Source organism: Streptomyces sp. NPDC002825 (genome assembly GCF_040295385.1).
GTDB lineage: Bacteria > Actinomycetota > Actinomycetes > Streptomycetales > Streptomycetaceae > Streptomyces.
Window position 1 is genome coordinate 1 of the sequence record NZ_JBEOVH010000023.1, and the last position, 55832, is coordinate 55832.

Genomic DNA, 55832 nt, shown 5'->3' on the forward strand with positions numbered 1-55832 from the left:
GCCGTCCGTTGTGCCCACCCTCCCCCAAGCTCTCGGCTTCGCTCGAGCAGGGGGGACCCCCATCGCCCCTTGCGGAACGCCTGCCCACAACGGGGGTGGGGCTACCGCAGGAAGTCCGTTGCGATGTTCGACGCCACCATTTCGAGCAGCGGACCCGCATGCGCGATGCACTTCGCCGTGTCCGGCTCCAGCTCCGTCAGCGGGTACGCGCGGCGGATGCCGGCCGTCCCCAGGGCCTCCGGCGGCAGGGCCAGGCGGCCGCAGACCGCGACGACCTCCTTGCCGGCGGCGCGGGCGGCGGCGGCGACGCCGGCGGGGGCCTTGCCGTGGAGGGTCTGCTCGTCGAGGGAGCCCTCGCCGGTGATGACGAGGGTGGCCCGCTCAAGGGCGGGGGCGAAGCCGAGGACCTCCAGCATCAGCTCGATGCCGGGCCGGAAGCTCGCGCCGAGGATCAGCGCGCCGTATCCGATGCCGCCGGCCCCGCCCGCGCCGGGCGCGACGGCGGCCTCGGCGGCGCGCGGCCCGATGGCCTTCTCCAGGACGGTGGCGAAGTGCGCGAGGGCCGCGTCGAGCACCCGGACGTCGTCCGGGGTGGCGCCCTTCTGCGGCCCGTAGACGGCGGGGGCTCCCTTGGGGCCGGTCAGCGGGTTGTCGACGTCGCTCGCGAGGATCAGGTCGACGGAGCCGAAGCGGGGGTCGAGCCCGCTGAGGTCGGCCGTGGCGAGGTCGGCGAGCGGCGCGCCGCCGGGGCCGACGGGCTCGCCGTCCGCGTCGAGGAAGCGGGCGCCGAGCGCGGCGAGCATGCCGGAGCCGCCGTCGGTGGTGGCGCTGCCGCCGACGCCGAAGACGAGGGTGGTGGCACCGGCGTCGAGGGCGGCGCGGAGCAGCTCTCCGGAGCCGTACGTGGTCGCCGTGAGGGGGGCGAACACGCCGGGCGGGAGCAGCTGGAGGCCCGAGGCCTCGGCCATCTCGACGACCGCGGTGGTGCCGCGCAGCGCGAACGCCGCGGTGACCGGCTCGCCGAGCGGGCCCGTCACACGGACCTCGCGCCGCTCGAAGCCGGCGGCGACGGCCGCGGCGACGGTGCCGTCGCCGCCGTCGGCGACCGGCAGGGTCTCCACCGTGAGCTCGGGGACGACCCGTCGCAGTCCTGCCGTCACCCGCTCCGCGACCTGTACGGCCGTGAGCGAGCCCTTGAACTTGTCGGCTGCCACGAGAACGTGTGCGGCCTGAGTTGCTGCCCCGTCCGTCACCTTGCATCCCTTGCTTTCGAACGTGCAGTCGCGCCGAGGGGGAGCCTATCCGTACCGCCAGACGGCGTGCCACCCCCTGATAAGGCGATATTCCGGACCATAGTGGGGTCACATGAGTACGGAAAAGATCGTTCCGGACGGCAGGACGGACGGCACGACGGACGAGGGCAGCGACGGCCGGCCCGACGGCGCGGTCATCGGGATCGGCGTCGCGGCCGTCGTCGCGGTCGTCGCCTGGGCGGCGCTGGGCGAGGACTCGTTCGACCGCGCCTCCTCCACCGCCCTCGCGTGGGTGCTGTCGAACTTCGCCTGGCTGTTCGTGGTCGCCGCGGACACCTTCCTGGTGCTGTGCGTGGTGATCGCGCTGAGCCGCTTCGGCCGGATCAGGCTGGGCGCCGACGACTCGGAGCCGGAGTTCACGAACCTGGCGTGGATCGCGATGATGTTCAGCGCCGGCATGGGCATCGGTCTGATGTTCTACGGGGTCGGGGAACCGCTGACGCACTTCCTGAACCCTCCGCCGGCGACCGGGGTCCCGGCGGGGACCGGCGCGGCGGCCAGGACGGCCCTGGAGTACTCGTTCTTCCACTGGACGCTGACCCCGTGGGCGATCTACGGCATCGCGGGTCTCGCGCTGGCGTACGCGGGCTTCCGCAAGGGCCGGGGGAACCGGCTGAGCTCCGCCTTCGTGCCGCTGATGGGGGCGCGCCGGGCGGCGTCCTGGCCGGGCAAGGCGGTCGACCTGCTCGCGGTGTTCGCGACGGTGTTCGGCACGGCGACGAGCCTGGGGCTCGGCGCGCTCCAGGTCGCCGAGGGGCTGAACCTGACGATGGACGTGGAGAACTCCACGGCCACGCAGCTGATCATCATCGTGGCCCTGTCGGGGGCCTTCGTGCTCTCGGCGTTCTCCGGGCTGCACAAGGGCGTGAAGTGGCTGTCCACGCTGAACATCGTCCTCGCGGCCTGTCTGATGCTCTTCGTGTTCCTGCTCGGCCCGACGGTCTACGTCCTGGACACCATCCCGGCCTCCGTCGGGGGCTATCTGCACGAGCTGCTGCCGATGGCGAGCCGCACGGGTGCGTTCACCGACCGCGACTGGCTGGGCGCCTGGACGATCTTCTACTGGGCGTGGTGGCTGTCCTGGGCGCCGTTCGTCGGCACCTTCATCGCCCGGATCTCGCGCGGCCGGACGATCCGCGAGTTCCTGGTGGGGGTGCTGCTCGTGCCCTCGGGGGCGACGGTGGTGTGGTTCTGCGTGATGGGCGGGACCGCGATCCGGCTGGAGTCGACGGGTGCGGCGGACCTGGCGACGGCGGTCGAGGACGGCGCCGAGGCCTCGCTGTTCGCGATGCTGGAGGCGCTGCCGATCGGGACGGTGACCTCGGTCATCGCGATGCTCCTGGTGATGACGTACTTCGTCACGAGCGCGGACTCGGCCTCCCTGGTGATGGGTTCGCTGACGAGCCGCGGCTCGCTCCACCCGCCGACCTGGCTCGTGGTGACCTGGGGCGTCCTGATGGCGGCCGTGGCGGCGGTGCTGCTCGTGGCGGGCGGTCTGACCTCGCTGCAGACGGCGACGATCCTGGTGGCGCTGCCGTTCGTGGTGGTGATGCTGGTGCTGTGCTTCGCGCTCCTGAAGGAGCTGCGGGAGGACCCGGGGGCGGGCCCGGCCCGGCACCACGCCCTGCACGGGCTGCGGGACGCGGTGCGGACGCTGGTGGGCGAGGCGATGACGGAGCGGGCCGACGACCGTCCCGAGGAGCTCCGACCGCCGGAGAAGGCCCGTACCGGCGCGGAGCCGCCCGAGGACTGACGGTCGGCGCGCGCCCGGCCGCCCGATTCGGTACACCGGAGGTATGGGGTTCACGGACGGGGAGCTCGGGGACCGGATCCTGGGCGGCTGGACGGGCCGGATCGCCGGGAACATGCTCGGCAAGCCGGTGGAGCGCGGCGACCACTGGACCAGGGAGCACATCGACGCGTATCTGCGGCTGACCGGGGCGCTCCCGCTGACGGACTACCTCCCTCCCCCGCCGCCCGGGGCGACGGGCTTCGAGCTGCGGCCGGAGTGGGAGCGGTGCGTGCGGGGCGGGATCGACGGCAGCTGCCGGGACGACGACGTCGACTGGTCGGTCCTGGGGCTGCACCTCCTGGAGACGTACGGCTTCGCGTTCACCACCGAGCAGGTCGGCCAGGAGTGGCTGCTGCGGCTGCCGTACCTGCAGACGTTCACGGCGGAGCGGGTCGCCTACCGGAACCTCGCCGACGGGCTGCGGCCGCCGCTCACCGCCACGTACGACAATCCGTACCAGGAGTGGATCGGGGCGCTGATCAGGGCCGATGTGTACGGCTGGACCTGCCCGGGCGATCCGCGCCGGGCCGCCTCGCTCGCCCGCCGGGACGCGGTCCTCTCGCACACGGGGAACGGCGTGTACGGGGCGATGTGGGCGGCGGCGCTGATCGCTGCGGCCTTCACCGCGCCGGACATCCGGTCGGCGCTGGAGACGAGCCTGGAGCGGGTGCCGGCGAGCAGCCGGCTCGCCCGGACCGTACGGGGCACCGTCGCGCTGTACGAGTCGGGGCTCGGCTGGTCGGAGGCGCTCACCGAGCTCGCGGAGCGGACGGCGGGCCTCGGCTGGATCCACACGATCCCGAACGCGGCCGTCCTGACCGCCGGACTCCTGTACGGCGAGGGGGACTTCACCCGCACGATCGCGCTGACCGTCCGCGGCGGCCTGGACACCGACTCCAACGGGGCGACGGCGGGCTCGGTCGCCGGGGTCCGCTGCGGCGCGGCCGCGATCCCGGCGCAGTGGTCCGAGCCGCTGCGCGACCGGGTGCACAGCGCCGTCTTCGGCTTCGACGGCGTCCGCATCAGCGAACTGGCGGAGCGGACCCTGCGGTTGACGGAGCGGACGGAGTGAGGGAGGGCTTGGGATCCACGGGACGGTCGAGGGACGACAGGGCCGTGGCGACCAGCAGCAGGGCACCGACGACCAGGACGAGACCGCCGAGGAGAACCCAGAAGCAGCCGCCGAGGAGCAGACGGGCGCGCCGGCCGGAGGTCTCCGGCACGGTCAGCCCTGCGGAGGTTCCGGCGGGACGATCTCGCCGGTGCGCTGCGGCTCGTCGCGGCTGACGGCTCGTGCCTCGGTGCGGTGGCCGCGGGCGATGTAGTCACGGACCACCGCCTCGACGGCGTCCTGGGGGTTGCCGATGCCGGCCAGGACCATGACTTCCACGACGAGTTCGGCGTCGAGCACGACGTTCACCTTGGCCATGCCGGGAACCTGACACCCGGAAACCCGATCTCGGGAGCGGTGTGGCGGTGCCTAGGGTCTTCGCATGACGATGGTCGCGATCTTCACCGGTGCCGGCATCTCCACCGACTCGGGCATCCCCGACTACCGGGGTCCGAACGGTCTGTGGCGGCGGGACCCCGAGGCCGAGCGTCTCGTCACGTACGGGCCCTACATGGCCGATCCGGAGATCCGCCGCCGCTCGTGGCGGATGCGGCTCGACGGTCCGGCCCTGAGCGCCGAGCCGAACGTGGCGCACCACGCGATCGCCGCGTACGAACGGACGAGCGGCAACGCGCTGCGGGTGATCACGCAGAACGTGGACGGCTTGCACCAGGCCGCCGGGGTGTCCGCGCGGAAGGTTCTCGAACTCCACGGCTCGGCACGGTCGGTGGTGTGCACGGCCTGCCACGCGCGCTCGTCGACGGCGGAAGCGCTCGACCGGGTACGGGCCGGTGACGACGACCCGGCGTGCCGGGCGTGCGGCGGGATCCTCAAGCCGGCGACGGTGATGTTCGGGCAGCGGCTCGATCCGGTGGTGCTCGGCCAGGCCATGTCGATCGCCAAGGCCACCGAGGTGTTCGTCGCGGTGGGCAGCAGCCTCCAGGTCCAGCCGGCGGCCTCCCTCGCGGGGATCGCGGCGGAGCACGGCGCCCGGCTGATCATCGTGAACGCCGAGCCCACCCCGTACGATCCCGTCGCCGACGAGGTCGTGCGCGAGCCGATCGGCACGGCGCTGCCCGCGCTCCTCGACCGGCTCCGCTAGAAGAGGGCGTCCGGTTCCGCCGCACCCGATTCGAAGGCGAGCAGCCGCTGCTTGCGGTCCAGGCCGCCGCCGTAGCCGGTGAGGCTGCCTCCCGCGCCGACGACCCGGTGGCAGGGGACGATGATGCCGACGGGGTTCTTGCCGTTGGCCAGGCCCACGGCCCGCGAGGCGCCGGGGTTGCCGAGCTCCTCGGCGAGTTCGCCGTACGTCCGGGTCTCGCCGTACGGGATGCGCAGGAGCTGCTCCCAGACGCGCAGCTGGAACGGGGTGCCGATCAGGTTCAACGGCAGCTCGAACTCGGTGAGTTCGCCCGCGAAATAGGCGTCGAGCTGGCGGATCACCTCGCCGAAGGGGCGCGGGTCGGGCTCGCCGAAGGTCTCCTCCGGCGGGCGGTGCCGCTGTCCCGTCATGTGGAGGCGGCTGAGGACGCCGTCGACGGCGACGAGCGTCAGCGGCTCGTAGGGGCTGTCCACGACGGTGTGCTGGATGGCGGGCATGGGACGGTCCTCACGGTGCTCGGAGAGGTGCTTCACGCGGGAAGGAGGTTGATCGGGTGGTCGTCGGTCGCCCAGAGGTACTGGACGGCGTAGGCGCGCCAGGGGCGCCAGTGCGCGGCGCGGGCGGTGAGCGCGGCCGGGGTGCCGGGCAGTCCCAGCCCCTCGGCGGCACGGCGGACTCCGAGGTCGCCGGGGAGGAAGGCGTCGGGGTCGCCGAGCGCCCGCATGGCGATGATCTCGGTGGTCCAGGGGCCGAAGCCGGGCAGGGCGAGGAGCCGGGCGCGGGCCTCCTCGCGGTCGTCGGCGGGGCCGAGCGGGAGCGAGCCGTCGGCGAGGGCTCCGACCAGGGTGAGGAGGGTGGTGCGGCGGCTGCGCGGCAGGGCGAGGGTCTCGGGGTCGAGGGCGGCGAGCGCCTCGGGTCCCGGGAAGAGATGGGTGAGCCCGCCCTCGGGGTCCTCGATGGGGACGCCGTGCGCGGTGACCAGGCGGGCGGCGTGGGTGCGGGCGGCGGCGGTGGAGACCTGCTGGCCGAGGACGGCCCGTACGGCGAACTCGGCGGCGTCGACGGTCCCCGGCACCCGGCGGCCGGGCGCCTTGTCGACGATCGGGGTGAGCAGCGGGTCGGCGCGGAGCCGGTCGTCGACGGCGACGGGGTCGGCGTCGAGGTCGAGGAGCCGGCGGCAGCGGCTGATCGCCTGGGTGAGGTCGCGCGGGTCCGTGAGGAAGAGCCGGCAGGCGATGTGGTCGGGGCGCGGGGAGAGGGCGACGATGCCGTGTCCGTACGGGAGGCTCAGCGTCCGCCGGTAGGCGCCGTCGCGCCACTCCTCGACCCCGGGGATGGCGGTCGCGGCCAGGTGTCCGAAGAGGTTGGAGGGTTCCAGCGGGGCGCGGAACGGCAGCCGGAGGCTGATGACGCCGGGGGTCGCGGTCGGCTGGAGCGGTGACCGGCGGGCGGCGCGGGCGCGGAGCTCGCCGGGAGTGAGGGCGAAGACCTCGCGGACGGTGTCGTTGAAGGTGCGGATGGAGGAGAAGCCGGCGGCGAAGGCGATCTCGCCGAAGGGCATCCCGGTGGTCTCGATGAGCAGCCGGGCGGTCTGGGCGCGCTGGGCGCGGGCCAGGGCGAGGGGTCCTGCGCCCAGTTCGGCGAGGAGCTGGCGCTCGATCTGGCGGGTGGACCAGCCGAGCCGCCGGGCGAGGCCGGGGACGCCCTCGCGGTCGACGACGCCGTCCTGGATGAGCCGTACGGCGCGGGCGACGGCGTCGGCCCGGACGTTCCACTGGGGGGAGCCGGGGCTGGTGTCGGGCCGGCACCGCTTGCAGGCCCGGTAGCCGGCGCGCTGGCAGGAGGCCGCGCTGGGGTGGAACTCCATGTTCTCCGGCTTGGGCGGGACGGCCGGGCAGCTGGGCCGGCAGTAGATCCGGGTCGTGCGGACGGCGGTGAAGAAGACGCCGTCGAAACGGGCCTCCTTCGACTGGACGGCCCGTACGCAGCGCTCGGTGTCGTTGTGCATGGTTCCAGGATCGGGGACGGACGGCTCGCGGGCTGGCGAGAAAACGACATGGACGTCCGCCCCCTCCCGGCCTCAGACGGTGACGGTCCGGTAGTGGGTGGTCAGGCGGCCGTCCTCGTCGAGCACGTGGAAGGCGAGGGCGGGCGGCAGGCCGAGGTGGACGTGTGGGTGATCGGTCGGGTTCTCCCAGGGCAGGCGCAGGGCCGAGACCACCCCGGGCGCGACGAGCAGCGGGCGCCCGGCGAAGGTGGTGGCGGCGGCCGTGTGGGCGTGGCCGGCGAGGAAGGCCGTGAGGTGGGGGTGGCGGCCGGCGAGCGCGGCGAGCCGCTCCTCGCCGAACTGCCGGATCCCGTCCACGTACGGGGTGTGCAGCGGGACCGGCGGGTGGTGGAAGGCGACCAGGACGGGCACCTCGCGCGGGGTGGCGGCGAGGACGCCGTCGAGCCACTCGATCGTCTCGTCCTCGAGGAGGCCCTGGTCCTCGCCGGGCACCGAGGAGTCGCAGAGGGCGATGACGAAACCCTCGCCGCGGAGCACCTGGTTGACGGGGGCGTACGGGCGCGCCGCGAAGTCCCCCGGGAGGCTCTGCGCGGCCGGGCCCCGCTCGGGGAGGCTCTGCTCGGCCACGCTCTGCTCGCCGAGGAGGCCCTTGCGGAAGGCGGCGCGGTCGTCGTGGTTGCCGGGGCAGACGAGCAGCGGGTGGCGGGAGGTCAGCAGCTCCCGCGCCACCGCGTACTCGTCCGGTGCCCCGTGGTCGGCGATGTCCCCCGTGACGAGGACGGCCGCCAGGTCGTACGGCAGCTCCTCCAGGTAACGCAGGACGGCGCGGGCGCGGTCCTGGCTGCGCCGCTCCCCGTCGATGTGGACGTCGCTGACGTGGGCGATGACGATCATGCGCTCGGACCTCCGTGGGTGCGCGTGAACGGGCGTTCACGCGACCGTACGGTGATCGGGTGCGGGTCGGGTAGGGCCGATCCGGGACCGGTGGCCTCTTCGGTCCGGCTACTCGAAGCGGAGGGTGTCCCCCGCGCCGCGGCGGACGATCTCGGGCTCGCCGCTGGAGAAGTCGACGACGGTGGTGGGTTCGGTGCCGCAGTCGCCGGAGTCGAGAACGGCGTCGACCTGGTGGTCGAGCCGCTCCTTGATCTCCCAGCCCTGGGTGAGCGGTTCGGCCTCGTCGGGCAGCAGGAGGGTGCTGGAGAGCAGCGGCTCGCCGAGTTCGGCGAGCAGGGCCTGGGTGACGACGTGGTCGGGGATGCGGACGCCGACGGTCTTCTTCTTGGGGTGGAGGAGCTGGCGCGGCACCTCCTTCGTCGCCGGGAGGATGAAGGTGTACGCGCCGGGCGTCGAGGCCTTGACGGCGCGGAAGACGTCGTTGTCGATGTGCACGAGCTGGCCCAGCTGGGCGAAGTTCGCGCACATCAGCGTGAAGTGGTGCCGGTCGTCGAGGTCGCGGATGGTGCGGATGCGGCTGATGCCGTCGCGGCTGCCGAGCCGGGTGCCGAGCGCGTAGCAGGAGTCGGTCGGGTACGCGACGAGCGCCCCGTTCCTGATGGAGTCGGCCACCGCGCCGATGGTGCGGGGCTGGGGGTTGTCGGGGTGCACGTCGAAGTACTTGGCCATGGGGGCAGTCTATTTTCGCAGGCTCCGCCATACGGCCTTCGCCGCGTTGTGCCCGGACATGCCGTGCACGCCGGGGCCGGGCGGGGTCGCGGAGGAGCAGAGGAAGACCGCCGGGTGCGGGGTGGCGTAGGGGCGGAGGGAGAGCGTGGGGCGCAGCAGGAGCTGGAGGCCGCGGGCTGCGCCGCAGGCGATGTCGCCGCCGACGTAGTTGGCGTTGTGCTCGGCGAGTTCCCGCGGGCCCGCGGTGGCGCGGGCCAGCACGCGGTCGCGGAAGCCGGGAGCGAAGCGCTCGATCTGACGCTCGATCGCCTCGGTGAGGTCGCCGCGCCAGCCGTTCGGCACGTGCCCGTACGCCCAGAACACGTGCTTGCCCTCGGGGGCCCGGGACGGGTCGACGAGGCTGGGCTGGGCGGTGATGAGGAAGGGGACGTCGGGGGCGGTACCGGAGGAGGCCTCGCTGAGGGCGGTGCCGATCTCGCCGGCGGTGGGGCCGACCTGGACGGTGCCGGCCCGGCGGGCCTCCTCGGCGGTCCACGGCACGGGCCCGTCGAGCGCGTAGTCGATCTTGAAGGCGGCGGCGCCGTACTTGTAGTGGTCGTAGTGCCCGCCGAAGCCGGCGATCCGGGCGAGGGCGGTGGGCGAGGTGTCGAAGACGTAGGCGCGGGCGGGCGGCAGGTCGTCGAGCCGCTTGACCTCGAAGTCGGTGTGGACGGCGCCGCCGAGGTCCTTGAGGTACGCGGCGAGGGCGTCGGAGATCGACTGGGAGCCGCCCCGGGGCAGCGGCCAGCCGCCCGCGTGCGCGGCGAGCGCGAAGACCAGGCCGACGGCGCCGGTGGCGAAGCCGCCGAGAGGGGCCATGACATGGGCGACGAGCCCGGCGAGGAGCGCGGGGGCCTTCTCGTCCTGGAACCTTCGCATCAGCCAGGTGGACGGCGGGAGTCCGGCGAGGCCGAAGCGGGCGAGGGTGACCGGGTCGCGGGGCAGCGCGGTGAGCGGCAGCTGCATGAAGTCGCTCGCGAGCGTGTCCCACTTGCCGAGGAAGGGGGCGACGAGCCTGCGGTACGTCCCCGCGTCGCGCGGCCCGAAGGAGGCGGCGGTCTCGGCGACGGAGCGGGCGAGGACGGCGGCGGTGCCGTCGTCCCAGGGGTGGGCCATGGGCAGTTCGGGGTGGAGCCACTCCAGGCCGTACCGGTCGAGCGGCATCGTCTTGAAGACGGGCGAGCCGGCACCGAGCGGATGCACGGCGGAGCAGGGGTCGTGACGGAAGCCGGGGAGGGTGAGCTCCTCCGTCCTGGCGCCGCCGCCGACGGTGGACTTGGCCTCGAAGACGGCCACGGAGAGGCCGCGCCGGGCCAGTTCGACGGCGGCCGTCAGTCCGTTGGGCCCCGCCCCCACGACGACGGCATCGAGCATCGACGTCTCGTTCGTCACCTTCGGACTCCTTCGTCAGCCGATGGCCAAGGCTCCCAGGATAGGCGGGGGGCGGACCGCTCCTCACGCGCCCCCGAGGAGCGTCCGGATCCGCTCGGCGGTCGCCGCGTCCCGGGCGGTCGTGAACGGCAGCGCGTTGCCCCCGGTGATGCGGAACGGCTCCCCCGCGATCGTCGTCGTCGCACCGCCGGCCTCGGCGACCAGGAGGAGTCCGGCGGCGTGGTCCCAGGCGTACTCCCAGCTGAAGGCGGTGCCGTCGAGCGCCCCGCGCGCCACGGCGAGGTACTCGAGCCCGGCCGAACCGCAGGGCCTGGGCCGTACCCCTTCGGCATTCAGGCCGAGCAGGGCCCGCTTCTGGTCCGGGGTGGTGTAGTCGGGGTGCGAGGTGGCGACCTCCAGGACCGCGTCCGGCGCCGGCGAACCGGAGCGTATGGCCCGCCCGTTGAGCGTGGCGCCGCGTCCGCGCACCGCCACCGCCATCTCCTCGAGGGCGGGGGCGAAGGTCCAGGAGGCGAGGATCTCGCCGTGCCGGGCGAGGGCGACGAGCGTGCAGAAGGCGGGGTCGCCGTGGACGAACTGGCGGGTGCCGTCGACGGGGTCGACGATCCAGACGGGCGCGTCGCCGCGCAGCGCCTCGTACACGGCGGGGTCGGCGTGGACGGCCTCCTCCCCCACGACCACCGAGCCGGGCAGCAGGGCGGTGAGGGAGGCGGTGAGGTGGGCCTCGGCCGCCCGGTCGGCGACGGTGACGAGGTCGTGCGGGCCGTTCTTCTCGACGATGTCGTCGGCGGCGAGCTGCCGGAAGCGCGGCGTGATCTCGGCGGCGGCCGCCTTGCGGACCGCCTCCTCGACCTCGGTCGTACGGCCGTCGAGGACGTGTTCAAGGAAGTCTTCGATCATGCCCCCAGCTAAGCACGGGGGACTGACAACCGGAATGCCGCACTTGTCACCCCCCGTTTCCCCGGGGAGTACCCTTTGGCCGAGTTCACCCCTTACAGGCAGGGAGGCGTCCGTGCACGGCGAGTACAAGGTCCCCGGCGGAAAGCTCGTCGTCGTCGACCTCGACACCGAGGACGGGGTCCTGCGGAACGTCCGGGTCGCGGGCGACTTCTTCCTGGAGCCGGACGAGGCGATCCTCGCGATCGACGGGGCCCTCGAAGGCGCCCCGGCCGACACGGACGCCTCCGCGCTCGCGGCACGGATCGACGCGGCGCTCCCGCCGGGCACGCAGATGTTCGGCCTGACCACGGAGGGCGTCGGGGTCGCGGTCCGCCGCGCCCTCGCCCACGCCACGGACTGGACCGACTACGACTGGCAGCTGATCCACGAGCCGCCGCAGTCCCCCGCGCTGCACATGGCGCTCGACGAGGTCCTGACGGCCGAGGTCGCGGCCGGCCGCCGCCCGCCGACCCTGCGGGTCTGGGAGTGGGGCGCCCCGGCCGTGGTGATCGGCAGCTTCCAGTCCCTGCGCAACGAGGTCGACCCGGAGGCGGCGGATCGGCACGGCATCCAGGTGGTGCGCCGGATCAGCGGCGGCGGGGCGATGTTCATCGAGCCGGGCAACACGATCACGTACTCCCTCTCCGTCCCCGACGCCCTCGTGCAGGGCCTGTCCTTCACCGACAGCTACGCCTACCTCGACGACTGGGTGCTCGGCGCGCTCGGCGACATGGGGATCCGCGCCTGGTACCAGCCGCTCAACGACATCGCGACGGACGCGGGCAAGATCGCGGGCGCGGCGCAGAAGCGGCTGGTGGCGGGCGAGGGCGCGGTCCTGCACCACGTGACGATGGCGTACGACATCGACGCGGACAAGATGACGGAGGTGCTGCGGATCGGCCGCGAGAAGCTCTCCGACAAGGGCACGAAGAGCGCGAAGAAGCGGGTGGACCCGCTGCGACGTCAGACCGGGCTGCCGCGCGAGACGGTGATCTCCCGGATGGTCGCGTCCTTCCGGAGCCGGTACGGGCTCGCGGAGGGCGCTCTGACGGAGGACGAACTGACCCGCGCGAAGGAGCTGGCGGAGTCCAAGTTCGGCACGCCCGAGTGGACGGCCCGGGTGCCGTAGCCCCCGCCGTGTGGGCAATCGTCCCGCATGGGGGTCCCCCCAGGACGAAGTCCTAGGGGGAGGGACGGGTGGGCACACGGGACGGCGCCCTTCAGCGGCGCCTCCGCGTTCCGCGCCTGGACCCGCAGCACCAGTGCACTGCGCACGGGGTGCGGGTTCAGGCGCGGAAGCGTCTGGCGCCGGCAAGGGCGCCGTTCCGTTGTGCCCACCCTCCCCCAAGCTCTCGGCTTCGCTCGAGCAGGGGGACCCCCATCGCCCCGTGCGGAACGCATGCCCACAACAGGGGTGACCCCGGAACGTTCTTGTCGTTGATGCCCGTGCGGAAACGTCACGGCGTCGACAGGGCGGAGTTCAGGTGGGACGGGTGAGGAAGCTCATGGCGGCGGTCGTGGGCGCGGTGTTGGGGGTGTGTCCGCTCGGTGTCGCGCCGCACGCGTCCGCGGTTGTCGGCGGGCAGGAGGCACGGCCCCATCAGTACCCGTTCATGGTCGGGCTCGTGGACCGGGAGGAGCGGCGGGTGATGTGCGGCGGCGCGCTGGTCGGCGAGCGGTACGTGCTGACCGCCGCGCACTGTCTGACCGGCTCGTACAGCAGCACCGCGCGCGTGGGGGTGCTCCTCGGCGACCACGACCTGACCCGCGCGGACGACAGCCCGAACGCCGTGCTCGCGACCCCCGCCGCCTTCCTCCCCCACCCGGGCTACGACCCCGCCACCCAGCGGGACGACATCGCGCTGATCCGGCTGGCCGAGCCCGTGGTGTTCAGCCGTGACGTGCGGGCGGTCGCCCTGCCCGCCCGTTACGTCCACGGTTCGTTCGACCACACCCAGGTCGAGGCCCCCGGCTGGGGCGCCACCTCCTTCGGGGGCCCTACCTCCGACGTCCTGCGCACCGTGCTCCTCGGCACCATGAGCAACCCGACGTGCGACGCCCGGGGCATGTCCCAGGTGACCGCCGCCCAGCTCTGCACGTACGCGCCGGGCCGGGACACCTGCCAGTACGACTCCGGCGGCCCCCTGGTGCACACGGTCGCGGGGACGCCGTACCTGATCGGTCTCGTCTCGTACGGGAAGGGGTGCGCGACCGACACCCCCGCCGTGAACACCCGGGTCTGGTCCTACCTCAGCTGGATCGGGCGGACGGCCGGGCGGCTGCCCCGCGCTTCATGAGGGCCGTGTAGAGGAGCAGGGCGGCGGCCAGGCCCACGGCCCAGCCGTAGTCGGCGAGCGGCTTGAGGAAGGGGATCAGGCCGTCCTCGGGGAACGGCCCCGCACCCGGCGCCGAGTGCGAGCCGCCCACGGCGAGGACGCCGCCCACCGCGAAGGCGAGGACGGCGGCCGGGTTCCAGCCTCCCCGGTACCAGTAGGGGCCGTCGGCCCGGTAGAGCCCAGCGAGGTCGAGGACCGTCCGGCGGACGAGCCAGTAGTCGGCGATGAGGATGCCCGCGACCGTCCCGAGGAGGCCGCCGACCAGGCCGAGCCAGGTGAAGATGTACAGCTCCGGGGTGGCGGTGAGCTTCCACGGCATGATGAGCACGCCGACGACGCCGGTGATCAGCGCACCCGTACGGAAGTCGACCAGCCGCGGCGCGAGGTTGGCGAGGTCGTACGCCGGCGAGACGACGTTCGCCGCGATGTTGACCGACAGGGTGGCGACCAGGACGGTCACCAGGGCGAAGAGCAGCCCGAAGACGTTGTCGGTCCTGGCCGCGAGCGCCACCGGGTCCCAGACCGGCGCCCCGTACACGGCCTGCGAACCCGAGGTGACGAGCACCGAGAGCAGTGCGAACAGGGTCATCGTGGTGGGGAGTCCGAGAGTCTGTCCCCAGACCTGGGCGCGCTGGCCGGCGCCGAAGCGGGTGAAGTCGGGGATGTTGAGGCTCAGCGTCGCCCAGAAGGCGATCATGCCCATGAGGGCGGGGAAGAAGACGGGCCAGAAGTCGGCCCCCCAGCCCAGCTTCGACGGCTGGTCGAGGAGGGGGCCGAGGCCGCCCGCCTTGACCGTGATCCAGACGAGGAGGGCGAGCGCGCCGACGATCACGAAGGGGGCGGCCCAGTTCTCGAAGCGGCGCAGGGCCTCCATCCCCCGGTAGATGATGGCGAGTTCGAGCGCCCAGAAGAGGAGGAAGCAGAGCCACAGCGTCCAGGGCTGACCCGCGACCTTCGCGGCGCCCGCCCAGCCCCCGCCGAAGACCTTGTCGAGCAGGACGAAGACGCCCTGGCCGCCGATCCAGGTCTGGATGCCGAACCAGGCGCAGGCGACGCCGGCCCGGACGAGCGCGGGCAGGTTGGCCCCGCGCAGTCCGAAGGACGCCCGGGCGAGGACGGGGAACGGGATGCCGTACTTGGGGCCTGCGTGGCCGGTGAGCAGCATCGGCACGAGGACGACGACATTGGCGAGGGCGATGGTGAGGACGGCCTGCTTCCAGTCCATGCCGAGGGCGACGAGACCCGAGGCGAGCATCCAGGACGGGATGTTGTGGGCCATGCCGACCCAGAGGGCGGCGAAGTTGTAGGTGGTCCAGCGGCGCGCGGCCACGGGGACGGGCAGCAGGTCGTCGTTGACGAAGCGGGGGTCGGCGGGGGCCGTGCCGGGCGGGAGCTCGACAGGGCCGTCGCGGAGGTCGGAGGGGCCGGGTCTGCCGGAGGACGCGGTTGCGGTCATGGACGGAACCCTTCGTTCGGGGGACGGAACGAGGCCGTGCGGGGCGTGGGGTTCTTGACCAGGCGGAGTCTCGTCCCACGCCGCAGGGGCGTCAAGAGAAGGGGAGGCCCGGTCACCTGTCGAGCGAGCCCCTCGGCGGGCGCATCGCACGGCGCTGTACGGTGGCCCGCGTTCGCCGTCGCACCCTCGTCCGGGTGGCATCGGCTCGACCTGCCAGAAGGGGCCCATTGGTGACAACGCTCCCGGAGATACAGGCCCTGTTGGGCGAACCTCGGTTCAACTGGTCCGACCCGGCACCATGGGTGGCGCTGGAGCGGGAGCTCGGCGTGGAATTCCCCGCGGACTTCCACGAGATCGTGGATGCCTACGGCTCCATCTCGGTCAACGGGCAGCTGTACCTGAAGCACCCCGCCCGTCATCTTCTGCACGATCTGGGCACGATGATCAGGCAGGACCTCGAGTTCTGGCGCGAGGAGGACATGGCCGAGTTCCTGCCGGATCCGGCGGGGACGGCCCCCGGTGAACTGCTGCCGGTGGCGACGGCCACGACGGGGGAGATGGTCTTCCTCCGTGTCCCCGAGGAACCCTCCTCGGCCTGGCGCGTCCTGGTCCAGGAGATGGACAGCCCGTCCTGGACCCTCTACGAGATGACCTTCGGCGAGTGGCTGCTCGCCTATCTCAAGGGGAGGGACGTGACGCTGTGCGCGCGTGACCGCGCGCCCGACGGACCGTCCTACGAATTCCTGCCCTAGCTTCGGGAGTCGGTCGACGCCTGGGCGAGGAGCTGTGAACTCCTCGCCGCCCGGGTGCCCGGGGCGCACCTGGAGAGCTTCGGCGGCTGCATGCTCGGCCAGATGTGCCCGCCCGGCCTGCTGGTGGCGATCTCGGTCCTGGAAGGGATGTTCTTCCGGCAGCACGGCCTGACCAGCATCTCCCTCAGCTACGCGCAGCAGACGAACTTCGACCAGGACGTGGCGGGCGGCGCCGCGCTGCGCCGGCTCGCGGGCGAGTACCTGGGGGACGTGGCCTTGCACGTCGTGCTCTACACGTACATGGGGGTCTTCCCCCGTACGGAGGGGGGCGCGCTGGGGCTCCTGCCCGACCTCCGGGCCATCCTGGCGGCGGTCGCGGCCGGCGCCGGGATCTCCGTACTCCCCCGCTGTCTGTGCGAGACGGCGCTGGCGGAGGGTGCGGTCGTCCCGCTGATCCAGCCGGAGGTCCCGCCCATCAACACCCTGTACCTGGCCGTGCGCAGCGGGGCTCTTCAGGACTACCGGCTCTCGCGGATCCACAGCGAGCTGTTGCGCACGGCGCAGCACTGGACCTGATTCCGGGCTATCCGTTGAGCGCGGGGATGATGTCGGTGCCGTAGGCGTCGATGGTGGCCTCGCGGTTGTCGTGCATGTTGTAGACGGCGAACTGGTCGACGCCGAGCCCCCGCAGGTGCTTCAGCTTCTCGATGTGGGCCTCGGCCGGGCCGAGCAGGCAGAAGCGGTCGACGATCTCGTCGGGGACGAAGGCGGTGTCGGGGTTGTCGGCGCGGCCGTGGTGCGAGTAGTCGTAGCCGTGCCGGTCCTTGATGTACGCGGTGAGCTCGTCCGGGACCATGGCGGAGTGTTCGCCGTACTTGGCGACGAGGTCGGCGACGTGGTTGCCGACCATGCCGCCGAACCATCGGCACTGCTCGCGGGCGTGGGCCAGGGCCTCGGGTGAGGCGTCGGCCGTCACGTACGCGGGGGCGGCGACGCAGATGGTGAGCGCGTCGGGGTCGCGGCCGGCCTCGCGCGCCGCCTCCCGGACGGCCTTGACCATCCACTCGGTCAGGAAGGGGTCGGCGAGCTGGAGGATGAAGCCGTCCGCCTTCTGTCCGGCGAGGGCGAGGGCCCTGGGGCCGTACGCGGCCATCCAGACGGGCAGCCTGCCGTTCTTGATCCACGGGATGCGGATCGGGTTGCCGTCGACCTCCGCCTCCCGCCCCTCGGCGAGGTCGCGGATGACGTCGATGGCCTCGCCGAGGCGGGCCAGGGTGTTGGGCTTGCGGCCGGCGACGCGCATCGCGGAGTCGCCGCGGCCGATGCCGCAGACGGTCCGGTTGCCGTACATGTCGTTGAGGGTGGCGAAGGTGGAGGCGGTCACCTCCCAGGTGCGGGTTCCGGGGTTCGTCACCATCGTGCCGACGTGCAGCTTCGTCGTGTGTTCGAGGATCTGGCTGTAGATGACGAAGGGTTCCTGCCAGAGCACGGCGGAGTCGAAGGTCCAGCCGTAGCGGAAGCCGTTGCGCTCCGCCCGGCGCATCAGCCCGACGACCTGCGAGGCGGGCGGGTCGGTCTGCAGGACGAGTCCGAAGTCCAACGTCGTTCTCCTAGTTCAGGTACTGGCAGGTGGAACGGGGGGTGAAGGCGCCGTGGCCGGCGCGGCCGGTGAACTTCCGCTGGTCGATGACGGGTTCGCCGCGCGAGAGGACCGTCTCGACCTGGCCGGTGATCGTCTTCCCCTCATAGGCGGAGTAGTCGACGTTCATGTGGTGGGTCTCGGCGGAGATCGTCTGGGTGGTGTGCGGGTCGTAGATGACGATGTCCGCGTCGGCGCCGGGCGCGATCGTGCCCTTCTGCGGGTAGAGGCCGAACATCCGGGCCGGGGTGGCGCAGGCGATCTCGATCCAGCGGCGGCGGCTGATGTGCCCGTCGACGACGGCCTGGTGGAGGAGGTCCATGCGGTTCTCCACCCCCGGCAGGCCGTTGGGGATCCTGGAGAAGTCGCCGCGGCCGAGGTCCTTCTGGCCGACGAAGCAGAACGGGCAGTGGTCGGTGGAGACGACCTGGAGGTCGTTCGTCCGCAGCCCCCGCCACAGGGCCGCCTGGTGCTCCTTGGGCCGCAGCGGCGTCGAGCACACGTACTTGGCGCCCTCGAAGCCCGGCTCGGCGAGGTTGTCGGTGGAGAGGAAGAGGTACTGGGGGCAGGTCTCGCCGAAGACCGGCAGTCCCTTGTCGCGGGCGGCGGCGATCTCGGCGACGGCCTCCTCGGCGGAGACGTGGACGACGTAGAGCGGGGCGCCCGCGACCCGGGACAGCTGGATCGCGCGATGGGTGGCCTCGGCCTCCAGGAGCGCCTTGCGGACCTCTCCGTGGTAGCGCGGGTCGGTCTCGCCGCGCGCGAGGGCCTGTTCGACGAGGACGTCGATGGCGATGCCGTTCTCGGCGTGCATCATGATCAGCCCGCCGTTGTCGGCGGAGCGCTGCATGGCGCGCAGGATCCGGCCGTCGTCGCTGTAGAAGACGCCGGGGTAGGCCATGAAGAGCTTGAAGGAGGTGATGCCCTCCTGGACGAGCTTGTCCATCTCCTTGAGCGTGTGCTCGTTGACGTCGGAGAGGATCATGTGGAAGGCGTAGTCGATCGCGCAGTTGCCGTCGGCCTTGGCGTACCAGGCGTCGAGTCCTTCGCGGAGGCTGTGGCCGACGGTCTGGACGGCGAAGTCGACGATGGTGGTGGTGCCGCCCCAGGCGGCCGCGCGGGTGCCGGTCTCGAAGGTGTCGGAGGCGAAGGTGCCGCCGAAGGGCAGCTCCATGTGGGTGTGGGCGTCGACGCCGCCGGGCAGCACATAGCGGTCGGTGGCGTCGATGGTCCGGTCGGCGGTCCAGCCGGCCGCCGCGTCGGAGCCGTGGGCGGCGAGGGCGACGACGCGGCCGTCCTCGATCAGCACGTCGGCGTGGATTTCGTCGGCGGCGGTGACGACGAGACCGCCGCGGATGAGGGTACGGGTGCTCACGGGACTACTCCCCTGCCAACTAGAGTGATCTCAGTGCCTGTTCGAGGATCGCGGCTCCTTCCTCGGCCTCGGAGACGGTGAGCGAGAGCGGCGGGGCGATGCGCAGGGTGCTGGTGTTGTGGCCGCCGCCCTTGCCGATGAGCAGGCCCTTCTCGCGGGCGGCCTCCAGGACGGCGCCGGCCGCGTCCGGGTTCGCCCGGTCGGTGCCCGGTTCGGTCAGCTCGATGCCGATCATGAGGCCGCGGCCGCGGACCTCCCGTACCGCCTCGACTCCGGCGGCCGCCGCCCGGACGCGTTCGATGAGGAGGCCGCCGACCCGGCGGGCGTTGCCCTGCAGGTCGTGCTCCAGGAGGTACGCGAGGTTGGCGAGGCCCGCGGCCATGGTGATCGGCGAACCGCCGAAGGTGGAGATGGAGTTGGCGTCGAGACAGTTCATGACCTCGGCGCGGGCGACGACCCCGCCGACGGACATGCCGTTGCCGATGCCCTTGGCGAAGGTGAGGATGTCGGGCGGTCCTGCCTGGCCGTGGGCCTGCCAGCCCCAGAAGTGGTCGCCGGTGCGGCCCCAGCCGGTCTGCACCTCGTCGGAGATCCAGAGGATGCCGTGCCGGTCGAGGACGCGGCGGAAGGCGGCGTAGAGGCCGTCGGGCGGGGAGGTGAAGCCGCCGACGCCCTGGATGGGCTCGGCGATGAGGGCGGCGACGCCCGAGCGGGTCTGGCCGAGCATGTCCTCCAGGTCGGCGACGCACGCCTCGACGAACCGCTCGTCGGTGAGCCCGGCGTACGGGCCGCGCGTGCGGACGCCGCCGTGCACGTACAGGGTCTGGAGCGGGGAGAGGCTGGTCGTGGACCAGCTGCGGTTGCCGGTGATGCCGACGGTCGAGAACGAGCGGCCGTGGTAGCTGTTGCGCATCGCCAGGATCTGGTTGGAGCCGGTGTAGGCGGTGGCGAGCAGCAGGGCCGCGTCGTTGGCCTCGGTGCCGGAGGTGGTGAAGAAGACCCGGGCGTCGGGGATTCCGGAGAGGCCGGCGACGCGCTCGGCGAGCTCCACCATGGGGCGGTTGAGGTAGAGCGTCGAGGAGTGGATGATCCGCCCGGCCTGCTCGGAGACGGCCTTGGTGACCTCGGGCAGGGCGTGGGCGGTCATGGTGGTGAGGATGCCGCCGAAGAAGTCGAGGTACTTGCGTCCCTCGGAGTCCCAGACGTGCCGTCCCTCGCCGTGGGTGATCTCGAGGGGGTCGCGGTAGTAGAGGGCGACCCAGTCGGGGATGACGGCCTTGTGCCGGGCGTACAGGCTGCTCACGGCTGCACCAGCCCGTCGTACGCGTCGGGGCGGCGGTCCCGGTAGAAGGCCCACTGCTGCCGGACCTCCTCGATGAGGCCGAAGTCCAGGTCGCGGACGACGAGCTCCTCCTCCTTGTCGGAGGCGACCTCGCCGACGAACTGGCCGCGCGGGTCGACGAAGTAGCTGGTGCCGTAGAAGTCGTTGTCGCCGTACTCCTCGATGCCGACCCGGTTGATGGCGGCGACGAAGTACTCGTTGGCGACGGCGGCGGCGGGCTGCTCCAGCTGCCAGAGGTAGGAGGAGAGCCCCCGGTGGGTGGCCGAGGGGTTGTAGACCAACTGTGCCCCGTTGAGGCCGAGTTGGCGCCAGCCCTCCGGGAAGTGGCGGTCGTAGCAGATGTAGACGCCGACCTTGCCCACGGCGGTCTCGAAGACCGGCCAGCCGGCGTTCCCCGGGCGGAAGTAGTACTTCTCCCAGAAGCCCCTGACCTGCGGGATGTGGTGCTTGCGGTACTTGCCGAGGTAGGAGCCGTCCGCGTCGATGACCGCCGCGGTGTTGTAGTAGAAGCCGGCGTCCTCCATCTCGAAGACGGGGACGACGATCACCATGCCGGTCTCGCGGGCGAGGTCCTGCATCCGGCGGACCGTCGGCCCGTTGGGGACGGGCTCGGCCCAGCGGTAGTGCTCGGGCTCCTGGACCTGGCAGAAGTAGGGGGCGTTGAACACCTCCTGGAAGCCGATCACCTGGGCGCCCTGTCTCGCGGCCTCGCGGGCGTGCTCCTCGTGTTTCGCGATCATGGATTCGGTGTCGCCGGTCCAGGTCGCCTGGACGAGCGCGGCGCGTACGACGTCGGTCATGAGCTGCTCCTTCGGCACGGCGTCAGAGAGCCTCTACGCACGTAGACGCGATGCGTAGGAGGAGAACGTAAGCCCCGTCACACCGCGGAGCAAGACCGCCGCCGTGAAGCGGCCGGGTCGATCATGTTTCATACCCGAGTGGTCCACGTCGGACACGTACCGACACGTACGGACCCGTACCGACCCGTACGAATAGGGCTTCCCCCGTCACGCCCCGGCCAGGCCCGCCACCCGCAGGGCGTGGAGCAGATCGCGCTCCCGGGACGCGGAGACCGCGCGGGCCGCGGCGAGGAGCTCGGGGACGAGCCCGTGCGGGTCCGCGCCCGCGAGCAGGGCGGCGTCCTCGGGGCTGCGGACCCGGACGAAGGCGGTGAGCAGGGCGTGGGCCTCGCGGTGGTGGCCCTCGGCGTGCAGCGCGGCGCAGGCCCCGGCGAGCTCCCCGACCGGGCGGGCCACGCCCTGCCGGAGCAGCTGATCGCAGTCGGCCGCCCGGCCCGCGTCGGCGAGGACGCCGGCGACGGCGGCGAGCCGGCCGGGCGGCAGCGAGGCGGCCTCCCAGAGCAGGGTGGACCAGTCGGCGCCGAGCCCGGCCCTGTGCAGCTCCGCCGCGAGGGCGGGCAGCCGGCCGGGCGGCCCGCCGAGCGCCTCGCAGAGCAGGGCGTGGGCCTCGCCGCTGCGGCCCTGCGCGCGCAGGCGGCGGAGTGCGTAGACGGCGTTGGCCGCGGCGCGGAGGGCTTCGGTGTGGTCCACGGCGGGCGCCTCGGGTGCGGCGACGACTTCACCCCCGCCCCCGAACCGGGCCCCGCGGGGCAGCGTCGCTCCCGCCACGGGCAGGACGGGCACGGCCACCTCCTCCACCGCGTCGGCCCCCTCGTCGAGCCAGGCGTACCGGGCGCCTCGGGGCCGCCGCCTGTTGGCTTTGCCGGGCCGAGGGGCGCCGGCGAGCGGCCCGGGGGCCTGGGCGGATTCGCCGACGGCCTGGGCGGGGGCGCCGGTGACCTGGGCGGATTCGCCGACGGCCTGGGCGGGGGCGCCGGTGACCGGGGCGGGGGCGCCGGCGGCCCGGGTGACCGACTCCGGCCTCCCCCCGCCCAGCCTGGCCAGCCTCCCCGTCAGTTCCCGCACGCGAGCCGCCGCCCTGGCCCGGTCGTCGCGCGTCCAGGCGAGGTCGTGTTGCAGGCGGGCCGCCTCCGTCGGGTCCGGGGTCGTGCGCAGCCGTTCGGCGAGTTCACGGCCGCGGGTCTCGGCGAAGTGGCGTTCGCCCTCCATCAGGTCCCGGCGTTCCGCGAGGGCCTCCGCCCCGCCGGGCCGCCCGTCGTGGGCGCCCGCGGCCGCCGCGTACAGGATCCGGCCGCGCGCGGCGAACGGTCCGTCGACGGTCTCCCCGGCGTCCTGGAGGAGGGACTCCACGATGTCCCAGGGCAGGATCTCGGTCCCGTCGAGGCAGGCGCGCAGGCCCTCGGGGTCGCGGGCGGCGAAGACCCCGTACCAGCCGCCGTCCGGTCGGCAGCGGCCGACGAGCTCCCGCAGCCAGGCCGTGAACGCGGCGACTTCCACCGGGAGTTGATACACCGTCATGCGTTCAGCACCTGCCCCGCCGTCGACTGGAACCTTCCGGTCCGCGGGTATTGGACCGCAGTCGTGTTACGGGACGACTACGGACCGTTTTCAGAACGTGACGACGATCCCGGTGTGCGGGCGCTTCCCGAGCCGGACGATCATGGCGGGCACGTCGGTCAGCCAGTACTGCCAGGTGTACTTGCGCGAAAGCAGGCGCCGGATCCGGCGCAACTCCTCCCCCTCCACCAGCCGGCCCGTGCCGGCGAACCGCTCGGCGCCCTCGGCGACGTTGCCGCGCAGGTCGCAGACGGCGACCTCGACCCGGGGGTCGTTGCGCAGGCGCTTGACCTTCCAGGAGTCGGTCCGGGTCCACACGTACAGCTCGGAGCCCTCCACCGCGTACCAGACGGGCGTGGCGACCGCCGTGCCGTTCTTGCGGAAGGTGGTCAGGCTGACGTAGCGGCCGCGCCGCAGCTCTTCGGGCATCATGCCCGGGAGCTTAGAGCGCCGCCTGTTCGTACGCCGTGCGGGCCTCGCTGATCTCGGGGGCGTGGGTGCGCGCCCAGTCGCAGGCGGTGTCGAGCGGGGCGATGAGGGACCGGCCGAGGGCGGTGAGGGCGTACTCGACGCGGGGCGGGTTCTCGTCGTGGACGGTACGGGTCAGGAAGCCGTCGCGTTCCATGGCGCGGAGGGTCTCGGTGAGGACCTTGGGGGTGATCCAGTGCAGCGGGACGCGGAGTTCGGAGAAGCGGCGGGGCGTCCCGTCCTCCAGGCAACGCAGCACCATCGCCATCCACTTGCCGCCGACGCGGATGGGCCGGCCGTGGCTGCCGCCGCAGTCGGGGTCGTGGAAGAGGGAGGGGCTCAGCGGCTCCGGGGACGACTGCTCGGTCATGCGGTCGACGCTAGCCCAGTACCGTTGAAGTAACCAGGGGTGCCCGTTCTACGGTCCGGGCATGGACAACGAGAGCAAGCGTGTAGTGATCTTCGGCGCCGGCGGACGGGTCGGCCGGGCGGCCGTGGCGGAGGCGGTGGCGCGGGGCCACCGGGTGACCGCCGTGGTCCGCGACCCCGACGTGTACCGCGATCTGGAGGGGGCGGGCGTCACGCTCGTACGGGGCGACGCGACGGACGCGGGCTCGGTGGCGGCGCTCGCGGCGGGCCACGACGCGGCGGTGAACGCGGCCGTCCGTCTCGACGTCCCCTCGGTCGACTTCTTCACGACCGCGGCGAAGGCGATGGTCGCCGGGCTCACCGAGGCGGGCGTCGGGCGGCTGCTCACCCTGGGCATCGCCACCACCCTGGAGACGGCCCCCGGGGTGCGGGTGATGGACGCGCCGGACTTCCCGGAGCAGTACCGGACGTTCTCCCAGGGGCACGTGGACGAGTTCGAGCTGCTGACGGCGGAGGCCGGACCGGCGCTCGACTGGCTGATGGTCGTCCCGCCGATGGACCTGAACGCGGAGGCGGAGCGGACGGGCGGCTACCGGACGGCGGTGGGCACGGTGATCGACGGCCCGGGCCGCATCGCCCACGCCGATCTGGCGCTCGCGCTCCTGGACGAGATCGAGCGCCCGCGCCACAGCCGGGTACAGCTGGCGGTCTCCGCCTGAGACGGCCTACACGGGTGCAGCCGGCGGTCTCCGTCTGAAACGGCCTAGACGGGCGCCGGGGTGCAGTGCACCACCAGCTCGTCCATGGAGAGGTTCAGGACCCCGGCCAGGGCCGCGACGGTGAAGAAGGCCGGGGTCGGGGCCCGACCGGTCTCGATCTTGCGGAGGGTCTCGGCGGAGAGACCGGCGGCCGCGGCGATCTCGACCATGGACCGCTCGCCGCGCGCCTCGCGCAGGAGCAGACCCAGACGCTCGCCGCGCTCGCGCTCTTCGGGGGTGAGGGGTGTGCGCACCATGACCCCATACTAATACCGGTATAGTAATTGGTCATGGTGGAGATCAAGACGAACGAATCCCTGGCGGCCATGCGCGAGTCGGGCCGGGTGGTGGCCCGTGCCCTGGCGGCCGTACGAGAGAAGGCGGCGCCCGGTGTCGCGCTCACCGAGCTCGACCTGGCGGCGCGCGAGGTGCTGAAGGAGGCGGGCGCCGGTTCGCCCTTCCTGGACTACCACCCGGAGTGGGCCCCGGTGCCCTTCCCCGCGGTCGTGTGCGTCTCCGTGAACGACGCGATCGTGCACGGCATCCCGGACGGGACCCGGCTGGCCCCGGGCGACCTGGTCTCGGTGGACTGCGGGGCGGTGTTGGGCGGCTGGGCCGGCGACTCGGCCGTCAGCTTCACGGTCGGCCCGGCCCGTCCCGAGGACGCGCGCCTGATCGCCGCGGCGGAGGAGGCCCTGGAGGCCGGCATCGCCGCGGCCGTCGTCGGCAACCGCGTCGGCGACATCGCCCACGCGATCGGCCGGGTCTGCCGGGCCGCCGGATACGGGATCCCCGACGGCTTCGGCGGCCACGGCATCGGCCGCGCCATGCACGAGGACCCGGGCGTCCCCAACGAGGGACGCCCGGGCCGGGGCATGAGGCTGCGCCACGGGATGGTGCTCGCGATCGAGCCGATGCTCATCGGCGGCGGCACGGACGAGCACTACACGGCGCGGGACGGCTGGACGATCCGTACCTCCGACGGCTCGCGCGCGTCCCACGCCGAGCACACGGTGGCGATCACGGACGAGGGGCCGCGTGTCCTGACGGCGCTCTAACCCGCGTCCGGCCGCACCACCATCGCCGAGCCGCCGCCCCGCCTGACCGTCTCCGCGGCGGCCACCCAGCGGCCGTCCGGGAGGCGCTGGACACCGGTCGCAGCGCCGATCTCCGGGTTCTGCCGGAAGCCGTGCCCGATGGCCTCAAGTTCCGTCCTCAAGGGGCTGTTCCACAGGGCGGGTTCGAGTTCGGTGGTGGCCTGGTTGCGCTGGCTGGCGCGCGGCGCGGCGATCGCGTCGACGAGCGGCAGGCCCCGGTCGAGGACGCCCGTCAGGGTCTGGAGGACCGTGGTGATGATGGTCGAGCCGCCCGGCGAGCCGAGCGCGAGAACGGGCCGGTCGTGCTGGTCGAGGACGATCGTCGGGGAGATCGAGGAGCGCGGCCGCTTGCCGGGGCCGGGCAGGTTGGGGTCGTGGACGGCGGGGTTGGCCGGGGCGAAGGAGAAGTCGGTCAGCTCGTTGTTGAGCAGGAAGCCCCGGCCGGGCACGGTGATGCCGCTGCCGCCGGTGGACTCGATGGTGAGGGTGTAGGCGACGATGTTGCCCCACTTGTCGGCCACCGTCAGATGGGTGGTGTTCTCGCCCTCGTACGTCGTCGGGGCGGCGGTCCCGCCGCTCGCGCACGGCACCGGGCTGCTCGGGTCGCCGGGGGCGAGCGGGCTGGTGAGGGCGGCGTCGTCGCGGATCAGGCAGGCGCGGGAGTCGGCGAACCGCTGGGAGAGCAGGCCGCGGGTCGGCACGGACTCGAAGGCCGGGTCGCCGACCCAGCGGCCCCGGTCGGCGAAGGCGATGCGGCTGGCCTCGATGTAGCGGTGCAGGTAGCGGGCCTGGGAGGCCGCCGAGAGGTCGGTGCCCTCCAGGATGTTGAGCGCCTCGCCGACGCTCGTGCCGCCGGAGGAGGAGGGGGCCATGCCGTAGACGTCGAGCCCGCGGTACGAGACCTTCGTGGGCCTGCGGGACTCGGTGCGGTACGCGGCGAGGTCGGCCTCCGTCAGGTCGCCGGGGCGGACGGTCCGGGTGGAGCCCGCGCGGAGCGGGGGCGTGCGCACGGTGTTCACGATGTCCCGGGCGAGCGGGCCCCGGTAGAGGGCGCCGACGCCTTCGCGGCCCAGCGTCTCGTACGTACGGGCCAGGTCGGGGTTCTTGAACACGGAGCCGACCACGGGCAGCTGCCCGCCGGGCAGGAACAGCTCGGAGGTGGCCGGGAAGTCGCGGAAGCGGGCCTCGTTGGCGGCCGTCTGGGCGCGGAAGGTGGGGTCGACGGTGAAGCCGTCGCGGGCGAGCCGCTCGGCCGGTTCGAGCAGGGCGCCGAGACGCTTGCTGCCCCAGGCGTCGAGGGCGGTCTTCCAGGTGGCGGGGGTGCCGGGGGTGCCGACACCGAGTCCGCTGGTCTGCCCCTCCTCGAAGGGGATGGGCTTGCCGTTCTCCGTGAAGAGCCCGGCGTCGGCGGTGCTCGGTGCGGTCTCGCGGCCGTCGATGGTCCGTACGGCACGGCTCTTCGCGTCGTAGTACACGAAGTAGCCGCCGCCTCCGATGCCCGCCGAGTACGGCTCGGTGACGCCGAGCGCGGCCGCGACGGCGACGGCGGCGTCGACCGCGTTGCCGCCCTTGCGGAGCACCTCGATGCCGGCGGCCGAGGCGTCGGCGTCGACACTGGCCACGGCACCGCCGTAGCCGACGGCGACGGGTTCCTTCACCGAGGGCGGGGCGGTGCTCGGTGGCGCGGCGGCGCCCATCGAGAGCACCGTCGCCGCGACGGCGAGAAGGGACACCTTGCCAACGGCGGAGCGACGCATTCGTACCTCCAGTCAACGACCGTCCGCGCAGCGTAACTTCCCGCTCCGCCTCCCGTCAGGACCACCTCGAACTGAAGGCCGGATCGCCGCTAGCATGCGCGCCCATGAACGAAGACGTCCGCAACATCGTGCTCGGGGTCCTGGCGACCGGGGTCAGCGCCGCCATCGGCTGGCTGGGCCGCACGTACCAGTGGCGGCGCAGGCTGCGCCGCAAGCAGGCGTTCTTCGGCCTCCCGGCGGGTTCCGAGTGCCTGCTCGTGGTGAACCGCGAGGTGGGCGGGGACAACGTCGTCCACCGCATCGACGTGTTCGCCCTGCTCGAACTCTCGGCGCTCGTCAAGGACTGCGGGGCCCAGGCTCGGATCCTCGCGCACGACGCCGCCCACCAAGGCTTCGGCGATCGCACCGAGTTCTGCCTGGGGGGGCCTTACTCCAACCGCCGGACGGCCGCCCATCTGGCCACCCTCCTGCCCGGCGTGACCATGAACGTGGACGTGCAACCGTCCGAGGTCCGGCAGGCGATCACCATCGGCGCCGAGCGCTACTCCATGGAAAAGGGCGTCTCCGAGTACGTCATACTTGCCCGGCTCATGGCCGGGGAAGGCGGCCGGCCGGTGTTCCTCTTCTGCGGACAGACGGCCATCACCAACCAGGCGGCCACCCGCTACCTCGCCCGCCACTACGATGCGCTCGCGCGCCGCCACCGCTCGGGTTCCTTCGTGCTCCTCCTGAAGGTGGTCAACTCGCAGGCGTACGGTCCCGATGTGGTCGAGCTGGTGGCCGATGTCACGAGCGCGGCGCGGACGGCCCCAGTGGCCGCACCGGCAGCGACTTGATCCCGTTGATGAAGTTGGAGACGAGGCGCCGGGGCGGTCCCGCGAGGGCCAGGCCGCCGCAGGCCGCGCGCACCTCCTCGTAGAACACGCTCAGTTGGAGCCGGGCGAAGTGGACGCCGAGGCAGACGTGCGGGCCGTCGCCGAAGGAGACGTGCGGGTTCGGGTTCCGGCCCAGGTCCAGGCGGTGCGGGTCGGCGAAGACGCGCTCGTCGTGGTTGGCGGAGGCGTGGAAGACGACGACCTTGTCGCCCGCGAGGATCTTCTGCCCGGCGAGCTCGGTGTCCTGGACGGCCGTGCGGCGGAAGGAGAGCACGGGCGGGTGCACGCGCAGGAGTTCGTCGACGGCCGAGCCCATGGAGACCTCGCCACGCCACAACCGCGCTTGCTCCGAGGGATGTTCGGCGAGGGCGAGGATCCCGCCGGGGGCGGCGCTGCGGACGGTGTCGTTGCCGGCGACGGTCAGCAGGAAGAAGAACATCTCCAGTTCGGCGTCGGCGAGTTCGGAGGCGGCGAGGACGCTCATGACGTCGTCGGCGGGGTGCGCGCGTTTGTACGCGGCGAGCTCCTGGGCGTAGCCGAACATCTCGGCGAGCATGGCGGGCGAGCGCGGGTTGACCGGCCTGCCGTCGGCGTCGAGGACCGGGGGCTCGTCGGGGTCCTGGTAGGCGATGACCCGTTCGGTCCAGGTGTGCAGGAGTCCACGGTCGCTCGCGGGCACCCCGAGCAGGTCGGTGAGGTTGAGCAGGGCGTAGTCGTCGGTGACGGCCCGGACGAGGTCCACCTCGCCGCCGTCCGCGAACGCGGCGCCGAGCAGCTGGCGCGCGCGATCGCGCGCGGTGACGGCGAAGCGCTCGATCCGCCCGGGCGTGAAGGCCCGGCTGACGAGTCTCCTCAGCCTTCCGTGGTCCGGCGGGTCCTGATTGAGCATCATGCGCCGGATGAAGGGCAGGTCGGCGGGGTCGGGATCGCGGATCTGGGTGGCGCCGAGGTGCGAGGAGTACGTCCCCGGGTCCTTGAGCACCCGGACGACGTCGGCGTGCCGGGTGACGGCCCAGAACCCGGATCCGGCGGGCCAGCCGAGGACCTCCGGCTCGTCCTGCCGGGCGACGGGGGCCCGGTCCCGGAGGGTGCGGAAGCGGTCGTGCGGGATGCCCGCGGCGTAGATCCGCGGGTCGAAGACGTCGGGTGCGTCGGTCCTGCTCTGCACCGGCCCCTCCCGTCCGGGTGATCCAGGGGTGAAGACGTCACCATCATGACAGGTCAGAGCGCATTTTCGTAGGACGGAACGCACAGTTCGGGAGCCTTGTCCGGGCTGTCCCCCGACTCCCAGAATCTCCGTCGTGCATCACACGGAGAACAGGGGGCACATGGGGAACGCAGGGAAGTTCGACGCGGAGACGGTGCTGCGGGCGCGGGTGCTGCTGCTCGGGTCGGAGCCGTTGACCCTCAGGGAGCGGCTGGGCGCGTACCGGGTGCTCGCGACGGCGAGCCCGCGGGCGTACGTGCCGAAGCTGGTCGACGCACTGGTCGAGCGGGCCCACGAGTTGAGGGATCCCGAGCTGCACCTCGCCCTGATCGGGGAGGCGGCGGCCGCGGCGCGGCGGATCGAGGCGGACGCGCCCGGCGGGAAGGAACGGCGGGAGCGCGTCCTGGGCACCTACGAACACGCGCTGTTCGCCGTCGGCCGGCGGGCCGAGGGGCGCGCGGTGTGCGAGGAGCTGGCGGAGGCCGGATCGTACCGGCGCCTCGCGATCGTGCTGGCCGAGGAGGGGCGCCACGGGGAGGCCGCCGAACTGTACGGGCGGCACGTCGAATCCGGGGAAAGCGCGTCCCCCTGGCGCCTGATCGAGTGGGCCGCCGAACTCGACGCGGCCGGGCGGCGCGAGGAGGCCCTGCAGGCGTTCGGCGGCCTCGTGGACGGCAGTCGGCGCAAGGCGGCGGAGGACCGTGGCCCGCTCGCCTCCCTCGTGTGGCAGCTGGACCAGTACGCCAGGATGCTGGGGGCGGCGGGACGTGACGCCGAGGAGGCCGCCGCGCGGAGCGAGGCGCTGGCCCTGCTCGGCCGACTGGCGCGGGGCGGCGAGCCGGTGAGCTGGAGCAACATCCAGGCCTCGTGGGTCACGCTGCTCGTCCTCTCGGGCCGGCCGGACGAGCCGGCCGCCACTCCGGACGCCCCGCTGCCGGCGTTCGGGGCCCACCCGGTCCACGGCTGGTCTCCCGATGTGCGGGAGCACTACTTCGCCTCCCTCCCCGCCCTCGAACGGGAGAGCGCCACCCTGCGCGCGTCGGGTGATCTCCCCGGACTGATCGTCGCCCAGCGCCGCCTGACCGTCCGCCGGGCGCTCCACTGGGAGACTTCCGGCCGCCGGGCCGAGGAGTCGCTCCGTCCGTCGTTCGACGAGGGCGTGGCCCTCGCCCGCCGCCTCCGCGAGGGCCGCTCCACGCTCTCCCGGGCCCTCACCGACCGTGCGATGTTCCTCCTCGCCGTCAAGCGGTACGAGGAGGCGCACGCCGACTTCACCGAGGCGACCGCCGTCCGGAGCGGCGACCCGCGACCAATCGTTACCCGCACGTAACTTACCGAACAGTTACCACGGGTAAAGCACCCCGGTTACCGTCGGGTCACTTTCACTGCCCCCCATCAGTGACTCCAGTGAGGAGTGTCCCGTGCGCACATCCCTGGCCCTCGCCGTCTCGGCCGCTCTCGTGGCCGGGACGGCCCTCGGGCTCGCCCCGACCGCCCAGGCCGCCGACACCTCCATCCGTTTCGTCGACATCGCCGGGGACGGCGGCACCGTCCTCAAGGCGAACGTCGTCACCCCCGCCGGAGCCGGCGCCGGCGTCCGCCACCCCCTGATCGTGCTGCCCACCAGCTGGGCCATGCCGCAGGTCGAGTACCTCGCCCAGGCCCAGAAGCTCGCCGACTCCGGCTACGTCGTGGTGAGTTACAACTCGCGCGGCTTCTGGCAGTCCGGCGGGGAGATCGAGACCGCGGGCCCCAAGGACGTCGCCGACGCATCCAAGGTGATCGACTGGGCCCTCGCGAACACCCCGTCCGACCCCGCCCACGTGGGCATGGCGGGCGTCTCGTACGGCGCGGGGATCAGCCTCCTCGCCGCCGCCCACGACCCGCGGATCAAGGCCGTCGCGGCGCTCAGCGGCTGGGCCGACCTCATCGAGTCCATCTACAGCGGCCGCACCCAGCACCTCCAGGCCGCCGCCCTGCTCGGCGGCGCCGGCTACCTCACCGGCCGCCCCGGTCCCGAACTCCAGCAGATCCTGGGCGACTTCCTCTCCTCCAACCTGGACAAGGAGGAGGACATGATCGCCTGGGGCCGCAAGCGCTCGGCGGCCGAGCAGCTCGACCGGATCAACGCCAACGGCGCCGCGATCATGCTCGGCAACGCCTGGGGCGACACCATCTTCCCGCCCAACCAGTACGCGGGCTTCTACGAGAAGCTCACCGGTCCCAAGCGCCTGGAGTTCCGGCCTGGCGACCACGCCACCGCCGAGGCCACCGGCCTCCTCGGCCTGCCCAACGACACCTGGACCAGCGCCCACCGCTGGTTCGACCACTACCTCAAGGGCGTCGACAACGGCATCGACCGCGAGCAGCCCGTCCAGCTCAAGCCCCGTACCCAGGCTCTCGGCTCCGCCCGAGCAGGGGAGACCCCCTTCGGCGCCGGCTACGAGGGCTACCCCGACTGGAAGTCCCTCGACGCGAACCGCCGGAAGTTCGACCTCGGCGGTACGCAGCGGATCTGGGCCAATGTCGACTCCGGCGCCAACGGCGGGATCGTGATGCTCTCCAACCTCCTCGACCAGTTCTTCCAGGCCCCGCCCGTCGCCTCGATCCCCCTCCTCCCCCGCGCCTTCGCCGGCGTCTGGCAGTCGGAGCGGTACGACAGCCCGCAGCGCGTGCGCGGCACGGTGAAGCTGCACACCACGGTGAGCTCCACCAAGGAGAGCGGCACCCTCGTCGCGTACCTCTACGACGTGGGCCCGCTCGGTCTCGGCAAGCTGGTCAGCAACGCCCCGTACACCTTCCACGACCGCACCCCCGGGCAGCCCTTCGGCGTCGATCTGGAGCTGTTCTCGACGGCGTACGACGTCCCGGCCGGGCACCGGCTCGCGCTCGTCGTCGACACCGTCGACCCGCTCTACATCGAGCACAACCCGACCGGCGCGCAGCTGACCTTCTCCTCCCCCACGGCCGACCCGTCGTACGTGTCGGTCCCCCTGCGGGCGGAGTGATCACCGGCTGCTGCCGGGCGGGTGCGGCTCCTTGCCCGCTACCGCTGTCCCGGCAGCAGCGTCTGCGGTTCGGCCGGGGACTCCTCGGTGAGGACCGCGCCGAGGGCGAGCGAGAGCCCCGAGGCGCGGGCGAAGTCCTTGAGGCGGTTGCCGAGGCTCCTGAGCAGCAGCTTCCGGATGCCCTCGTACGCGAAGGGGTTCCACGTCGTGGAGGTGAACTGCCCGGCGCCGAAAGGGAGATGGAGGACCGATGCGGCCGGCGCGAGGATCACCACGGTGGAAGCGCGTCCGTGGAGGAGGTGACGCCGCCGGGCCTGCGGCCCCGGGATGTCGCACAAGGCGGTGGACTCGGCGGTCATCGGGCGCCGTAGTGCTTGTTGACGCCACGCAGTTCGATCAGCGGATCGACGACGGCCATGCGCTGCCCTGCCCCGTTTCTCAGCGGTGTCGCGGTCAGCGCAAACTATCCACGAGAAAAAGGGACTTCACGCCGGACACGCACGAAAAGGTAATAAGCCGTATTTACCGCAAGCGGCGGGGGCAGGCGTGGACTCAGTACTCGGAGGCCTCCGCGTACACCTGGGAGAGCTGCGGCGCACCCGAGATCGCCCAGTCGAGACCGGCCTCGACGACCTGGATCTCCCGGCCGGAGGCGAGCCGCACGACGGGGCCGCCGCCGGGCCACACCTGCCACCGGGCGCCCGGCACGTTCCGGACGATCACGGTGCCGAGGTAGAGACCGGCGTCGTTGCCGAACCAGGGAAGCTCCTCAGGATCGTTTCGCCAGCGGGGCGGCAGCTGATCGAGCTCCTGCAGGGAGCGCGGGGTGTCGTCCAGGGCCACCCCGGCCTCCCCGACGCGGGAACGCAGCAGCTCGCACTCGGAGAGGAGCTCGGCCACTCCCTCCGGGTCGCGGTCGAAGGCCGCGGCCAGGGGGGAGCCGGCCGGCTCGGGCTCATGTCGCTTGCGCCAGATGTCCAGAAACGGGATGTTCATCCGAACAGCCTCGCACCGTCACCTCCCGGTCGACCACCCGGCGCGCGGTGATCATCCTGATCGGCCTCAGACGTCGAGGTCGACGACGACGGGCGCGTGGTCCGAGGCGCCCTTGCCCTTGCGCTCCTCGCGGTCCACATAGCTGTCGGAGACCGCCTCGGCGAAGGGCTTGTTGCCGTAGACCAGGTCGATGCGCATGCCCTTGTTCTTCGGGAAGCAGAGCTGGCGGTAGTCCCAGTACGTGAAGGGGTGGTCGTACTTGAGGGGGCGCGGGACCACGTCGGCGAGACCGGTCTCGCGGAGTCCGGCGAGCGCGGCCCGCTCGGGCTCCGTCACGTGCGTGGCTCCCTCGAAGACGGCGATGTCCCAGACGTCGTCGTCGGTCGGGGCGATGTTGTAGTCGCCGAGGACCGCGAAGGGCCGCTCGCCCGCCGCGTCCTCCGCGACGGCCGCCTTCAGCGCCTCCAGCCAGCGCAGCTTGTACGCGTAGTGCTCGTGCGCCACCTCGCGGCCGTTCGGCACGTACACCGACCAGACGCGGACCGGGCCGCAGGTCGCGGAGATCGCCCGGGGCTCCTCCAACCCCTCGTACTCCGGGCCGCCCGGCAGGCCGGTGACCACGTCGTCGAGGCCGACCCGGGAGACCAGGGCCACGCCGTTCCACCGCCCGGTGGCGTTGACCACCGACTCGTAGCCCAGCGCGCGCAGCTCCTCGGTGGGGAACTGCTCGGCGGTGCACTTGGTCTCCTGGATGCACAGCACGTCGGTGCCGCTGCTCTCCAGCCAGGCCAGGAGCCGGGGCAGCCGGGCGGTGATCGAATTGACGTTCCAGGTGGCGATGCGCATGAGCGCAAGCCTACTGGCGGGGTGTGACAGTCGGCCCTCGCGCCGCTCAGAGCTCGGTGGACGCCCCGGAGGCGAGACGCGCGTGACGGGTGCCGCCGAGCTCGCCGATCTGCCGGTCGTAGATGGGCCGGGCGAGATCGGTGAGCAGGGCGTCGTGGATGTCGTACGCCCGGCGCGGCTTGACCTCGCGCACGTAGTCGATGACCTCGGAGATCTTGTTCCAGGGGGCCATGACGGGCAGCAGCAGCGTGTCCACGGGGTGGTCGGGCACGGTGAGCGCGTCGCCGGGGTGGAAGACGGCGCCGTCGACGAGGTAGCCCACGTTGGTGATGCGCGGGATGTCCGGGTGGATCACCGCGTGCAGCTCGCCGTGGACCTGGACGTCGAAGCCGGCCGCCGTGAAGGTGTCGCCGTGCCCGACGGTGTGCACCCGCCCCGGGAAGGCCGCCGAGATCCGCTCGGCGACGCTGCGCAGCGTCCAGATCTCGGCGGCCTCGTTGGCGTCCAGGGCGGCGCGCAGCCGGCCCTCGTCGAAGTGGTCGGGGTGCTCGTGGGTGACGAGCAGCGCGTCGGCTCCGAGGACGGCGTCCTCCTCGGTGAACATGCCGGGGTCGAGGACGAGCGTGCGGCCGTCCTTCTCCAGCCGCACGCAGGCGTGGGACTTCTTCGTCAGCTTCACGCGCCCAGGCTACGCCGGGGGCGTCGTCTGCTCCTTGATGACGCGGGTGACCACCCGCAGGGCCGTCTCGGCGGCCGGGAAACCGCAGTACGCGCCCGCGTGGAGGACGATCTCGCGCAGCTCCTCCGGCGCGAGGCCGTTGCGGAGGGCGGCGCGGGTGTGGTCGGCGAGGGCCTCCCGGTGGCCGCCGGCGATGAGGGCGGTGAGGGTGACGACGCTGCGGGTGCGTCGGTCGAGCCCCTCACGGCTCCAGACCTCACCCCAGGCGTACCGGGTGACGAGCTCCTGGAACGCGCCGTCGGGGTCGTCGGCGAGGGCCTGGTCGACGTGCGCGTCACCGAGGACCTCGCGGCGCAGCGCGAGCCCCTGCTCGTACGGGTCGGGCCGGCCGGCCTCGACGGGCTCGGCGGCGGGGGCGGCCGGGACGGGCTCGGCGACGGGGACGGGCGCCGGGGGCACGGCCGCAGGACCGCCGGCCTCCGGGACGACGCCCGCGAAGTGCTCGGTGAGCAGGTCGGTCACGGCGGCGGGCTGCTCGACCGGCGCGAGGTGCGAGGCGCCGGGCACGACGGCGAGCCGGGCGTCGGCGATCCCGGCGACCAGGGTGCGGGCCTCGGCGGGGCCGGTGACCTGGTCCTCGGAACCGACCAGGACGAGGGCGGGGATGCCGATGCTGCCGAGGGCCTCACGGACGTCGAAGACGGCGAGGGCCTCGCAGGCGGCGATGTAGCAGGCCGGGTCGGTCGTACGGACCATCTGGACGGCCCAGTCGACGATGGCGGGCTGCGCGCCGGCGAAGAGCGGGGTGAACCACTGCTCGGGCGCCGTCCTGGCCATCGGCTCGAGACCGTTCGCCCGCACGATCACCCCCCGCTGCCGGAACTCGTCGGCGGTGCCGAAGCGGGGCGAGGTGGCGACCAGGGCGAGCGAGGCGACCCGGTGGGGCGCGCGGAGGGCGAGGTCGAGCCCGACGGCACCGCCGAGGGAGCAGCCCGCGTAACCGAAACGCTGGACGCCGAGCGCGTCGAGCGTGGCGAGGAGCCGGTCGCCGAGCTCGGCGACGGAGGTGAAGGGCTCGGCGGGCGCGCCCCCGTGCCCCGGCAGATCGAACCGGACGACCCGCCAGTCACGACTGAGCTCCGGTATCTGCCGGTCCCACATGTGAAAGGTGGTCCCGAGAGACGGCCCGAGGACCAGGACCGGGGCGTCCTCGCGCCCGTCGACACGGTATTGCAGGGTGTTCGTCGCTGTCTCACTCACCCGCAAGACCCTCTCATCTCGCGCCCGGCCCTCCTTGGCCGGGGGGCCGGGAAAGACAGGCCGTACCGACGGTTACACCTCCACCGGACGCATCTTAGCCGCGGCGGTCCGGGTACGGCGCGCGGTCCCCGAGGTCCCGTTCCTCCAGGGCGTCGGCTTCACGGGTTCTCCCCGCCCGCGTGTAGGAGGAGGCGAGGTTGGCGCGTGCTGCGACGGTGTCGGGATGCTCCGGCCCGAGGATGCGCTCTCGGTCGGCGAGGACTCGCTCCTCCAGGGCGATGGCCGCATGCGTGCGCCCCGCCTGCCGGTAGGAGTAGGCGAGGTTGACGCGGGCGGCGATGGTGTCCGGATGCTCCGGCCCGAGAATCCGCTCCCGGTCCGCCAGGACCGGCTCCTCCAAGGCGATGGCCTCGTCGGTCCGCCCCATCCGGTAGTAGGAGGTCGCGAGGGAGGCCCGGGCGGTGATGGTGTCGGGATGCTCCGGCCCGAGAATCCGCTCCCGGTCCGCCAGGACCGGCTCCTCCAAGGCGATGGCCTCGTCGGTCCGCCCCATCTGGTAGTAGGAGATGGCGAGGGAGGCGCGGGCGGCGATGGTGTCCGGATGCTCCGGACCCAGGATCCGTCCACGGTCCGCTATCAGGCGTTGTTGCAGAGTGAGCGCCTCTTGGGTCCGTTCCGCCTTCATGTAGGTGAAGGCGAGGTCACCACGGGCGGTGAGCGTGTCGGGGTGCTCCGGACCCAGCGTCCGCTCGGAGTCGAGGAGCACCCGCTCCTCCAGGGCGATGGCCTCATCGAACCGCCCCACCGTCCCGTAGGTGAAGGCGAGTGCGGCACGCGCGGCGAGGGTGTCGGAATGCTCGGGACCCAACACCCGCTCGAAGTCGACGAGCGCCCGCTCCTCCAGGGCGATGGCCTCATCGAACCGCCCCACCCGCCTGTAGGAACGCGCGAGGTCGGCACGCGCGACGATGGTGTCGGGATGCTCCGGACCCCGCACCCGCTCGGAGTCGACGAGCACCCGCTCCTCCAGGGCGATGGCATCACCGAACCGCCCGGCCCTCCCGTAGGAGAAGGCAAGGGCGATCCGGGCCTGGAAGGTGGCGGAATGCGCCGGACCGGAAACCTGCTCCCGGTCGGCGAGCACCTGCTGCCCCAGGGCGATGGCGTCATCGATCCGCCCCGCGTACTCGTAGGAGGTCGCGAGGGCCGCGCGAGCATCGAAGGTGTGCTCGCTCTCCCGCCCCAGAGTCCGCTCGCGGTCGGCGAGCACCCGCTCCCCCAAGGCGATGGCCTCGTCGATCCGCCCCGCCTGCCTCAACGACACGGCAAGGTCGGCACCGGCGGAAAGGGTGCTGAAATGCTCCGGGCCCAGCACCCGCGTACGGGCAGCGAGGACTTCTTCCTGCAGGGAAATGGCCTCATCGGTCCGGTCGACCTGCCAGAAACTGAAGGCCAGGTCGGCACGGGCTTCGAGGGTCTGGGGATTCTCCGGTCCCAGGACGAGCTCGCAGTCGGCGACCACCTGTTCCTGTAGGGCGATGGCCTCGTCGGTCCGGTCCGCGTCCCTGAAGGACAGGGCGAGGTCCGCACGGGCCGTCAGCGTGTCGGGATGCTTCGGGCCCAACACCCGCTCCGAGTCCATGAGCACCTGCTCCTGCAGGGCGATCGCCTCGTCGAGCCTCTCCAAATGCCACAGGGTGAACGCCAGGTCGGCCCGCGCGGTGAGCGTGTCGGGATGGTCCGGACCCAAGGTCCGCCCGGCGTCGGCGAGCAGCCGTTCCAGCACGGTGACGGCCTCGTCGGGGCGCCCCGCCTGCCGGTAGGCGAGCGCCAGGTCGGTACGGGCAGCGAGCGTGTCGGGGTGCTCCGGCCCCAGCACCCGCTCACGGTCGGCGAGGACCTGCTCCTCCAGGGCAACGGACTCGACGGTTCGCCCCGCCTGTCCCCGGGAGTCGCCGGCGGGGTGCGGGGCCGGAATCCGTGTCCCGGACCTTTCCGCGGTCGGAGCGCCAGGTACGGGACTTCGCGGGTCGTGGTGGGGCGCTTCCGCTTCCCGGTTCTCCGGCAAGGGCTTGATCCCCAACCGCGTCAGCACCTGCGTCCGGATCCACCCGAACGACCGCCCCGTGTCCTCGACGACCGCCACGCCGTCCGGGTGGCCGACCCAGGCGGGGAAGACCGAGGCACGGCCGATGGCCGATTCGATGCGGCGGGTGACGGTCTCGGCCGTGTGGAGGAGGTCCTTCGGGGGGACCGCACTCAGGAGGGCGCGCCGGGCGTCCGCATCGAAGTCGAAGCGGCGCAGGTGCGGCAGGCGTTCCGGTGCGGACGTCGGGTCGACCTCGTGCATCAGGCCGCCCAGGAAGACCTCCGTCAGGTGCCCCGGGTCCGTGGGGGGACCGACCGCGGCCTGGACCAGGCGCATCACCGGGGGCGTCACCGGTGCCACCGCCGCCACGTGGGCCGCGAGGCGGTACGCCTCCGGGGACGCGGCCTCCTTGAAGCGGAGGACCGCCTCGGCGCCCGCCGGTCCGGACGGCCCGGCGGCGCCCGACGGCGCGGGGCCGGACGGCGCGTCGTCCCACAGCGGCAGGAGCGCCGTGCCCCCCGGCGCGGCGACGAGCCGGGCCCAGTCGCCGACGGCCTCCGGCGTCGGTTCGAGGACCGGGACGGGGACGGAGTCGTAGCGGACGAGCTCCGGCGGCAGGTCGGGGTCGGTGACCTGCCAGGCCCGGGTCGGCCCGCCGCGGCCGGGGGTGGTGACCTGCCAGGGCCGCGCCGCGATCCCCGTACTCGCCCACAGCCGCGCCGGCAGCGCGTGCAGGATCGCGGTGGGTCCGGAGCGGGCCCACCGCTCCATGACCCGCCGCATCCCGCCGTCCCGCCAGGCCTCCCCCACGCCGTCGCTGACCACGAGGACGAGGGTGTTCCCCGTCGGGTCGCACAGGGACTTCACGGACTCGGGACGGGTGTGGTAGCGGAACGGACTGCTCCGCAGCGTCGGGGCGCCGTCGCGGGTGTCGAGGCCGTGGACCCGGACGTCGCGGAACGAGCCGGCGCGTTCCATCAGGGCCCGGACGTCCGCCGCGAGGCGCTGCCACAGGACCATGGAGATGCCGTCGTCGACGACGAGGGCGAGGGTGAGCCAGCGGGTGCGCAGCGGGCGGGTGACGGTCTCGGGCACCCCCGTCTCGGCCATGGCGGTGACGGTGCCGGGGACGTCGAGGGCGTGCCGGCGCCGGTCGGGGAAGCGCTGTCTGAGCGGTCGGAGGGATTTCTCCAGCTGGAGACGGCCGGTGCCGAGGGAGTGGCGGTCGGGGACGCCGACGGGGTGGGCAGGGGTGAGGACGACGGCCTCGTCCCCGGTGGTCTGGTTCCCCGCCGCGGCGGCGAGGAGCGGGTGGACGGACCGCGGCGGCCGGTGCGGTTCGGCGGACGGGGACTCCGGGTCCGAGGTGTCAGGCGTCCCGGGCCGCTGCGCCGACGCGCCGGTGCGGCGGGGCGCCGTGTTCTGCTCCGCGGCTCGCGCCAGGGGCCCGGCGCCCCGTGGCAGCTTTTCGGCCAGCCACAGGGCGTCGAGGAGCTCTTCACGGGACAGTTCGGCCCCGCTGTCGGCCAGGAGTTTCGTCACGCGTGTGATCACGGCGTCACAGGGCTCCGCCGAGCCGGTGCAGGACGGCCTGGAGCAGGGCGCCCGCTTCGAGGTTCACGCCGCCCTTGCGGAGGAAGACGGCGTTGAGGAGCTGGTCGGTGGCGAGTTCGCCGGCCGCGCGGCGTTCGAGGAAGGCCTCCAGGAGGTCGTCCACCTGCTCCAGGGCCGTGTCCCCGAGGTGCGCGGCGACGATCTCCCGCAGTCGCCGCTCGTCGGGTTCGGGGAGGTCGAGGCGGATGCAGCGGCGCAGGAAGGCGGCCGGGAACTCGCGTTCGCCGTTGCTGGTGATGACGACGACGGGGAACTCGGCACAGCGGACGTGGCCGCGCTCGACGGGGGCGGGCCGGTCGGGATCGTCGGTCTGTACGTGGACGGGGGCGTGGTTCCTGGGCAGCCGGGCGAGTTCGGGGATGACGAACTCGCCCTCCTCGAAGACGGTCAGCAGGTCGTTGGGGAGGTCGACGTCGCCCTTGTCGAGTTCGTCGACGAGGAGGACGCGCGGGCCTTCCCGGTGTGCGAGGGCGTTGCCGAGGGGGCCGAGCTGGATGTACTGGCCGATGTCGGGTTCCGCGCCGTCGCTGTCCCGCGGCAGGGTCGCCTCGCGGAGCCTGCCGACGGCGTCGTACTGGTAGAGGGCGTCCTGCAGGGTGGAGCGGCTGTTCACCGGCCACTGCAGGACGCGGCCGAGCCCGAGTTCGTGGGCGATGGCGTGGGCCAGGGAGGACTTGCCGGTGCCGGGCTGCCCGGTGACGAGGAGCGGCCGGCGCAGGTGCAGCGCGGCGTTGACCACGTCGACCTCGTCGGGTCCGATGAGGTACGGACGGGGGTGGGGGACCGTGTCCCCGGTGCTGGACTCCGGTCGACCGAAGCGCCGCCACGGGGGTGCTTCGGGGAAGACGACGTCGCGGCGCTCGCCGTCCCCGTGGAAGAGGTGCCAGCCGTTCCCGTCGGTGCTCGTGGCGTCCGGCTGCTGTGAGGTGGTCATGACGCGTGGGTTCCTCTCCAGGGGTCCCTCAGGTGGAGCTGCTCGGTCCTCGGGTGGGAGCTCTCGGGTTCCCAGACGAGTGAGGGGCGGGCCCGGCGTTCCTCCGGCTGGGCGGCGGTGCGGCTGCGGAAGACGCGCACCCGCTCGGCGAGTCCCTCGAGCTCGTCGGCGGGTGCCAGCTCGCCGAGCCGCTCGGCGTCCTCGTATCCGGTGGCGTCACGGTCCCACAGCACGACGGGGACTCCGAGGGCGAGGCAGACCTGGAGCCAGGCCTTGCGCTGGTCGGCGGGGCCGTGGAGGACGACGCGGGCGGTGTCGCGGTGTTCGGTCACGAGCAGGTGCCGCAGTTTTCTCCAGTCGCCGCAGGCCGGGCCGGTGACGAGCACCGCCGTCCGGCCCTTCTTCCAGCGGCGTTCCTGGTCATGGACCCGGTCGGCGGCGATCCGGTCGAATTCCGGGCAGCTGAAGGAGACCTGGTACTCCGCCCCGATCGGCCAGGAGGGGAAGAGGTCCTCGGGTGCCCCGGGCTCCCATTCGTCGACGGCCAGGTGGAGACCGTGCCGGTCGACCACGACGGTCACCCAGGGCACGTGGTCGCCCTGGCCGGGCTCCTGCCGTGCGGCGCTGACGGCATCGGCGAGGGCGCGGGCGGCCTGCTGCGGCGTCTTCGGTTCGGACGACGGGTCCTTGAGGATCCGCCGGGTGCCGTCGGCGCGGTCGATCCGGATCCGGCACCGGTACCGGTCGCCGTCCGCGGCGCCGCTGTGCTCCAGTTCCATGACGACACGCGAGACGAGCGCGTTTCCGCGCCGCCTGGCCCACTGCACGGCGTCCCCGCGCCGCTCCCTGAGCGCGTCGCCGTGGATGCCGATCCGGTCGGCGGTCTGCTGCGACCAGGCGCGCAGCCGGTGCTGTCGTTCGCCGTCGACGGAGGCTCCCACGTACTCCACGAGGCGGAGCAGCGCGGGGACGGGTGGGCTGCCCTCGGGGACGCTCTCTCCGTCCGGCAGTTCCTCCAGTGCCTCGATGGTGGGGCCGAGCTCGTCCTCCTCGATGCGGGGGCGGGCGAGGCCGTCGGGCAGCACGGCGTACGGCAGTGCGTCGCGGGCGGCCAGATGCAGCAGCGCGGGCTGTTCGCGGACGGTCCCGCCCAGGAGATGGAGGAGTTCGTCGAACTCGGCGGGTGCGAGCAGGGGCCCGCAGCCGAGCGCCCGCGCCTGGGTGAGGAAGGCGGTGAGGCGGGAGCGGAACGCCGGGTCCGCGACGCGCGGGGCCAGGGCCTGCCCGAGTGCGGCGGGCGCGCGGGGGTGGGCCTGGAGGAGGGCGACGAGGTCGGAGGTGGTGGGGGTGTAGTCGTCCGTCTCGTAGCCGAGTTCGCCGGCCAGCTCCCGCGCGTAGGCGGTGCGGGCGGCCGGGTCCGTGAAGAGCGGGAGGAGCAGCTTCTCCAGCTCGCGTTCGGCGGGCGTGCGCTCGGCGCCGGGTGCGGCCCGAGGCGCGGGCACGCCGATGGTGACCAGTTCGGGGCAGGCGCAGGCGTGCCGGGCGAGGTGGTCGAGGAAGTCGCGGTCCTGGACGAAGGAGTGCGCGGGTACGGCGAGCAGCCGCCGGGCGCCGTACGCCTCGGGTTCCTGGACGACGACGCCGACGAGTACGTCGCCGCAGAAGACCGCGGCGCCGGACGCCCCGCCCCAGGCGTTCCTGCCGTCCGCGCCGGGGACGGGAGCGGGCCCCTGGTCGAGCACGTAGTGCCGCCCGGAGCCGGAGAGGGGCACCAGCGTTCCCCGCAGGTATTCGACGCCGCGTTTGCCGGCGGCGGCGGCCTTCGGGTAGCCGAGGCCCTGGTACGGCAGCGGCACGCGGCCGGCGGGCCGGCCCCAGACGACGCCGCCGGGCACGTCCACGTCGTGGTCGACGCGCAGCAGTGCGACGTCGGGTCCGTCCGCGGGGGTCCACAGCAGTTCGGCGTCGACGGTGTGCGCCGGGCCGTTCTCGAAGTGGCCGATGCGCGCCGAGATCCTCGGCAGCAGCTCGCCGGTCTCCCGGTCCACCAGGACGTGACGGGCGGTCAGCACGAGGCGCGGGCCGATCAGATAGCCGGACCCGGTGCTGCGGGTCTCGTCCTGGGTGCCGCTGCGGATCAGTGCCAGTCTGGCCGGATCCACGTCACTCCTCGTCGTCCCAGGACCCGCTCTCGTCGTCGCTGACCTCGGGTCGGGTGCCGCCGGCGGCCTTGTCCGCGACGGACAGCCGGATCTTGAGCTTGTGGGTGCGTACGGTGGTCTGCTCGCCGCCCCCGCCGACGGTGACGACGCCGAAGGAGAGCTTGCCGTCGCCCTTCACGGACTGGCGGAGTTCGAGCAGGAGCTCCAGCTCCGCCTCCTCGACACCGAAGGCGAACTGCTGGCCGACGCCCGTCCTCTGCGCCTCGTACAGCTCCTGCCGCAGCTCCTCGATGGCCGCGGCCAGACCGATCGTCGACATCCCCGGCAGCCCCCGCTTCAACTTTCGGACAGTCATATGGACTAGGTCAGCGGTACGTTACAGCGAACGCGGGACGCCTCAAACCGGCCTGAAGACAATCAGCCAGCGGCGGTCGCCGCCCTCGCGCGGCACCGCGCACGGCCCCACCGGAGCTCCGGCTCTCCGGTGGGGCTTCGTCGTCTCGGCCGCATGCGCCCCTGGCACCTCCGATACCCCTTGATGCCACGTGGCGCCACATTGACTTGTCATGGCGCCACTTTGGTGCCACTCTCTTCCTTCGAGGGGCTCAGGCCCTCTATCGCCCGCCCATTCCGGCGACGCCACCCGTGGCACCAGTGGCACCACCCGCGCCACACTCTCCCTATCGACAGGACTTCTCCCCGATGGCCACTTTTCTCTCCCGAGTGGGCCGCTTCGCCTTCCGCAGGCGCGGCCTGGTCGTCCTCCTCTGGCTGCTGGCCCTCTTCGGAGCGGGTTTCGCGGCCTCCACCGCCGCCGCCCCGCCCGCCGACACCTTCTCGATGCCCGGCACCGAATCGCAGAAGGCCTTCGACCTCCTGCAGGAGAAGTTCCCGGACGCCCGCGCGGACGGTGCCGCCGCCCGCGTCGTCGTCCGCGCCCCCGGCACCGAGGAGATCACCTCCCCCGCCCGCAGGGCACAGGTCGAGCGGCTCGTCGCCGAGCTGGCCAAGGCGCCTCAAGTCGCGGTCGTCGCCGACCCGTTCGCGGCGAAGGCCGTGAGCGGTGACCGTACGACCGCGTACGCCTACGTCACGTACAAGGCGAAGGCCACCGAGCTGACCGACGCGGCGCACGACGGTCTCACCGGCGCGATGGAGCGGGCCAGGGACGCGGGACTCACCGTCGAGGCGGGCGGTGACGCCGTCGAGATCGAGCAGGCGATGAGCGGTACCGGCGAGAAGCTGGGCATCCTCGTCTCCGCCGCCGTCCTGCTCCTCACCTTCGGGTCCCTGATCGCCGCCGGAATGCCCCTGCTCACGGCCGTGATCGGCGTCGGCATCGGCATCAGCGCCATCACCGCGCTCGGCGCCACCCTCGGCCTGTCGTCCACCACCTCCACGCTCGCGATGATGATCGGCCTCGCCGTCGGCATCGACTACGCCCTGTTCATCGTCTCCCGCTACCGCTCCGAGATCGCCGAGGGCCGCGAACGAGCGGAGGCCGCCTCGCGGGCCGTGGGCACCGCCGGCTCGGCCGTCGTCTTCGCCGGCCTCACCGTGATCATCGCCCTGTCGGGGCTCGCGGTGGTGAACGTCCCGATGCTCACCAAGATGGGCCTGACCGCCGCCGGGACGGTCGCCGTGGCCGTCCTGGTCGCCGTCACGTTCGTCCCTGCGCTCCTCGGCTTCGCGCCCGTCAGGGTCCTCGCCCGCAGGGACCGGAAGCAGTACACCGGCAAGCCGCTGTCCGCTCGTCAGCAGCGCAAGGCCGACAGGCGCGCGGCCCGCCGCAGGCCCAACCTCGGCGCCCGCTGGGCCGGCCTCGTGCTGCGCCACCCCGTCGCCGTGCTCCTCCTCGGCGTCGTGAGCCTGGGCGCCGCCGCCGTACCCGCCGCGAGCCTCGAACTGGGCCTGCCGGGCGAGGGCTCGATGGCCCCGCACACCACCCAGCGCAAGGCCTACGACCTGCTGTCCGACTCCTTCGGCCCCGGCTTCAACGGGCCGCTGACGGTCACCGTCGAGGCGAAGGACGCGAAGAAGGCCGCCGCCCGGGTCAGCACGACCCTGGAAGAGGTCCCCGGGGTCGCTGGCGTCTCCCCCGCCACCGTGAACGCCTCGGGCGACACCGCCCTCATCACCGTCGTCCCCGCCACCGGCCCCACGGACAGCAGGACCGAGGAACTCGTGCGCTCCCTGCGCGCGACGGCGGAGGGCACGGAGCGGCGGACGGGCGCGACGGAGATCCTGGTCGCCGGCCAGACCGCCATGTTCATCGACTTCTCGCAGACGCTGGACGACGCCCTCCTCCCCTATCTCGCCCTGGTCGTCGGCCTCGCCTTCCTCCTGCTGATGCTGGTCTTCCGCTCCGTCCTCGTCCCGCTCAAGGCGGCCCTCGGCTTCCTGCTGTCCGTCGGCGCGGCCCTCGGCGCCGTCGTCGCCGTCTTCCAGTGGGGCTGGCTCGCCGACCTCTTCGGTGTCGACCAGCCGGGCCCGGTGATGAGCACCCTGCCGATCTTCATGATCGGTGTCGTGTTCGGCCTCGCGATGGACTACGAGGTCTTCCTGGTCTCCCGGATGCGCGAGGCGTACGTCCACGGCGCCCGTCCCGGCGAGGCGGTCGTCACCGGCTTCCGGTACGGCGGCCGGGTCGTCAGCGCGGCCGCGATCATCATGACCAGCGTCTTCTCGGGCTTCGTCGTGGAGGACAACGACTTCGTGAAGATGATCGGGTTCGGTCTCGCCGCCGCCGTCCTCTTCGACGCGTTCGTCGTCCGGATGGCCATCGTGCCCGCCCTGTTCGCCCTGCTCGGCAGGTCCGCCTGGTGGCTGCCGAGGTGGCTCGACCGGCTCCTGCCGGACCTCGACGTCGAGGGCGAGAAGCTGACGCGGGCGGAGATCCCCTCGGGGCGCTCCGTACCGGAGACGCACTTCGTCGGCTGACCGCCGGGGGTCACTCCCGGTTCGTGCCCAGGTACCGGTCGAGCGGCGGTTCCTGGGCCAGGACCGCCCCGATCGTGAAGGCGAAGGTGAGCGCGGCACAGACCACGATCAGCCAGGACAGCATCGTCAGGACCAGGCCCAGCGAGCCGTACTCGCCCAGAGCCCGGTTGAGCGCGCCCGGCATGTAGAGGCGGGCCGTGATCCCGAGGACGGTCGAGGCGGTGCCCGCCAGGACGGCGCCGGGCAGCAGGGGCAGCCAGGCCACCCGCTTGGCGAGCAGGAGGTGCTGGGTCCACAGCCACACTCCCGTGCTGACCAGGAAGTACAGCGGCAGGCCCAGCCAGCCGCCGGCCCCGAAGCCGTCGCGGATGGGGGCCTGGAGGAGCACCACGACCACGAGGGCGAGGAGCCACACCATCCACCGCCAGGCCGCGATCCGGGTCCCCGCCTTGGGCAGTCCCCAGGCCCGCTCGCACACCCTGGCCATCGCGCGGCTGAAGCTCGTGGCCGACACCAGGGCGACCACCGCGCCGACGACCCCGGTGGCCTCCCGCGCCTCGTCGGACGTCGTCTGGTCCAGGACCTGCTGGAGTTGCTGGTCGGACGACCCGGTCAGGCCGAACATGGCGCGGAGGGACTCGCTCAGCTGGTCGCGGACCGCGAGCGGGGCGAAGGCGGCGAGGGCGAAGAGGAGCGGCACGGCGGCGAGGAAGGCCTGGGCGGCGAGCCGGGTGCCCGCGTCCAGGAGGTTCCCGCTGACCAGTCGCCCGGTCAGTTCCGTGAGGACGGGAAAGCGCCTCTCGGCTCCGGTCCGGATGCTCCGCATCCGGGTCGCCCACGACATCCCGCCTCCCGACCCCGACCGGCCCGTGCCGCCATTGGACGCGATCCCGCGCCGCGGCGCGAGCCGGAAGCCTCTTTCCGGGGGACGTCAGGGGCTGGTGGTGGAGACCGCGTACACGCGGGGGAAGGCCGGGTCGGTGAGGTCGACCGTGATGGCGGTGTGGGGGCGGGGCTTCTCGCGGGTCACGGTGGTGCCCGCCCAGGTCATGCCGTCGGCGAAGGTCCAGCCCGCGATGTCGGTGTCGCGCTCGCCGACGGTGATCCGGCCCGAGGTGAGCGCGGAGCGCGAGGTCCCGGACTCCGCGAGGAAGGCGTCGAGGCCGCCGGCGGTCGTCGTGAACTGGACGTACAGCCGGCTGGTCTTCCAGTTGCTGGTCTCGTAGTAGGCGACGTCCCAGGCCCCGGCCGGGATCGGGATCTCGAAGACCCGGCGCTTCATCAGCGAGGGCCAGTTGTCCTGGAGGCCGGCCGCCGAGGACTCGCGCTCCTTGTCGCGGCCGCTGTCACGGCTCTGGCCGGCGGAGATGACGAGGTAGCCGGCCGGGATGCCGACGAGGAGCACGATGATGACCGCCGTCAGCCAGCGGCGGCGGATCATGTGCCGGCGGTCCTCGGGCAGCCGGTCCTGCGGGGGGCGGGGCGGGGCGGACTGGTGGGGCAGGGTCATGAAGAGGGGTCCTCGGGGGTACGTGCGGCCCGGCCCGAGGTCCCGTTGCGCAGGGCCTGGGCGTAGCGCTCGTACCGTTCGTACCGCTCGACGCGGCGCCGGTTGGCGCGGCGGAAGCGGCGGGCGACGAGCCGGGCGAGGTCGGCGGCGCCGACCATGCCGGCCTCGGGGCCGAGCTGGGCGCGGGTGATGCGGGCCTCGGGACGGTAGCCGCGGCCGGTGAGGTGGCGGCGGAAGGCGTCCCTCGCGGGGCCGATGAGCAGGTCGTCGGCGGCGGAGACGCCTCCGCCGATGACGAAGCAGGACGGGTCGAGGGCGGCGGCGAGGTTGGCGATGCCGACGCCGAGCCACTGGCCGATGTCCTGGAACAGCTCGACGCACATGGCGTCGCCCTCGCGGGCGAGCTCGGTGATCAGGGGGCCGGTGATGTCGGGGATGTTCCCCTTGACCCGCTCGATGATCTCGTACGCGACCGGGGAGTCGGCGGCGGCCAGCTCGCGGGCCTCGCGGACCAGCGCGTTCCCGGAGCTGTACTGCTCCCAGCAGCCGCGGTTGCCGCAGGGGCAGCGGTGGCCGCCGGGGACGACCTGCATATGGCCGAACTCTCCGGCGACGCCGAACTTGCCCCGCTTGACCTGGCCGTCCTCCAGGATGGCGCCGCCGATGCCGGTGCCGAGGGTGATCATGACGAGGTGGTCCTCGCCGCGTCCGGCGCCGAAGCGCCACTCGGCCCAGGCCGCGGTGTTGGCGTCGTTGTCGACCATGACGGGGACGGCGAGGCGGCCCTGGAGGGCGTCGCGGAGGGGTTCGTTGCGCCAGGCGAGGTGCGGGGCGAAGAGGACCCGGGCCCGGTCGGCGTCGACCCAGCCGGCCGCGCCGATGCCGACCGCGTGCACGTCGTGCCGGTCGGAGAGGTCCAGGACCAGTTCGACGATGGTGTCCTCGACGACCTTGGGGCTCTTGGACTTGTCCGGGGTCTCCGTGCGGAGCTTCTCCAGGATGTTGCCGTCGGCGTCGACGACGCCGGCCATCACCTTGGTACCGCCGATGTCGATGCCGACGGTCGGCACCCGGGGCGCCGTCAGGTGGGAGCGCCGCTCCCGGGTCCCGACGGTGCGCAGCACGGTCCCGCGGGCGGCTCCCCGGTGGGCGAGGTCACGGTAGGTACTCATCGGCTCCGATTCTGCCAGGTGGGGTGTGAGGGGGCCGTGATGTCGTTACGACGCGGAGGAGCGTTCCAGCTCGTGGCGCAGGTCCTCCAGCTCGCTGCCGCCGGCCATCTGCCGGGTCAACTCGTCGAGGGTGACGGAGTCCTTGGTGTGGCTCGCGGCCATGACGCCCCGCTTGAGGAGGACGAACCGGTCGCCGACGAGGTAGGCGTGGTGCGGGTTGTGCGTGATGAGAACCACGCCGAGACCCTGGTCGCGGGCGGCGGCGACGTACTTCAGGACGACCCCGGACTGCTTGACGCCGAGCGCGGCGGTCGGCTCGTCGAGGACGAGGACCTTCGCTCCGAAGTGGACGGCGCGGGCGATGGCCACGCACTGGCGCTCGCCGCCGGAGAGGGTACCGATCGGCTGGTCGACGTCCCGGAGGTCGATGCCCATGCGGAGCAGCGCCTCACGGGTGGTGGACCGCATCAGGCCGACGTCGAGCCGCTTGAAGGGGCCCGAGCCCTTGGTGGGCTCGGAGCCGAGGAAGAAGTTCCGCCAGACCGGCATCAGGGGGACGACGGCGAGGTCCTGGTAGACGGTGGCGATGCCCCGGTCGAGGGCATCGCGCGGGTTGGCGAGGGCCACCTCCTCGCCCTCGATGCGGAAGGTCCCGGCGTCGTGCCGGTGCAGGCCGGCGACGATCTTGATGAGGGTGGACTTGCCGGCGCCGTTGTCCCCGAGGACACAGGAGATCTCGCCCGCGCGGACCTCAAGGGAGACCCCTTCGAGGGCGCGGATGTTGCCGTAGTACTTGCTGACGTCGTCCAGCTGCACCAGAGGGGCGGTGTCGGTCGTCACTTGGTCGCCTCCACGCGCTTGCGGATCCAGGCGTTCAGCAGGGTCGCCAGGAGGAGCATCGCTCCCAGGAAGAACTTGAACCAGTCGGGGTTCCACTCGGCGTACACGATGCCCTTGCTGGTCATGCCGAAGATGAGGGCGCCGACCGCCGAGCCGATGGCCGAGCCGTATCCGCCGGTGATCAGACAGCCGCCGATGACGGCCGCGATGATGTAGATCAGCTCGTTGCCGACGCCTTCGCCGGACTGGACGACGTCGAAGGAGAAGAGCAGGTGCTGGCCGGAGATCCAGGCGCAGAAGGCGACGCCCATGTAGAGGCCGATCTTCGTGCGGTAGACCGGGACGCCGACCGCGCGGGCCGCGTCGGCGCCGCCGCCGACGGCGAAGATCCAGTTGCCGAAGCGGGTGCGGAGCAGGATCCAGGTGGCGAGGGCGACGAGGCCGAACCACCACAGGATGGTGACCTTGAACTCGACGCCGCCGATCGTCGCCTCCGAGGCGAAGAGCTTGCGGGCGGAGGGGAAGCCCTCCATGTCGGCGATGCTCTTGGTGGAGACGGTGCCGCTGATCAGCTTGGTGAGGCCCAGGTTCAGGCCGGTCAGCATGAGGAAGGTGCCGAGCGTGATGATGAAGCTGGGCAGCTTGGTGCGGGTCAGCATGAAGCCGTTGAAGACGCCGATCGCCAGGGTGACGAGCAGCGAGACGCCGACGCCGACCCAGACGTTCGCCGTCATCTGGTAGCTGAACATCGAGGAGACCAGCGCGGAGCTGGTGACCAGGACACCGGCGGAGAGGTCGAACTCGCCGCCGATCATCAGCAGGGCGACCGGGACGGCCATGATGCCGATGGTGGAGGCCGCGTAGAGGACGGTGCCGAGGCTGGAGGGGTTCAGGAAGCTGTCGGCGACCACCGCGAAGAAGACGAAGACGGCGAACGCGCCGACGACCGAGCCGAGCTCGGGCCGGGCCAGCAGCTTCTTCAGCGGGGTGGTGCGGAGGAGTCGTTCGTCGACGTGGTCGACACCGTCCGAGGTCGGGGCGGTGGAGCTCATCGGGTGCCCCGATCCGCGTACTGCTTCAGCGCGGCGGCCTGGTCCTTGGTGATGATCTGGGGGCCGGTCAGGACCGGCTTGCCACCGCCGAGGACGTCGGCGTTGTAGCGGTACAGCCAGAGCAGGTCGACGGCCTCGTAGCCCTGGAGGTAGGGCTGCTGGTCGACGGCGAAGCCGAGGGTGCCGGCCTCCAGGGAGGCGGCGACCTTGGCGTTGAGGTCGAAGGTGTCGACCTCGGCCTTGCTGCCGGCGCCCTTGGCGGCCTGGACGGCGGTGTCGGCGAAGGGGGCGCCGAGGGTGACGACGGCGTCGACGGCCTTGTCGGACTGGAGCTTGGCCTCGATGGAGGCCTTGACGTCGGGCATGTTGGTGCCGTCGACGTACAGGTTCACGAGCTCGCCGTCGAAGGTCTTCTTCACCCCGGCGCAGCGCTGCTCGTGGCCGACGTTGCCCTGCTCGTGCAGGACGCAGAGGGCCTTCTTCTTTCCGCGCTTGTCGAGCTCCTCGCCGACGGCCTCGCCGGCGACGGTCTCGTCCTGGCCGATGTGGGTGAGCGCCCCGTAGGCCTTCGACTGTTCGGCGCCGGAGTTCACGGTGATCACCGGGATGCCGGCCTTGACGGCCTTCTCGACGGCGGCCTTCATGGCGTCGGGCTTGGCGAGGGTGACGATCAGTCCGTCGACGCCCTTGGCGACGTACGAGTCGATCAGCTGCGCCTGCTGCTGGGCCTCGTCGCTGTGCGCGTACAGGAAGTTGATGTTGTCCTTGGCGGCGGCCTGCTTGGCGCCCTTCTGGACGATGTCCCAGAAGGTGTCGCCGTCGCCCGAGTGGGTCACCATGGCGAACGTCCACCGGGGGGTGTCGACGGCCGCCCTGCCCTGGGCCTCGGCGGCCTTCCGGGCGTCCTCCGCCCGCTTGCCGCCCGTGCTGCTGCACCCGGCGAGCGCCGCGGTGAGTGCGAGGGCGAGGACCGCGCCGACTGCGGCGCGTACCCCTCCTGTCCGAAGCCTGGTCACGAGGCCGTGCCCTCCTTTGTGTCCTTCTGCGTGCATTGCAGTATCGGTCATGCGGGTCTTGGCACTGGCGAGGGGCCCCCTGGAGTGGCTACGGACGGACCATCAGCTGGAACTCGAAGGAGTAGCGGGTGGCCCGGTAGAGGTGGGAGCCGTACTCGACGGCGCGGCCGGTGTCGTCGAAGGTGACGCGCTCCATGGTGAGCAGCGGAGCGCCCTCCGCCTCGTCGAGCAGCGCGGCCTCCTCGGCGGTCGCGGCGCGGGCGCCGACCGTCTGCCGGGCGCTGTGCAGGGTGAGCGCGGCGGAGCGGAGCATGCGGTAGAGGCCGGTGGTCTCCAGCTGCCCGGTGTCGGGCTCGACGAGACCCGCGGGCAGGTGGTTGCAGAGGTACGCCATGGGTTCGCCGTGCGCGGTACGGAGCCGCTCCAGGTAGCGGACCTCGGTGCCCTCCGGCACGCCGAGGGCGGCCGCGACCGGTCCCGCGGCGGGTTCGAGGCGGTTGGCCAGGACCCGGGTGGCGGGGCGCTGGCCGGCGGCGGCGAGGTCGTCGTACAGGCTGCTGAGCTCCATCGGTCGCCGCACCCTGCTGTGCACGACCTGGGTGCCGACGCCCCGGCGGCGGACCAGGAGCCCTTTGTCGACGAGGGTCTGGATGGCCTGGCGGACGGTGGGCCGGGAGAGGCCCAGGCGGGTGGCGAGGTCGATCTCGTTCCCGAGGAGGGTGCCCGGGGCCAGCGTCCCGTTCTCCACGGCGCTCTCCAGCTGCTGGGCGAGCTGGAAGTAGAGCGGGACCGGGCTGCTGCGGTCCACGGCGAGCGGGGGCAGGGACGAGCCGGACTGCTTGGGCACGGGGGGAGCGTAGCCCGGGGCGCTGATGACGGGAAGTCGTGACGTCCGGTTGTCCTGACAAATCCTTGACACCCGGGTCCGCCCGGCTCCACGGTGGGGCCATGCGCATCGGACTGATCGGTACGGGACGGATCGGGAGCTTTCACGCGGGTGTGCTGGCCCGGCACCCGGAGGTCGAGTCGCTGGTGGTGGCGGACGCGGACGCCGTCCGGGCGGCCGGGGTCGCCGGGGCGCTCGGCGCGGAGGCGGCGCCGGACGTGGACGCGCTGCTCCGGCACGCCCTGGACGCCGTGGTGATCGCCTCGGCGACGGCCGCGCACGCGGAGCTCATCGCCCGCGCCGCCGGTGCGGGTCTGCCGGCCTTCTGCGAGAAACCGATCGCGCTGGACGTGCCGGGGACGACGGCCGCGCTCGACGCGGTGACGGCAGCGGGAACGGTCCTCCAGCTGGGGTTCATGCGCCGCTTCGACGTGGGCTACCGTGCGGCGCGCGAGGCGGTGCGCTCGGGGCGGCTCGGCCGGCTGCACACCGTACGGGCGGTCACGTCCGATCCGGAGCCGCCGCCCGCCGCGTACCTGCCGCTCTCCGGCGGTCTCTTCCGCGACTGCCTCGTGCACGACTTCGACATCGTCCGCTGGGTGACCGGCCGGGAGGTCGTCGAGGTGTACGCGACGGGCTCGGACGGGGGCCCGGCGATGTTCCGGGAGGCGGGCGACGTGGACACGGCCGCCGCCCTGCTCACCCTGGACGACGGCACGCTGGTAACGGCGACCGCGACCCGGTGCAACGGCGCGGGGTACGACGTCCGCATGGAGCTGGCGGGCGAGCGGGACCAGATCGTGGTGGGCCTGGACGACCGGTCCCCGCTCGCCTCGGTGGAGCCGCAGGGCCCGCCCTCCCCGGGCAAGCCCTGGCCCGGCTTCCTGGAGCGCTTCGCCCCCGCGTACGAGGCGGAGCTGGACGCCTTCGTCCGCCTGGTGCGCGGCGAGGCGCCCAACCCGTGCGACGGCCGGGAGGCCCTGGCGGCGCTGCGGATCGCCGAGGCCTGCGAACGGTCGCGGCGGGAGCGGCGCCCGGTAGCGGTCCAGCACCCGTGACGAGCGGTGCCCCGGTAGCGGGCCGGCACCCGTGGCGGGCGGGGCCCCGGTAGCGGGCCGGCACCCGTGGCGGGCGACGCCCGGGGAGCGGGCCAGCATCCGTGGCGGGCGACGACCCGGTAGCGGGCCAGCACCCGTGACGAGCGGGGCCCCGGTAGCGGGCCGGCACCCGTGACGAGCGGGGCCCCGGTAGCGGGCCGGCACTCGCGGCGGGAGCGGGGCCGGGTCCGGCCGACCGGTTCAGCCGGCCGACAGCACTGTGCCCTGGGCGACCGCGCACAGCGTCTCGTCACCCTCCTCGTCGACCGTCGACAGGTCGCAGCGCACCACCGCCTGCCGCCGCCCCGCGTGGACCACCTCCGCCCGGGCGCGCAGCACGCCGCCCTTCGCCGGCCGGACGTACTGGATGGAGAACCCGGCCGTCAGCACGGCCGCGCCCAGCTCGGCGCCCGCGGCGAAGGTGATCGCGTTGTCGGCCGCGTACGAGAGCACCCCACCGTGCAGGAAGCCGTTCTGCTGTCTCAGCTCCTCGCGGTGGTCCACCTCGAGCACCGCCCGCCCCGCGCCGAATTCGGTGATGCGGGCGCCGACGAGCCGGCTGAACGGCTGCGCGTCGAGGACCTTGCGGGCGAGGTCGAGGTCGAGGGCGGGGGTCTGGTCGCTCAAGGGGTTCACCACCGGATCGGGAGACGACGGGTCCCGCGCATGAGCATGCCGGGCAGCCAGTCCAACGAACCGGCCTCCACGTCGAGTTCCAGCCCGGGGAAGCGATCGAGAACCGTCCGGAGCGCGACCTGCGCCTCCAGCCGGGCGAGCGGGGCGCCGAGGCAGTAGTGGATGCCGTGCCCGAAGGCGAGATGGCCGCGCGGGTCGCGGGTGATGTCGAAGCGGTCCGGGTCGGGGAAGCGCTCGGGGTCGCGGCCGCCGGCGGCGAGGGAGACGAGGACCGGCTCGTACGCGGGGATCACCGTCTCCCCGAACCCGACGGGCTCCCGGCTGAACCGGTACGTGGCCGTCTCCACCGGCCCCTCCCAGCGCAGCGTCTCCTCGATCAGGCCGTCGAGCAGGCCTGGATCGGCCCTGAGCGCGGCGAGTTGCTCGGGGTGGGTGAGCAGTGCCCGTACCGCGTTGGCGATGAGGTTCACGGTGGTCTCGTGGCCCGCGAGCAGCAGGAGATAGGCGAGACCGCAGAGTTCGGGGAGGGAGAGCCGGTCGCCGTCCTCGGCCCGTGCGGTGATCAGGGCGGAGAGCAGATCGTCGGTGGGACCGGCGGCCCGCTTGTCCTCGACGAGTTCGCCGAGGTAGGCGGCGAGGCTCTCGATGGCGTCCCGCTCGGGTTCCGCGCCGCTGGGCGCGACGATCTCGTTCGACCAGCGGCGGAAGGCGTCGCGGTCTGCGGCCGGGACGCCGAGGAGTTCGCAGATGACGGTGATGGGCAGCGGGAAGGCGAGGGCGTCGACGAGGTCGGCGCGCCCGGCCGGCTCCATGGCGTCGAGGAGTTCGTCGGTGAGCCGCTGGACACGGGGCCGCAGCGACTCGACGCGCCGCCCGGTGAACTCACCGGCGATCAGCCGGCGCAGCCGCGTGTGGTCGGGCGGGTCGAGGACCAGCAGATTGGGGCCGATGAGCTCCTCGTCGAGCATCGTCATCCCCAGCACGGACGGCGACTTGGACAGTCGCGGGTCGTTGAGCGCGGCCCGCGCCTCCTCGTGCCCGACGACCAGCCAGACCACGGCCCCGTCGGGTGTGCGCACCTGGTGGACGGGACCGGCCTCGCGCAGTTTCTCGTAGTACGGATAAGGGTTCGCGGTGAAATCCGCGCCGTACTCCCCCAGATCGATGACGGACATCGTCCGAGCCTAGACGCCGTCCTCGGCCTCCGACAGCCCGGCGTCGTGCACCAGGAGCGCGATCTGGACACGGTTGTTGAGGCCGAGTTTGGCGAGGATGCGGGAGACGTGGGCCTTGACCGTGGGGACGCTCATGTACAGCTCGGTGGCGATCTCGGCGTTGGAGCGGCCGCGGCCGACGGCGACGGCCACCTCCCGCTCGCGGTCGGCGAGTTCGGCGAGGCGGGCGGCGGCCGTGGTGCGCCGGGGCTGTTCCGGCTGCCGCTCCACGACGTGGGTCATGAGCTGGCGGGTGACGGCCGGCGAGAGGACGGGGTCGCCCGCGGCGACGCGGCGGACGGCGGCGACGATCTCGGCGGGCGGGGTGTCCTTGAGGACGAAGCCGGCGGCGCCGGCCCGCAGGGCGCGCAGCACCTGCTCGTCGGCGTGGAAGGTGGTGAGGACGACGACCTCCGGGGCGCCGGGGAGGGCGCGGAGGCGTTCGGTGGCGGTGAGGCCGTCCACGTGGGGCATGCGGATGTCCATGAGGACGACGTCCGGGGCGTGCCGGGCGACGAGTTCGGGCACTTCGCGGCCGTCGGCGCCCTCACCGACGATCTCGAGGTCGTCGGCACCGCCGAGCATGAGGGTGAGGCCCGCACGGACCAGGGGGTCGTCGTCGACGACGATCAGCCGGATGGTCATGGGGCCACGGTAGCTGCGGGGGCTGCCGGGCGGCGGGGCGGCGGGGCGGCGGGGCGGCGGGGCGGCGGG

The 55832-nt window shown here is 72.8% G+C and carries 52 protein-coding genes; 14 read left to right on the forward strand and 38 right to left on the reverse strand.

What is annotated here, in order from left to right; translation table 11 throughout:
• Positions 1-101: 101 nt before the first annotated feature.
• Positions 102-1253, reverse strand: coding sequence for a glycerate kinase (locus ABT041_RS25935; RefSeq protein WP_351188314.1), 1152 nt, complete (start codon positions 1251-1253; stop codon positions 102-104).
• Between the two features lie 112 nt (positions 1254-1365).
• Between ABT041_RS25935 and ABT041_RS25940 the strand changes: the two genes are divergently transcribed.
• Positions 1366-3066 (forward strand): BCCT family transporter, encoded by a 1701-nt coding sequence (locus ABT041_RS25940; RefSeq protein ID WP_351188315.1) that lies wholly within the window; start codon positions 1366-1368, stop codon positions 3064-3066.
• A gap of 43 nt (positions 3067-3109) precedes the next feature.
• Positions 3110-4177: an ADP-ribosylglycohydrolase family protein gene (locus ABT041_RS25945; RefSeq protein WP_351188317.1), complete on the forward strand. Its 1068-nt coding sequence runs from the start codon at positions 3110-3112 to the stop codon at positions 4175-4177.
• A gap of 153 nt (positions 4178-4330) precedes the next feature.
• Here ABT041_RS25945 and ABT041_RS25950 read toward each other — a convergent pair whose 3' ends face one another.
• Complete coding sequence (locus ABT041_RS25950) at positions 4331-4534, reverse strand: DUF2191 domain-containing protein (protein WP_351188319.1); 204 nt, start codon at positions 4532-4534, stop codon at positions 4331-4333.
• Positions 4535-4598: 64 nt separating this feature from the next.
• Between ABT041_RS25950 and ABT041_RS25955 the strand changes: the two genes are divergently transcribed.
• Complete coding sequence (locus ABT041_RS25955; protein ID WP_351188321.1) at positions 4599-5318, forward strand: SIR2 family NAD-dependent protein deacylase; 720 nt, start codon at positions 4599-4601, stop codon at positions 5316-5318.
• On the opposite strand, the gene ABT041_RS25960 is transcribed toward ABT041_RS25955, so the two are convergent.
• From ABT041_RS25960 to ABT041_RS25985, 6 genes are all read right to left on the reverse strand, one after another.
• Positions 5315-5815, reverse strand: a complete 501-nt coding sequence (locus tag ABT041_RS25960; protein WP_351188323.1) for a methylated-DNA--[protein]-cysteine S-methyltransferase — start codon at positions 5813-5815, stop codon at positions 5315-5317. The two genes, ABT041_RS25955 and ABT041_RS25960, sit on opposite strands and share 4 nt — an antisense overlap.
• A gap of 32 nt (positions 5816-5847) precedes the next feature.
• A complete protein-coding gene (locus ABT041_RS25965) occupies positions 5848-7326 on the reverse strand; it encodes an AlkA N-terminal domain-containing protein (RefSeq protein ID WP_351188325.1) in 1479 nt (492 codons plus the stop codon).
• Positions 7327-7398: 72 nt separating this feature from the next.
• Positions 7399-8220: a metallophosphoesterase gene (locus ABT041_RS25970; RefSeq protein ID WP_351188326.1), complete on the reverse strand. Its 822-nt coding sequence runs from the start codon at positions 8218-8220 to the stop codon at positions 7399-7401.
• A 108-nt stretch (positions 8221-8328) separates the two neighbouring features.
• Positions 8329-8949, reverse strand: coding sequence for an L-threonylcarbamoyladenylate synthase (locus tag ABT041_RS25975; protein WP_351188328.1), 621 nt, complete (start codon positions 8947-8949; stop codon positions 8329-8331).
• 9 nt (positions 8950-8958) lie between these two features.
• Positions 8959-10362, reverse strand: coding sequence for a phytoene desaturase family protein (locus ABT041_RS25980; protein ID WP_351188594.1), 1404 nt, complete (start codon positions 10360-10362; stop codon positions 8959-8961).
• 81 nt (positions 10363-10443) lie between these two features.
• Positions 10444-11280, reverse strand: a complete 837-nt coding sequence (locus ABT041_RS25985; RefSeq protein WP_351188330.1) for an inositol monophosphatase family protein — start codon at positions 11278-11280, stop codon at positions 10444-10446.
• A gap of 112 nt (positions 11281-11392) precedes the next feature.
• Between ABT041_RS25985 and lplAB the strand changes: the two genes are divergently transcribed.
• Positions 11393-12448, forward strand: coding sequence for a lipoate-protein ligase LplAB (gene lplAB, locus ABT041_RS25990; protein WP_351188332.1), 1056 nt, complete (start codon positions 11393-11395; stop codon positions 12446-12448).
• Between the two features lie 364 nt (positions 12449-12812).
• On the forward strand, positions 12813-13616 hold the full coding sequence (locus tag ABT041_RS25995; RefSeq protein WP_351188334.1) for a serine protease: 804 nt from the start codon (positions 12813-12815) through the stop codon (positions 13614-13616).
• On the opposite strand, the gene ABT041_RS26000 is transcribed toward ABT041_RS25995, so the two are convergent.
• Positions 13570-15111 carry an NCS1 family nucleobase:cation symporter-1 gene (locus ABT041_RS26000; protein ID WP_351188336.1) on the reverse strand — a complete coding sequence of 514 codons (1542 nt, stop codon included), beginning with the start codon at positions 15109-15111 and terminating at the stop codon, positions 13570-13572. The genes ABT041_RS25995 and ABT041_RS26000 overlap by 47 nt on opposite strands.
• A 230-nt stretch (positions 15112-15341) precedes the next feature.
• Between ABT041_RS26000 and ABT041_RS26005 the strand changes: the two genes are divergently transcribed.
• Entirely contained in the window at positions 15342-15863 is a 522-nt protein-coding gene (locus ABT041_RS26005; protein WP_351188338.1) for an SMI1/KNR4 family protein, read from the forward strand.
• A 54-nt stretch (positions 15864-15917) separates the two neighbouring features.
• Positions 15918-16439, forward strand: a complete 522-nt coding sequence (locus ABT041_RS26010; RefSeq protein ID WP_502976593.1) for a LysR substrate-binding domain-containing protein — start codon at positions 15918-15920, stop codon at positions 16437-16439.
• A 7-nt stretch (positions 16440-16446) separates the two neighbouring features.
• Here the strand turns inward: ABT041_RS26010 and ABT041_RS26015 are convergent, their stop codons facing one another.
• The 7 genes from ABT041_RS26015 to ABT041_RS26045 form a co-directional block, all read right to left on the reverse strand.
• Positions 16447-17463, reverse strand: a complete 1017-nt coding sequence (locus tag ABT041_RS26015) for a TIGR03842 family LLM class F420-dependent oxidoreductase (RefSeq protein WP_351188339.1) — start codon at positions 17461-17463, stop codon at positions 16447-16449.
• Between the two features lie 10 nt (positions 17464-17473).
• Positions 17474-18877 (reverse strand): dihydropyrimidinase, encoded by a 1404-nt coding sequence (gene hydA, locus ABT041_RS26020; protein ID WP_351188341.1) that lies wholly within the window; start codon positions 18875-18877, stop codon positions 17474-17476.
• A gap of 19 nt (positions 18878-18896) precedes the next feature.
• Entirely contained in the window at positions 18897-20180 is a 1284-nt protein-coding gene (locus ABT041_RS26025) for an aspartate aminotransferase family protein (protein WP_351188343.1), read from the reverse strand.
• Positions 20177-21019 carry a nitrilase-related carbon-nitrogen hydrolase gene (locus ABT041_RS26030; protein ID WP_351188344.1) on the reverse strand — a complete coding sequence of 281 codons (843 nt, stop codon included), beginning with the start codon at positions 21017-21019 and terminating at the stop codon, positions 20177-20179. The genes ABT041_RS26025 and ABT041_RS26030 overlap by 4 nt, the downstream gene beginning before the upstream one ends.
• Positions 21020-21226: 207 nt before the next feature.
• On the reverse strand, positions 21227-22597 hold the full coding sequence (locus ABT041_RS26035) for a UL36 very large tegument protein (RefSeq protein WP_351188346.1): 1371 nt from the start codon (positions 22595-22597) through the stop codon (positions 21227-21229).
• A gap of 90 nt (positions 22598-22687) precedes the next feature.
• Entirely contained in the window at positions 22688-23068 is a 381-nt protein-coding gene (locus ABT041_RS26040; protein ID WP_351188349.1) for a PPOX class F420-dependent oxidoreductase, read from the reverse strand.
• A gap of 10 nt (positions 23069-23078) precedes the next feature.
• A complete protein-coding gene (locus ABT041_RS26045) occupies positions 23079-23474 on the reverse strand; it encodes a winged helix-turn-helix transcriptional regulator (RefSeq protein WP_351188352.1) in 396 nt (131 codons plus the stop codon).
• Positions 23475-23535: 61 nt separating this feature from the next.
• On the opposite strand from ABT041_RS26045, the gene ABT041_RS26050 reads away from it, so the two are divergent.
• On the forward strand, positions 23536-24192 hold the full coding sequence (locus ABT041_RS26050; RefSeq protein WP_351188354.1) for an NAD(P)-dependent oxidoreductase: 657 nt from the start codon (positions 23536-23538) through the stop codon (positions 24190-24192).
• Positions 24193-24236: 44 nt separating this feature from the next.
• Here the strand turns inward: ABT041_RS26050 and ABT041_RS26055 are convergent, their stop codons facing one another.
• The gene (locus ABT041_RS26055) at positions 24237-24488 is read right to left on the reverse strand and encodes a helix-turn-helix domain-containing protein (protein WP_351188357.1); all 252 of its coding nucleotides are present in this window, start codon (positions 24486-24488) and stop codon (positions 24237-24239) included.
• Between the two features lie 33 nt (positions 24489-24521).
• On the opposite strand from ABT041_RS26055, the gene map reads away from it, so the two are divergent.
• A complete protein-coding gene (gene map, locus ABT041_RS26060; RefSeq protein WP_351188359.1) occupies positions 24522-25289 on the forward strand; it encodes a type I methionyl aminopeptidase in 768 nt (255 codons plus the stop codon).
• Here map and ggt read toward each other — a convergent pair.
• Positions 25286-27085: a gamma-glutamyltransferase gene (gene ggt / locus ABT041_RS26065; protein WP_351188361.1), complete on the reverse strand. Its 1800-nt coding sequence runs from the start codon at positions 27083-27085 to the stop codon at positions 25286-25288. The two genes, map and ggt, sit on opposite strands and share 4 nt — an antisense overlap.
• Positions 27086-27189: 104 nt before the next feature.
• Between ggt and ABT041_RS26070 the strand changes: the two genes are divergently transcribed.
• The gene (locus ABT041_RS26070; RefSeq protein ID WP_351188364.1) at positions 27190-27921 is read left to right on the forward strand and encodes a hypothetical protein; all 732 of its coding nucleotides are present in this window, start codon (positions 27190-27192) and stop codon (positions 27919-27921) included.
• On the opposite strand, the gene ABT041_RS26075 is transcribed toward ABT041_RS26070, so the two are convergent.
• Entirely contained in the window at positions 27872-29128 is a 1257-nt protein-coding gene (locus ABT041_RS26075; protein WP_351188367.1) for a cytochrome P450, read from the reverse strand. The two genes, ABT041_RS26070 and ABT041_RS26075, sit on opposite strands and share 50 nt — an antisense overlap.
• Before the next feature lie 160 nt (positions 29129-29288).
• Here ABT041_RS26075 and ABT041_RS26080 point away from each other — a divergent pair, with 160 nt between their 5' ends.
• Both ABT041_RS26080 and ABT041_RS26085 read left to right on the forward strand, forming a co-directional pair.
• A complete protein-coding gene (locus tag ABT041_RS26080) occupies positions 29289-30497 on the forward strand; it encodes a hypothetical protein (protein ID WP_351188370.1) in 1209 nt (402 codons plus the stop codon).
• A 91-nt stretch (positions 30498-30588) separates the two neighbouring features.
• Positions 30589-32175, forward strand: coding sequence for a CocE/NonD family hydrolase (locus tag ABT041_RS26085; protein WP_351188373.1), 1587 nt, complete (start codon positions 30589-30591; stop codon positions 32173-32175).
• Positions 32176-32213: 38 nt separating this feature from the next.
• Here ABT041_RS26085 and ABT041_RS26090 read toward each other — a convergent pair whose 3' ends face one another.
• The 9 genes from ABT041_RS26090 to ABT041_RS26130 form a co-directional block, all read right to left on the reverse strand.
• Positions 32214-32534, reverse strand: a complete 321-nt coding sequence (locus tag ABT041_RS26090) for a hypothetical protein (protein WP_502976594.1) — start codon at positions 32532-32534, stop codon at positions 32214-32216.
• A 193-nt stretch (positions 32535-32727) separates the two neighbouring features.
• Positions 32728-33171: a DUF6278 family protein gene (locus tag ABT041_RS26095; protein ID WP_351188376.1), complete on the reverse strand. Its 444-nt coding sequence runs from the start codon at positions 33169-33171 to the stop codon at positions 32728-32730.
• Between the two features lie 66 nt (positions 33172-33237).
• Positions 33238-34017: an exodeoxyribonuclease III gene (locus ABT041_RS26100; protein ID WP_351188379.1), complete on the reverse strand. Its 780-nt coding sequence runs from the start codon at positions 34015-34017 to the stop codon at positions 33238-33240.
• A gap of 46 nt (positions 34018-34063) precedes the next feature.
• Positions 34064-34696, reverse strand: a complete 633-nt coding sequence (locus ABT041_RS26105; protein ID WP_351188382.1) for an MBL fold metallo-hydrolase — start codon at positions 34694-34696, stop codon at positions 34064-34066.
• A gap of 9 nt (positions 34697-34705) precedes the next feature.
• Positions 34706-35956: a bifunctional 3-oxoadipate enol-lactonase/4-carboxymuconolactone decarboxylase PcaDC gene (gene pcaDC / locus ABT041_RS26110; RefSeq protein ID WP_351188385.1), complete on the reverse strand. Its 1251-nt coding sequence runs from the start codon at positions 35954-35956 to the stop codon at positions 34706-34708.
• Between the two features lie 94 nt (positions 35957-36050).
• Complete coding sequence (locus ABT041_RS26115; RefSeq protein WP_351188387.1) at positions 36051-39587, reverse strand: tetratricopeptide repeat protein; 3537 nt, start codon at positions 39585-39587, stop codon at positions 36051-36053.
• A gap of 16 nt (positions 39588-39603) precedes the next feature.
• Positions 39604-40593, reverse strand: a complete 990-nt coding sequence (locus ABT041_RS26120) for an AAA family ATPase (RefSeq protein ID WP_351188392.1) — start codon at positions 40591-40593, stop codon at positions 39604-39606.
• On the reverse strand, positions 40590-42755 hold the full coding sequence (locus ABT041_RS26125) for a VMAP-C domain-containing protein (RefSeq protein WP_351188395.1): 2166 nt from the start codon (positions 42753-42755) through the stop codon (positions 40590-40592). The genes ABT041_RS26120 and ABT041_RS26125 overlap by 4 nt, the downstream gene beginning before the upstream one ends.
• Position 42756: 1 nt before the next feature.
• Positions 42757-43110 carry a trypco2 family protein gene (locus ABT041_RS26130; protein WP_351188398.1) on the reverse strand — a complete coding sequence of 118 codons (354 nt, stop codon included), beginning with the start codon at positions 43108-43110 and terminating at the stop codon, positions 42757-42759.
• A gap of 347 nt (positions 43111-43457) precedes the next feature.
• Here ABT041_RS26130 and ABT041_RS26135 point away from each other — a divergent pair, with 347 nt between their 5' ends.
• Entirely contained in the window at positions 43458-45695 is a 2238-nt protein-coding gene (locus ABT041_RS26135; protein ID WP_351188399.1) for an MMPL family transporter, read from the forward strand.
• A gap of 10 nt (positions 45696-45705) precedes the next feature.
• Here the strand turns inward: ABT041_RS26135 and ABT041_RS26140 are convergent, their stop codons facing one another.
• From ABT041_RS26140 to ABT041_RS26170, 7 genes are all read right to left on the reverse strand, one after another.
• The gene (locus ABT041_RS26140) at positions 45706-46539 is read right to left on the reverse strand and encodes a YhjD/YihY/BrkB family envelope integrity protein (protein WP_351188402.1); all 834 of its coding nucleotides are present in this window, start codon (positions 46537-46539) and stop codon (positions 45706-45708) included.
• Positions 46540-46626: 87 nt separating this feature from the next.
• Positions 46627-47205, reverse strand: coding sequence for a hypothetical protein (locus ABT041_RS26145; RefSeq protein ID WP_351188405.1), 579 nt, complete (start codon positions 47203-47205; stop codon positions 46627-46629).
• Positions 47202-48377 carry an ROK family glucokinase gene (locus ABT041_RS26150; protein WP_351188408.1) on the reverse strand — a complete coding sequence of 392 codons (1176 nt, stop codon included), beginning with the start codon at positions 48375-48377 and terminating at the stop codon, positions 47202-47204. The genes ABT041_RS26145 and ABT041_RS26150 overlap by 4 nt, the downstream gene beginning before the upstream one ends.
• Before the next feature lie 45 nt (positions 48378-48422).
• Positions 48423-49217: an ATP-binding cassette domain-containing protein gene (locus tag ABT041_RS26155; RefSeq protein WP_351188410.1), complete on the reverse strand. Its 795-nt coding sequence runs from the start codon at positions 49215-49217 to the stop codon at positions 48423-48425.
• Complete coding sequence (locus ABT041_RS26160; protein WP_351188413.1) at positions 49214-50269, reverse strand: ABC transporter permease; 1056 nt, start codon at positions 50267-50269, stop codon at positions 49214-49216. The genes ABT041_RS26155 and ABT041_RS26160 overlap by 4 nt, the downstream gene beginning before the upstream one ends.
• Positions 50266-51285: a sugar ABC transporter substrate-binding protein gene (locus ABT041_RS26165; protein ID WP_351188416.1), complete on the reverse strand. Its 1020-nt coding sequence runs from the start codon at positions 51283-51285 to the stop codon at positions 50266-50268. Before ABT041_RS26165 ends, ABT041_RS26160 begins: the two co-directional genes overlap by 4 nt.
• 88 nt (positions 51286-51373) lie before the next feature.
• Positions 51374-52093, reverse strand: coding sequence for a GntR family transcriptional regulator (locus tag ABT041_RS26170; protein WP_351188596.1), 720 nt, complete (start codon positions 52091-52093; stop codon positions 51374-51376).
• A 140-nt stretch (positions 52094-52233) separates the two neighbouring features.
• On the opposite strand from ABT041_RS26170, the gene ABT041_RS26175 reads away from it, so the two are divergent.
• The gene (locus ABT041_RS26175; protein ID WP_351188418.1) at positions 52234-53229 is read left to right on the forward strand and encodes a Gfo/Idh/MocA family protein; all 996 of its coding nucleotides are present in this window, start codon (positions 52234-52236) and stop codon (positions 53227-53229) included.
• Between the two features lie 240 nt (positions 53230-53469).
• Here ABT041_RS26175 and ABT041_RS26180 read toward each other — a convergent pair whose 3' ends face one another.
• From ABT041_RS26180 to ABT041_RS26190, 3 genes are read right to left on the reverse strand one after another with little or no spacing between them, the layout of a single operon-like run.
• Positions 53470-53895, reverse strand: coding sequence for a PaaI family thioesterase (locus tag ABT041_RS26180; protein ID WP_351188420.1), 426 nt, complete (start codon positions 53893-53895; stop codon positions 53470-53472).
• Positions 53896-53900: 5 nt separating this feature from the next.
• On the reverse strand, positions 53901-55079 hold the full coding sequence (locus tag ABT041_RS26185) for a cytochrome P450 family protein (RefSeq protein ID WP_351188423.1): 1179 nt from the start codon (positions 55077-55079) through the stop codon (positions 53901-53903).
• A 9-nt stretch (positions 55080-55088) separates the two neighbouring features.
• Positions 55089-55763: a response regulator gene (locus tag ABT041_RS26190; protein WP_351188425.1), complete on the reverse strand. Its 675-nt coding sequence runs from the start codon at positions 55761-55763 to the stop codon at positions 55089-55091.
• Between the last annotated feature and the right edge of the window lie 69 nt (positions 55764-55832).

Excerpts from the sequence above, each read along its gene's own strand:
- ABT041_RS25940 (WP_351188315.1), top strand. The coding sequence starts at position 1,366 with ATGAGTACGGAAAAGATCGTTCCGGACGGCAGGACGGACGGCACGACG.
- ABT041_RS25945 (WP_351188317.1), top strand. The coding sequence starts at position 3,110 with ATGGGGTTCACGGACGGGGAGCTCGGGGACCGGATCCTGGGCGGCTGG.
- ABT041_RS25950 (WP_351188319.1), bottom strand. The coding sequence starts at position 4,534 with ATGGCCAAGGTGAACGTCGTGCTCGACGCCGAACTCGTCGTGGAAGTC.
- ABT041_RS25955 (WP_351188321.1), top strand. The coding sequence starts at position 4,599 with ATGACGATGGTCGCGATCTTCACCGGTGCCGGCATCTCCACCGACTCG.
- ABT041_RS25960 (WP_351188323.1), bottom strand. The coding sequence starts at position 5,815 with ATGCCCGCCATCCAGCACACCGTCGTGGACAGCCCCTACGAGCCGCTG.
- ABT041_RS25965 (WP_351188325.1), bottom strand. The coding sequence starts at position 7,326 with ATGCACAACGACACCGAGCGCTGCGTACGGGCCGTCCAGTCGAAGGAG.
- ABT041_RS25970 (WP_351188326.1), bottom strand. The coding sequence starts at position 8,220 with ATGATCGTCATCGCCCACGTCAGCGACGTCCACATCGACGGGGAGCGG.
- ABT041_RS25975 (WP_351188328.1), bottom strand. The coding sequence starts at position 8,949 with ATGGCCAAGTACTTCGACGTGCACCCCGACAACCCCCAGCCCCGCACC.
- ABT041_RS25980 (WP_351188594.1), bottom strand. The coding sequence starts at position 10,362 with ATGCTCGATGCCGTCGTCGTGGGGGCGGGGCCCAACGGACTGACGGCC.
- ABT041_RS25985 (WP_351188330.1), bottom strand. The coding sequence starts at position 11,280 with ATGATCGAAGACTTCCTTGAACACGTCCTCGACGGCCGTACGACCGAG.
- ABT041_RS26000 (WP_351188336.1), bottom strand. The coding sequence starts at position 15,111 with ATGACCGCAACCGCGTCCTCCGGCAGACCCGGCCCCTCCGACCTCCGC.
- ABT041_RS26030 (WP_351188344.1), bottom strand. The coding sequence starts at position 21,019 with ATGACCGACGTCGTACGCGCCGCGCTCGTCCAGGCGACCTGGACCGGC.
- ABT041_RS26035 (WP_351188346.1), bottom strand. The coding sequence starts at position 22,597 with ATGACGGTGTATCAACTCCCGGTGGAAGTCGCCGCGTTCACGGCCTGG.
- ABT041_RS26040 (WP_351188349.1), bottom strand. The coding sequence starts at position 23,068 with ATGATGCCCGAAGAGCTGCGGCGCGGCCGCTACGTCAGCCTGACCACC.
- ABT041_RS26045 (WP_351188352.1), bottom strand. The coding sequence starts at position 23,474 with ATGACCGAGCAGTCGTCCCCGGAGCCGCTGAGCCCCTCCCTCTTCCAC.
- ABT041_RS26050 (WP_351188354.1), top strand. The coding sequence starts at position 23,536 with ATGGACAACGAGAGCAAGCGTGTAGTGATCTTCGGCGCCGGCGGACGG.
- ABT041_RS26055 (WP_351188357.1), bottom strand. The coding sequence starts at position 24,488 with ATGGTGCGCACACCCCTCACCCCCGAAGAGCGCGAGCGCGGCGAGCGT.
- map (WP_351188359.1), top strand. The coding sequence starts at position 24,522 with ATGGTGGAGATCAAGACGAACGAATCCCTGGCGGCCATGCGCGAGTCG.
- ggt (WP_351188361.1), bottom strand. The coding sequence starts at position 27,085 with ATGCGTCGCTCCGCCGTTGGCAAGGTGTCCCTTCTCGCCGTCGCGGCG.
- ABT041_RS26070 (WP_351188364.1), top strand. The coding sequence starts at position 27,190 with ATGAACGAAGACGTCCGCAACATCGTGCTCGGGGTCCTGGCGACCGGG.
- ABT041_RS26080 (WP_351188370.1), top strand. The coding sequence starts at position 29,289 with ATGGGGAACGCAGGGAAGTTCGACGCGGAGACGGTGCTGCGGGCGCGG.
- ABT041_RS26090 (WP_502976594.1), bottom strand. The coding sequence starts at position 32,534 with ATGACCGCCGAGTCCACCGCCTTGTGCGACATCCCGGGGCCGCAGGCC.
- ABT041_RS26095 (WP_351188376.1), bottom strand. The coding sequence starts at position 33,171 with ATGAACATCCCGTTTCTGGACATCTGGCGCAAGCGACATGAGCCCGAG.
- ABT041_RS26100 (WP_351188379.1), bottom strand. The coding sequence starts at position 34,017 with ATGCGCATCGCCACCTGGAACGTCAATTCGATCACCGCCCGGCTGCCC.
- ABT041_RS26120 (WP_351188392.1), bottom strand. The coding sequence starts at position 40,593 with ATGACCACCTCACAGCAGCCGGACGCCACGAGCACCGACGGGAACGGC.
- ABT041_RS26130 (WP_351188398.1), bottom strand. The coding sequence starts at position 43,110 with ATGACTGTCCGAAAGTTGAAGCGGGGGCTGCCGGGGATGTCGACGATC.
- ABT041_RS26135 (WP_351188399.1), top strand. The coding sequence starts at position 43,458 with ATGGCCACTTTTCTCTCCCGAGTGGGCCGCTTCGCCTTCCGCAGGCGC.
- ABT041_RS26140 (WP_351188402.1), bottom strand. The coding sequence starts at position 46,539 with ATGTCGTGGGCGACCCGGATGCGGAGCATCCGGACCGGAGCCGAGAGG.
- ABT041_RS26145 (WP_351188405.1), bottom strand. The coding sequence starts at position 47,205 with ATGACCCTGCCCCACCAGTCCGCCCCGCCCCGCCCCCCGCAGGACCGG.
- ABT041_RS26150 (WP_351188408.1), bottom strand. The coding sequence starts at position 48,377 with ATGAGTACCTACCGTGACCTCGCCCACCGGGGAGCCGCCCGCGGGACC.
- ABT041_RS26160 (WP_351188413.1), bottom strand. The coding sequence starts at position 50,269 with ATGAGCTCCACCGCCCCGACCTCGGACGGTGTCGACCACGTCGACGAA.
- ABT041_RS26175 (WP_351188418.1), top strand. The coding sequence starts at position 52,234 with ATGCGCATCGGACTGATCGGTACGGGACGGATCGGGAGCTTTCACGCG.
- ABT041_RS26185 (WP_351188423.1), bottom strand. The coding sequence starts at position 55,079 with ATGTCCGTCATCGATCTGGGGGAGTACGGCGCGGATTTCACCGCGAAC.
- ABT041_RS26190 (WP_351188425.1), bottom strand. The coding sequence starts at position 55,763 with ATGACCATCCGGCTGATCGTCGTCGACGACGACCCCCTGGTCCGTGCG.